The sequence below is a fragment of the Sporosarcina sp. SAFN-015 genome (genome assembly GCF_051966875.1).
In the GTDB taxonomy this organism is placed as follows: Bacteria; Bacillota; Bacilli; order Bacillales_A; family Planococcaceae; genus Sporosarcina.
The window spans coordinates 1-57,671 of the sequence record NZ_JBQCKP010000012.1; the positions used below are offsets into that span (position 1 = coordinate 1).

The 57,671-nt window shown below is 42.9% G+C and carries 58 protein-coding genes and 2 riboswitches; of the genes, 39 read left to right on the forward strand and 19 right to left on the reverse strand.

The window, feature by feature from the left end; genetic code table 11:
* Nucleotides 1-480 (reverse strand): hypothetical protein (locus ACTHPA_RS16895; RefSeq protein ID WP_440502030.1); only part of this gene is annotated, 480 nt, incomplete at its 3' end.
* Here ACTHPA_RS16895 and ACTHPA_RS16900 point away from each other — a divergent pair.
* Together ACTHPA_RS16900 and ACTHPA_RS16905 are read left to right on the forward strand one after the other, a co-directional pair.
* The gene (locus tag ACTHPA_RS16900) at nucleotides 410-1,267 is read left to right on the forward strand and encodes a DMT family transporter (RefSeq protein ID WP_440502022.1); all 858 of its coding nucleotides are present in this window, start codon (nucleotides 410-412) and stop codon (nucleotides 1,265-1,267) included. The two genes, ACTHPA_RS16895 and ACTHPA_RS16900, sit on opposite strands and share 71 nt — an antisense overlap.
* A gap of 176 nt (nucleotides 1,268-1,443) precedes the next feature.
* Nucleotides 1,444-1,917, forward strand: coding sequence for a DinB family protein (locus ACTHPA_RS16905; RefSeq protein ID WP_440501905.1), 474 nt, complete (start codon nucleotides 1,444-1,446; stop codon nucleotides 1,915-1,917).
* Nucleotides 1,918-1,974: 57 nt separating this feature from the next.
* On the opposite strand, the gene ACTHPA_RS16910 is transcribed toward ACTHPA_RS16905, so the two are convergent.
* A complete protein-coding gene (locus ACTHPA_RS16910; RefSeq protein WP_440502024.1) occupies nucleotides 1,975-2,601 on the reverse strand; it encodes an HAD family hydrolase in 627 nt (208 codons plus the stop codon).
* A gap of 138 nt (nucleotides 2,602-2,739) precedes the next feature.
* On the opposite strand from ACTHPA_RS16910, the gene ACTHPA_RS16915 reads away from it, so the two are divergent.
* From ACTHPA_RS16915 to ACTHPA_RS16925, 3 genes are all read left to right on the forward strand, one after another.
* On the forward strand, nucleotides 2,740-3,402 hold the full coding sequence (locus ACTHPA_RS16915; protein WP_440501907.1) for a ribonuclease H family protein: 663 nt from the start codon (nucleotides 2,740-2,742) through the stop codon (nucleotides 3,400-3,402).
* A 294-nt stretch (nucleotides 3,403-3,696) separates the two neighbouring features.
* Nucleotides 3,697-4,752 (forward strand): LLM class flavin-dependent oxidoreductase, encoded by a 1,056-nt coding sequence (locus tag ACTHPA_RS16920; protein ID WP_440501909.1) that lies wholly within the window; start codon nucleotides 3,697-3,699, stop codon nucleotides 4,750-4,752.
* A 31-nt stretch (nucleotides 4,753-4,783) separates the two neighbouring features.
* Nucleotides 4,784-5,629, forward strand: a complete 846-nt coding sequence (locus tag ACTHPA_RS16925; RefSeq protein WP_440501911.1) for an MBL fold metallo-hydrolase — start codon at nucleotides 4,784-4,786, stop codon at nucleotides 5,627-5,629.
* A 3-nt stretch (nucleotides 5,630-5,632) separates the two neighbouring features.
* On the opposite strand, the gene ACTHPA_RS16930 is transcribed toward ACTHPA_RS16925, so the two are convergent.
* A complete protein-coding gene (locus ACTHPA_RS16930) occupies nucleotides 5,633-5,968 on the reverse strand; it encodes a DUF3889 domain-containing protein (RefSeq protein WP_440501912.1) in 336 nt (111 codons plus the stop codon).
* A 133-nt stretch (nucleotides 5,969-6,101) separates the two neighbouring features.
* Here ACTHPA_RS16930 and ACTHPA_RS16935 point away from each other — a divergent pair, with 133 nt between their 5' ends.
* The 19 genes from ACTHPA_RS16935 (at nucleotide 6,102) to ACTHPA_RS17025 (ending at nucleotide 23,307) form a co-directional block, all read left to right on the forward strand.
* The gene (locus ACTHPA_RS16935) at nucleotides 6,102-6,668 is read left to right on the forward strand and encodes an ATP-binding protein (protein ID WP_440501914.1); all 567 of its coding nucleotides are present in this window, start codon (nucleotides 6,102-6,104) and stop codon (nucleotides 6,666-6,668) included.
* A gap of 72 nt (nucleotides 6,669-6,740) precedes the next feature.
* Entirely contained in the window at nucleotides 6,741-7,670 is a 930-nt protein-coding gene (locus ACTHPA_RS16940) for a polysaccharide deacetylase family protein (RefSeq protein WP_440501916.1), read from the forward strand.
* Between the two features lie 99 nt (nucleotides 7,671-7,769).
* Entirely contained in the window at nucleotides 7,770-8,261 is a 492-nt protein-coding gene (locus ACTHPA_RS16945; protein ID WP_440501918.1) for a hypothetical protein, read from the forward strand.
* 181 nt (nucleotides 8,262-8,442) lie between these two features.
* Nucleotides 8,443-9,441, forward strand: coding sequence for a YecA family protein (locus ACTHPA_RS16950; protein WP_440501919.1), 999 nt, complete (start codon nucleotides 8,443-8,445; stop codon nucleotides 9,439-9,441).
* Nucleotides 9,442-9,566: 125 nt separating this feature from the next.
* A complete protein-coding gene (locus ACTHPA_RS16955) occupies nucleotides 9,567-10,049 on the forward strand; it encodes an NUDIX hydrolase (RefSeq protein ID WP_440501921.1) in 483 nt (160 codons plus the stop codon).
* Nucleotides 10,050-10,150: 101 nt separating this feature from the next.
* Nucleotides 10,151-10,257: riboswitch (TPP riboswitch) on the forward strand.
* Between the two features lie 78 nt (nucleotides 10,258-10,335).
* Entirely contained in the window at nucleotides 10,336-10,917 is a 582-nt protein-coding gene (locus ACTHPA_RS16960; RefSeq protein WP_440501923.1) for a YkoF family thiamine/hydroxymethylpyrimidine-binding protein, read from the forward strand.
* Between the two features lies 1 nt (nucleotide 10,918).
* Nucleotides 10,919-11,500 carry an ECF transporter S component gene (locus ACTHPA_RS16965; protein ID WP_440501925.1) on the forward strand — a complete coding sequence of 194 codons (582 nt, stop codon included), beginning with the start codon at nucleotides 10,919-10,921 and terminating at the stop codon, nucleotides 11,498-11,500.
* Nucleotides 11,493-12,860: an ABC transporter ATP-binding protein gene (locus tag ACTHPA_RS16970; RefSeq protein WP_440501927.1), complete on the forward strand. Its 1,368-nt coding sequence runs from the start codon at nucleotides 11,493-11,495 to the stop codon at nucleotides 12,858-12,860. The genes ACTHPA_RS16965 and ACTHPA_RS16970 overlap by 8 nt, the downstream gene beginning before the upstream one ends.
* A complete protein-coding gene (locus ACTHPA_RS16975) occupies nucleotides 12,841-13,596 on the forward strand; it encodes an energy-coupling factor transporter transmembrane component T family protein (protein ID WP_440501929.1) in 756 nt (251 codons plus the stop codon). The genes ACTHPA_RS16970 and ACTHPA_RS16975 overlap by 20 nt, the downstream gene beginning before the upstream one ends.
* 108 nt (nucleotides 13,597-13,704) lie before the next feature.
* A complete protein-coding gene (locus ACTHPA_RS16980; RefSeq protein ID WP_440501930.1) occupies nucleotides 13,705-14,778 on the forward strand; it encodes a metallophosphoesterase in 1,074 nt (357 codons plus the stop codon).
* A gap of 126 nt (nucleotides 14,779-14,904) precedes the next feature.
* Nucleotides 14,905-15,510: a VanZ family protein gene (locus tag ACTHPA_RS16985; RefSeq protein ID WP_440501932.1), complete on the forward strand. Its 606-nt coding sequence runs from the start codon at nucleotides 14,905-14,907 to the stop codon at nucleotides 15,508-15,510.
* A gap of 208 nt (nucleotides 15,511-15,718) precedes the next feature.
* Nucleotides 15,719-16,798 carry a ribosome small subunit-dependent GTPase A gene (gene rsgA, locus ACTHPA_RS16990; RefSeq protein ID WP_440502026.1) on the forward strand — a complete coding sequence of 360 codons (1,080 nt, stop codon included), beginning with the start codon at nucleotides 15,719-15,721 and terminating at the stop codon, nucleotides 16,796-16,798.
* A 153-nt stretch (nucleotides 16,799-16,951) separates the two neighbouring features.
* Nucleotides 16,952-17,950 (forward strand): dipeptidase, encoded by a 999-nt coding sequence (locus ACTHPA_RS16995; protein WP_440501934.1) that lies wholly within the window; start codon nucleotides 16,952-16,954, stop codon nucleotides 17,948-17,950.
* Nucleotides 17,951-17,967: 17 nt separating this feature from the next.
* Nucleotides 17,968-19,194, forward strand: a complete 1,227-nt coding sequence (locus ACTHPA_RS17000) for a DUF819 family protein (protein ID WP_440501936.1) — start codon at nucleotides 17,968-17,970, stop codon at nucleotides 19,192-19,194.
* A gap of 79 nt (nucleotides 19,195-19,273) precedes the next feature.
* The gene (locus ACTHPA_RS17005; protein WP_440501938.1) at nucleotides 19,274-19,810 is read left to right on the forward strand and encodes a helix-turn-helix domain-containing protein; all 537 of its coding nucleotides are present in this window, start codon (nucleotides 19,274-19,276) and stop codon (nucleotides 19,808-19,810) included.
* Nucleotides 19,811-19,946: 136 nt separating this feature from the next.
* Entirely contained in the window at nucleotides 19,947-20,846 is a 900-nt protein-coding gene (locus tag ACTHPA_RS17010) for an ABC transporter ATP-binding protein (protein ID WP_440501939.1), read from the forward strand.
* Entirely contained in the window at nucleotides 20,847-21,584 is a 738-nt protein-coding gene (locus ACTHPA_RS17015) for an ABC transporter permease (RefSeq protein ID WP_440501941.1), read from the forward strand.
* A gap of 2 nt (nucleotides 21,585-21,586) precedes the next feature.
* Nucleotides 21,587-22,708: a sensor histidine kinase gene (locus ACTHPA_RS17020; RefSeq protein ID WP_440501943.1), complete on the forward strand. Its 1,122-nt coding sequence runs from the start codon at nucleotides 21,587-21,589 to the stop codon at nucleotides 22,706-22,708.
* On the forward strand, nucleotides 22,705-23,307 hold the full coding sequence (locus tag ACTHPA_RS17025; RefSeq protein ID WP_440501945.1) for a response regulator: 603 nt from the start codon (nucleotides 22,705-22,707) through the stop codon (nucleotides 23,305-23,307). Before ACTHPA_RS17020 ends, ACTHPA_RS17025 begins: the two co-directional genes overlap by 4 nt.
* A gap of 62 nt (nucleotides 23,308-23,369) precedes the next feature.
* Here the strand turns inward: ACTHPA_RS17025 and ACTHPA_RS17030 are convergent, their stop codons facing one another.
* Together ACTHPA_RS17030 and ACTHPA_RS17035 are read right to left on the reverse strand one after the other, a co-directional pair.
* A complete protein-coding gene (locus ACTHPA_RS17030) occupies nucleotides 23,370-27,848 on the reverse strand; it encodes a S8 family serine peptidase (protein ID WP_440501947.1) in 4,479 nt (1,492 codons plus the stop codon).
* A 520-nt stretch (nucleotides 27,849-28,368) separates the two neighbouring features.
* A complete protein-coding gene (locus tag ACTHPA_RS17035; protein ID WP_440501948.1) occupies nucleotides 28,369-28,572 on the reverse strand; it encodes a hypothetical protein in 204 nt (67 codons plus the stop codon).
* 418 nt (nucleotides 28,573-28,990) lie between these two features.
* Between ACTHPA_RS17035 and ACTHPA_RS17040 the strand changes: the two genes are divergently transcribed.
* Together ACTHPA_RS17040 and ACTHPA_RS17045 are read left to right on the forward strand one after the other, a co-directional pair.
* Nucleotides 28,991-29,785: a 3D domain-containing protein gene (locus ACTHPA_RS17040; RefSeq protein WP_440502027.1), complete on the forward strand. Its 795-nt coding sequence runs from the start codon at nucleotides 28,991-28,993 to the stop codon at nucleotides 29,783-29,785.
* Nucleotides 29,786-29,893: 108 nt separating this feature from the next.
* A complete protein-coding gene (locus tag ACTHPA_RS17045; protein WP_440502029.1) occupies nucleotides 29,894-30,739 on the forward strand; it encodes an STAS domain-containing protein in 846 nt (281 codons plus the stop codon).
* Nucleotides 30,740-30,793: 54 nt separating this feature from the next.
* On the opposite strand, the gene ACTHPA_RS17050 is transcribed toward ACTHPA_RS17045, so the two are convergent.
* The 3 genes from ACTHPA_RS17050 to ACTHPA_RS17060 all read right to left on the reverse strand — a co-directional run bounded on the left by ACTHPA_RS17050 (nucleotide 30,794) and on the right by ACTHPA_RS17060 (nucleotide 34,090).
* On the reverse strand, nucleotides 30,794-31,537 hold the full coding sequence (locus ACTHPA_RS17050) for an arylamine N-acetyltransferase family protein (RefSeq protein WP_440501949.1): 744 nt from the start codon (nucleotides 31,535-31,537) through the stop codon (nucleotides 30,794-30,796).
* A 122-nt stretch (nucleotides 31,538-31,659) separates the two neighbouring features.
* The gene (locus tag ACTHPA_RS17055; RefSeq protein ID WP_440501951.1) at nucleotides 31,660-32,904 is read right to left on the reverse strand and encodes an amidohydrolase family protein; all 1,245 of its coding nucleotides are present in this window, start codon (nucleotides 32,902-32,904) and stop codon (nucleotides 31,660-31,662) included.
* 16 nt (nucleotides 32,905-32,920) lie between these two features.
* Entirely contained in the window at nucleotides 32,921-34,090 is a 1,170-nt protein-coding gene (locus ACTHPA_RS17060) for a hypothetical protein (protein ID WP_440501952.1), read from the reverse strand.
* Nucleotides 34,091-34,511: 421 nt separating this feature from the next.
* Here ACTHPA_RS17060 and ACTHPA_RS17065 point away from each other — a divergent pair, with 421 nt between their 5' ends.
* The 6 genes from ACTHPA_RS17065 to ACTHPA_RS17090 all read left to right on the forward strand — a co-directional run bounded on the left by ACTHPA_RS17065 (nucleotide 34,512) and on the right by ACTHPA_RS17090 (nucleotide 40,499).
* Complete coding sequence (locus ACTHPA_RS17065; RefSeq protein ID WP_440501954.1) at nucleotides 34,512-35,345, forward strand: glycerophosphodiester phosphodiesterase; 834 nt, start codon at nucleotides 34,512-34,514, stop codon at nucleotides 35,343-35,345.
* Nucleotides 35,346-35,546: 201 nt separating this feature from the next.
* The gene (locus ACTHPA_RS17070) at nucleotides 35,547-36,242 is read left to right on the forward strand and encodes an RluA family pseudouridine synthase (protein WP_440501956.1); all 696 of its coding nucleotides are present in this window, start codon (nucleotides 35,547-35,549) and stop codon (nucleotides 36,240-36,242) included.
* An 87-nt stretch (nucleotides 36,243-36,329) separates the two neighbouring features.
* The gene (locus tag ACTHPA_RS17075; protein ID WP_440501958.1) at nucleotides 36,330-37,547 is read left to right on the forward strand and encodes a carboxylate--amine ligase; all 1,218 of its coding nucleotides are present in this window, start codon (nucleotides 36,330-36,332) and stop codon (nucleotides 37,545-37,547) included.
* A gap of 112 nt (nucleotides 37,548-37,659) precedes the next feature.
* Entirely contained in the window at nucleotides 37,660-37,812 is a 153-nt protein-coding gene (locus ACTHPA_RS17080; protein ID WP_440501960.1) for a Fur-regulated basic protein FbpA, read from the forward strand.
* Nucleotides 37,813-37,831: 19 nt separating this feature from the next.
* Nucleotides 37,832-39,280, forward strand: coding sequence for an amidase family protein (locus tag ACTHPA_RS17085; RefSeq protein ID WP_440501962.1), 1,449 nt, complete (start codon nucleotides 37,832-37,834; stop codon nucleotides 39,278-39,280).
* Nucleotides 39,281-39,344: 64 nt separating this feature from the next.
* Nucleotides 39,345-40,499 carry a DEAD/DEAH box helicase gene (locus ACTHPA_RS17090; protein ID WP_440501963.1) on the forward strand — a complete coding sequence of 385 codons (1,155 nt, stop codon included), beginning with the start codon at nucleotides 39,345-39,347 and terminating at the stop codon, nucleotides 40,497-40,499.
* 201 nt (nucleotides 40,500-40,700) lie between these two features.
* Here the strand turns inward: ACTHPA_RS17090 and map are convergent, their stop codons facing one another.
* Nucleotides 40,701-41,447, reverse strand: a complete 747-nt coding sequence (gene map, locus ACTHPA_RS17095) for a type I methionyl aminopeptidase (RefSeq protein ID WP_440501965.1) — start codon at nucleotides 41,445-41,447, stop codon at nucleotides 40,701-40,703.
* 80 nt (nucleotides 41,448-41,527) lie between these two features.
* Entirely contained in the window at nucleotides 41,528-41,869 is a 342-nt protein-coding gene (locus ACTHPA_RS17100; RefSeq protein ID WP_440501967.1) for a DUF4870 domain-containing protein, read from the reverse strand.
* Nucleotides 41,870-41,961: 92 nt separating this feature from the next.
* Nucleotides 41,962-42,064, forward strand: a riboswitch (TPP riboswitch).
* A 186-nt stretch (nucleotides 42,065-42,250) separates the two neighbouring features.
* On the opposite strand from ACTHPA_RS17100, the gene thiT reads away from it, so the two are divergent.
* A complete protein-coding gene (gene thiT, locus ACTHPA_RS17105) occupies nucleotides 42,251-42,808 on the forward strand; it encodes an energy-coupled thiamine transporter ThiT (protein ID WP_440501969.1) in 558 nt (185 codons plus the stop codon).
* Between the two features lie 43 nt (nucleotides 42,809-42,851).
* Here thiT and ACTHPA_RS17110 read toward each other — a convergent pair whose 3' ends face one another.
* On the reverse strand, nucleotides 42,852-43,583 hold the full coding sequence (locus ACTHPA_RS17110) for a tryptophan-rich sensory protein (RefSeq protein ID WP_440501971.1): 732 nt from the start codon (nucleotides 43,581-43,583) through the stop codon (nucleotides 42,852-42,854).
* Nucleotides 43,584-43,744: 161 nt separating this feature from the next.
* Here ACTHPA_RS17110 and ACTHPA_RS17115 point away from each other — a divergent pair, with 161 nt between their 5' ends.
* On the forward strand, nucleotides 43,745-45,550 hold the full coding sequence (locus ACTHPA_RS17115) for a M3 family oligoendopeptidase (protein ID WP_440501973.1): 1,806 nt from the start codon (nucleotides 43,745-43,747) through the stop codon (nucleotides 45,548-45,550).
* Between the two features lie 7 nt (nucleotides 45,551-45,557).
* Nucleotides 45,558-46,103: a GNAT family N-acetyltransferase gene (locus ACTHPA_RS17120; protein ID WP_440501975.1), complete on the forward strand. Its 546-nt coding sequence runs from the start codon at nucleotides 45,558-45,560 to the stop codon at nucleotides 46,101-46,103.
* Between the two features lie 226 nt (nucleotides 46,104-46,329).
* Here the strand turns inward: ACTHPA_RS17120 and ACTHPA_RS17125 are convergent, their stop codons facing one another.
* The 3 genes from ACTHPA_RS17125 to ACTHPA_RS17135 form a co-directional block, all read right to left on the reverse strand.
* A complete protein-coding gene (locus tag ACTHPA_RS17125; protein ID WP_440501977.1) occupies nucleotides 46,330-46,905 on the reverse strand; it encodes a beta-class carbonic anhydrase in 576 nt (191 codons plus the stop codon).
* Between the two features lie 140 nt (nucleotides 46,906-47,045).
* Nucleotides 47,046-47,183: a hypothetical protein gene (locus ACTHPA_RS17130; RefSeq protein WP_440501979.1), complete on the reverse strand. Its 138-nt coding sequence runs from the start codon at nucleotides 47,181-47,183 to the stop codon at nucleotides 47,046-47,048.
* Between the two features lie 106 nt (nucleotides 47,184-47,289).
* Nucleotides 47,290-48,522, reverse strand: coding sequence for an aminopeptidase (locus ACTHPA_RS17135; RefSeq protein WP_440501980.1), 1,233 nt, complete (start codon nucleotides 48,520-48,522; stop codon nucleotides 47,290-47,292).
* 269 nt (nucleotides 48,523-48,791) lie between these two features.
* Here ACTHPA_RS17135 and motA point away from each other — a divergent pair, with 269 nt between their 5' ends.
* A complete protein-coding gene (gene motA, locus ACTHPA_RS17140; protein ID WP_440501982.1) occupies nucleotides 48,792-49,607 on the forward strand; it encodes a flagellar motor stator protein MotA in 816 nt (271 codons plus the stop codon).
* Nucleotides 49,591-50,352, forward strand: a complete 762-nt coding sequence (motB, locus tag ACTHPA_RS17145) for a flagellar motor protein MotB (RefSeq protein WP_440501983.1) — start codon at nucleotides 49,591-49,593, stop codon at nucleotides 50,350-50,352. The genes motA and motB overlap by 17 nt, the downstream gene beginning before the upstream one ends.
* Before the next feature lie 64 nt (nucleotides 50,353-50,416).
* Here the strand turns inward: motB and ACTHPA_RS17150 are convergent, their stop codons facing one another.
* Together ACTHPA_RS17150 and ACTHPA_RS17155 are read right to left on the reverse strand one after the other, a co-directional pair.
* On the reverse strand, nucleotides 50,417-50,638 hold the full coding sequence (locus ACTHPA_RS17150) for a DUF1128 domain-containing protein (RefSeq protein ID WP_429919549.1): 222 nt from the start codon (nucleotides 50,636-50,638) through the stop codon (nucleotides 50,417-50,419).
* A 41-nt stretch (nucleotides 50,639-50,679) separates the two neighbouring features.
* Complete coding sequence (locus ACTHPA_RS17155; protein WP_440501985.1) at nucleotides 50,680-52,068, reverse strand: alanine/glycine:cation symporter family protein; 1,389 nt, start codon at nucleotides 52,066-52,068, stop codon at nucleotides 50,680-50,682.
* A 256-nt stretch (nucleotides 52,069-52,324) separates the two neighbouring features.
* Between ACTHPA_RS17155 and ACTHPA_RS17160 the strand changes: the two genes are divergently transcribed.
* The gene (locus ACTHPA_RS17160; protein ID WP_440501987.1) at nucleotides 52,325-52,702 is read left to right on the forward strand and encodes a YtxH domain-containing protein; all 378 of its coding nucleotides are present in this window, start codon (nucleotides 52,325-52,327) and stop codon (nucleotides 52,700-52,702) included.
* A 23-nt stretch (nucleotides 52,703-52,725) separates the two neighbouring features.
* Nucleotides 52,726-53,712 (forward strand): YihY/virulence factor BrkB family protein, encoded by a 987-nt coding sequence (locus tag ACTHPA_RS17165; protein WP_440501989.1) that lies wholly within the window; start codon nucleotides 52,726-52,728, stop codon nucleotides 53,710-53,712.
* 92 nt (nucleotides 53,713-53,804) lie between these two features.
* Here ACTHPA_RS17165 and ACTHPA_RS17170 read toward each other — a convergent pair whose 3' ends face one another.
* The 3 genes from ACTHPA_RS17170 to ACTHPA_RS17180 all read right to left on the reverse strand — a co-directional run bounded on the left by ACTHPA_RS17170 (nucleotide 53,805) and on the right by ACTHPA_RS17180 (nucleotide 57,621).
* Nucleotides 53,805-55,709, reverse strand: coding sequence for a heavy metal translocating P-type ATPase (locus tag ACTHPA_RS17170; RefSeq protein ID WP_440501990.1), 1,905 nt, complete (start codon nucleotides 55,707-55,709; stop codon nucleotides 53,805-53,807).
* 179 nt (nucleotides 55,710-55,888) lie between these two features.
* The gene (locus tag ACTHPA_RS17175) at nucleotides 55,889-57,424 is read right to left on the reverse strand and encodes a fumarate hydratase (RefSeq protein ID WP_440501992.1); all 1,536 of its coding nucleotides are present in this window, start codon (nucleotides 57,422-57,424) and stop codon (nucleotides 55,889-55,891) included.
* Between the two features lie 20 nt (nucleotides 57,425-57,444).
* Nucleotides 57,445-57,621, reverse strand: a complete 177-nt coding sequence (locus ACTHPA_RS17180; RefSeq protein WP_440501993.1) for an SE1561 family protein — start codon at nucleotides 57,619-57,621, stop codon at nucleotides 57,445-57,447.
* Nucleotides 57,622-57,671: the final 50 nt, after the last annotated feature.

Consider the following 57,671-nt stretch of genomic DNA (forward strand, 5'->3'; position numbering starts at 1 on the left):
TTTGAATTTATTTACAGCAAGTCGACTGGTAAAAAATGAAAGTAATAACTTTTTACGGTATCCGTGCAACGCTAATGGGCAGTGTCTGTGTAAGAAACATTTATGACAATTCAATAATCCGCATAAAAAAAGTAAGAAAACCTTTTGATTATTGAATCGAATCGTTTTCTTATTTTTTTTATTCAATTGTAGTGCATAGTCAAAATAGATTGCTGCATATGCACTTGAAATAGATCTGAAGTAAAGGGAGTATAAAATCCACTTTGAAAGACAAATTAAAGAGTGGGTTGATTTATAGATTTCTTGAGAAGAGGTAAAGTCGATGACTAAAAAGAGTGCTAAAGAAGTCAGAATGGGGATAGGCTTAGGGGCGACTTCCGCTATTGCATGGGGTGTCGATACAGTAATCATTGGCATAATTATAGCGAGCACGCCATTTAAAGAAGCTATAACTCTTGCTCCAATTATAGCAGCATTCATGCATGACTTTTTCTCCTCGATTTGGATTTCGTTATTTATGATAATTAAGGGTGAATTTATAAATGTCTTAAAGGTTTTTCCAACGAAGAGCGGCGCTATTTTAGCTTTAGGCGCACTGTCGGGAGGACCTCTAGCGATGAGTTTTTACTTTCTTGGGATTCAAAATGCCGGGGTGACATACGCGGCAAGTATTGCGTCTATATTTCCTGGCATAGGGGCCGTGCTCGCATATTTCTTTTTGAAAGAAAAAATGAACAAAAAGACTTGGTCGGGCGTAGTGTTGAGTATTATCGGGGTGATTGTACTGGCATATGTACCGACAAGGTTTGATGCTGAAAGCAATTTCTTCATAGGGATTTTGTTCTCTTTAGGTGCCGCCATCTTTTGGGGCCTTGAAGGTGTCATTGGTGCATGGGGAATGAGAGGCAAAGAGGTCATCCCTCTATACGCAATTAATATTAGACAAATTACTTCAGCTCTCAGTTATGGAATTATACTCGTCCCGTTGCTGCATGGCTATCCTTTAGTATTTGAGGCGGCGACGTCCAGCGTTGTATGGGTCATCGTTATCGCAGGTCTATTAGGAACTGCTAATTATTCTTTATATTATTCGGCGATCGACAAAATCGGAGCTGCAAGGGGACAATCATTAAACAATACGTATGTATTTTGGGCAATCGCAACTGAAATCGTGTTTATCGGTACCCCGGTTAATTTACAATTTATCGTAGGAGCTATCATCGTAATTTTAGGATCCATTCTCGTATCAGGCAGCGTCAAAAGGTAAAGGCATAGGCATTGACTCCATGCCTTTTTTGGTGCCTGTGCTTGGAACTATTAATTGGTTCTATAGGGAAAATCCTATTTGCACGTATAGTCTGGATAGTTTGCGGCTCGTGGACCGGTTTTGCTATCATTACAGTTGTATAGGCACTAATAATAATTCCTAGAGGTGAATCAATTATGTACCGTAAAGTTGAGGATTTCATAGAAGAATGGGTGAATGCATCTGAAGGAACTGCCAATGTGATTAAAGCAATTACAGATGAGAAGCTCAATCAATCCATCGAAGCAGGTCATAGCACGCTTGGCTGGTTAGCATGGCATTTAGTAGGAGCTGCAGGTGCATTTGGCCACTTTGCAGGATTTAACGTACAAGGACCTGGTCCGAATGATCCGCAGCCAACTAGCGCAAAAGAAATTTCTGATGCGTATGAGGCAATTGCAAAAGCTATTAAGGAACAAGCAATGAAGCTTTCCGACGAAGATTTGCTTGGTGATGTAACGAGTTTTACAGGGCAAACACAACGTGGAAAGCTATTGCGTGGATTGATTGATCACCAAACGCACCATCGAGGTCAAATGACGGTTCTTCTACGTCAAGCAGGCTTGTCGGTGCCACCAGTTATGGGGCCGACAAAGGAAATGAGCATGTAAGAAACAATCGAAACCGATTCTCTATAAATTATAGTGAATCGGTTTTTATAGTAACTGTCATCTTGACAATACGGTCTTCAATTCAAGCAATTCATTAATGACAACATCAGCATGAACAAGTTCATCGACTTGGGCAAAATCAAAATTACAGCCAATTGCTAGGAAACCATTGTCTTTCGCAGCGTTTATATCGGATAGCCGATCGCCTACAACCACGCCTTTTTGGATGTTATAATTCTCTTTTATTGTTTTGACTAAATCACTCTTATTTAACGAGTCGATTTGTTGGATACTAAACGTCTCAGTAACCCAGTGATCTAAATGATAGTAGTCAACAATTGCTTGTAAGTATGCTGTTAACCCATTGCTCGCTATGTAAATCGAATAATCATTCGAAGTAAGATACTCGAAAGTTTCTTTTACATTTGGATATAATGCTCCTTTTCCCAATTTGATGTTTTCAATCAATCTCTCCAAAAAGTAGGCGTCTGTTTGTTCTCTCACTTCCATAGAATGCTCTGGCAATAATGTCTCCCATACTTTTGGCAAAGGTGCCCCCATAATTTCACGGTATGCTGCAATAGGTGTTTCGCCAGTCCAGTACTTCATTGAGCGCAATTTTTCAAAAGCATCGTCAAGAGCAAGCTCTAAAATGTTATCCGTCTGAAATAACGTTCCGTCCATATCAAAAATTATTGATTCCACATTGTTCTACCCTTTCATACCATCATTAACATTCATTATACAGTCAAGTTAGGCGTGAGAGGATGAGTAAGGGGAAATAGATGAATACTAAGCGTGCATAACATTGGAGGGGTAACGATGATCGTCACAATTGAATGGACGTACAGAACACCGAAAGGATTAGAAACCGTCTTTCGTTCCGAGGAAATGAATGCGGCAGATGCTGTCCTCGTTGCGGATGATTTGGATAGGACCGGACGTGCGAAAAACGTGAAGTTCCTTGATAGATTCGACAGCTATTGGACCATTAAGGAAATGAAGGGCTACTTGAAAGGGATTGAAACAGAACCGCATAATATAACCGTTTATTTTGATGGGGGATTCGATTTGGCGACAAAGGCGGCAGGTTTTGGCTGTGTCATTTATTATGATCAGAATGGAAAGTCATATCGCCTAAGAAGAAACGCATCAGTGGAAGAACTCATCTCAAATAATGAAGCTGAATATGCTGCTCTTTATTTTAGCTTGCAAGAATTGGAGCTATTGAATGTCCACGATTTATCAGTCCGTTTTGTTGGGGATTCGCGTGTTGTCATTAATCATCTGAGTGAGGAATGGCCGGTTATTGAAGAGAGTTTGTTCAGTTGGGCGGATCGAATCGAAGCGAAAATGAAACAGCTTGGAATTCGTCCTGAATATGAGCTGGTGTCGCGAAAAGCGAATGCCGAAGCGGATCGGCTTGCTGGCCAGGCATTGAATGGCGTTGAAATTACAGCGACGATTGAAAAAGTACCGGAATAAAAAAAGTCCCCGATAGGGAACGAAGGCTTTTCACATTCATCTATGCCCAATGATCAATTACATTTTTTGCAATCTTTGCATTTAGAATTATCAGCACCACATTTTTTACATTTCGCCACTTCATCACTCCTTTGTAAGCATATAATCAAATTTATTCTATTTCATTTGAAGTTATGCATTGAAATCACTTGCATCAGTAAATAAAGAGCTGGATTCTTCTTAACAGCCGTAACATCATAGTTAGTATACAATGGATTCGAAGCAATTGAGATTGTTCAAATGGGAGGAAATACAATGGAGATTGGTTTAACAACTTTCGTGGAAACGACGCCCGATGTGGAAACTGGTCAAGTCGTCAGCCATGCACAAAGAATAAGAGAAGTCGTAGAAGAAATCGTATTAGCAGATAAAGTCGGGTTGGACGTTTTTGGCGTAGGAGAACACCATCGTAAAGATTATGCGTGTTCATCGCCTACTGTTTTGCTCGCTGCAGCAGCCGCTCGGACAAGCCGAATTAAACTGACGAGCGCAGTTTCCGTTTTATCTTCAGATGATCCGGTGCGCCTTTATCAGCAGTTCGCAACGGTAGATGCCATTTCAAACGGTCGCGCGGAGATTATGGCAGGACGGGGATCATTCATTGAATCATTTCCTTTATTCGGTTACGACTTACAAGACTATAATGAGTTATTCGATGAAAAGCTTGAGCTCTTAATGAAAATTAATGAGTCTGAGAAGGTTACATGGAATGGAAAACACCGACCGTCGATTCCTAATTTAGGTGTTTATCCAAGACCTGAGCAGGATAAATTGCCGATTTGGATTGCAAGTGGCGGTACTCCCCAATCAGCGGTGCGCGCCGGTGTTCTTGGGCTGCCACTCGTTCTTGCGATCATTGGAGGCAGTCCGTTGCAATTTGCACCGATTGTCGACCTATATAAGCGGGCGGCAAAGCAAGCGGGGCATGACGTTTCAAAGCTGAAGATTGCTTCGCATTCCCATGGGTTTGTAGGGGAAACGACTGATGAGGCGAAAGATAAATTCTTTCCGTCAACTGCACAGGCGATGAATGTGTTAGGGAAGGAACGCGGATGGGGACCATATACGCGGGAGACGTTTGAGGCAGCGAGCAGCTTGGAAGGTGCATTGTATGTCGGCGATGCTGAAACAGTTGCGAAAAAGATCATCTTTCTCCGTAAAAACGTCGGAGTTGAACGGTTCATGCTCCACGTACCTGTCGGCTCCATGCCGCATGAAGAAGTTATGAGGGCGATTGAATTATTGGGAACAGAAGTGGCACCACTCGTTAGAGCAGAGATTGATCGATGGGAGAAGGAAACGCAGCAATAAGTGATATATCGAAGTAGTAAGGAGAAGGAAAATGCAAAAGTTAACGAAAGTATCAGAGCGCATCTATTATTTGCCGCCTGTCCAAGAAACGGACCGACCGATATTAGGCGCGGTTGTGGGAGACGAAAAGACGATTCTCATTGATGCGGGAAACTCATCAAACAACGCCAAGTTGTTCCTTCAGCAGCTCAAGGGAATTGGGGTGGAAGCCGATCTTCTCGTCCTTTCCCATTGGCACTGGGACCATGTCTTTGGCATGCGTGACATTTCCGTTCCAAGCATTTCATATATAAAAACATACGAAAAAATAAAGGAAATGCAGTCGTTATCTTGGGAAGACAAAGATTTAGATGAGCGTGTTCGGGCAGGAACGGAAATTCCGTTTTGTGCAGATACGATGAAGAAAGAATTTGGCGATGAGCGGGATATTCAAGTCCAACTTCCTACGATTGTTTTCGAAGATCGAATGAATGTTCATTTAGGTGGAGTGACTTGCGAAATTGAACACGTTGGCGGGGACCACTCAAGCGATTCGTGCGTCATTTACATTCCTGAGGAAAAGGCATTATTCGTAGGAGATTGCCTCTATGCGAACATGTACGCCGAAAAATGGAATTATACCGTTAAAAATACATTGAAGTTAATTGAGCAACTGGAAAAATATGATGCGGATATTTATTTCCTCTCCCATCATCCAGCTCCTTTAACAAAAGAGGCATTCCAATCATTTTTACAACTTTTGAAAAACTGCGCATTGCTTACAAAAAAGCACGCAGGTAATCGAGGCGCAATCCGTCAAGAAATGGTGGAGAATCTGCAACGCGACCTGAACGAAGAAGAATTAGAAACAATCACCTTCTTCGTCAACGGCCACTAATTTTTATTTATTTGTCTCTTTGAAATCAATTTTTTTGAGTTGGCCGGTCTTTGTTATGAAGGTTATGGTGACAAAGACACCAAATTCATGTTGGTCGTCTTTTAGCCATAGCTTGAACTTTTCGATTGTTGTATTGCCTTGAGTTTCGCTCCCAATATGCAAGTAATCAATGACATTTGCATTGGGATATTTTTGCTTCGACTCTTTTACAGCAAGCAACCCCCATTTGGCATATGCAGGGACTTCTACTTCTTGTTGGACTAGAATGATGCCAGGTGCAAATGTCGCGGATGTATTTACCGACATCAAAAAAACAAGTGCTATAAGAAAATACTTCATTTGATTTCAACTCCTTTGCCAGTCTCAGTTGTTATAGGATGAGTCATTTATTCAGTTTCATTCTGAAGATGCAGGAATGAGATAGAGTTTTTAGTAAACTGATTCGTAGATTGTATGAATAGGAGCTGCACTTATGAAAAGGTTAGTCATTATTACAGTCGGCAAGACCCATAGCGGCAAGACCACTTTTGCACGGAATTTAGAGCGAACGCTAGTCAACTCCATTGTGATGGATCAAGATAACCACGGAGCATTCATCAACACATATTACAATAACTTGCAGCCGAAAACAGGGCCGAATACGCTTAAGCACTCCATCTCACAGCTCATTGTTAATTATGCAAAAGAGCATAGTGACTGCCATCTAATTATTTGCAATTCAAATCGAAGTCGCCAAGGCCGAGCATATTTACTAAAGGAATTGTTTCCGGGAAATGAGTTTATCCGTATTCTCGTGCACTTTGATTTGCCGGATCATGTCCTTCATTCACGCGTTACGAACAGTGAACGCGCCACGAATATATTTAGGAGTGCCTCTAATTTTGTGCAAGTGCTTGACCGGCAAAATGCAGATTCACTAAAGGCGGATGTTGTAGATCCTGTAGAAGGTGAAGCGGATCATTTATTTGTAATAAAAGACAGCAGCGAAGTGGACAACGTTATCAATAGAATTGTATTAATAGAGAAAGATTTACACTAGAAGTTGACCCGTATAGTTCTTTAAAGAACGGGAATCTTAAAGCCAATATACTCAATTGGAGGATTGGCGGACATGAAAAATCTAGTGCTTATTGGCACACTTATTCTAGCAATCGAAGGTATTATTATTCCCGCTAATGCTATGGTCATTGATTCCAACAAGAAAAACACAGTACAGAACGAAGCACTTTTTGAGGAAATAAAATCTTACAGTAAGCAGCATGAAATCAAACCAATTGATGCAAAAGTGGACAGGGTGTGGAAGGCGATGCCTGGGTATAATGGATTGCGGGTCGATGTTCAAGCGAGTTATGAAAAAATGAAAACAGCAGGGAAATTTGACGAGACGAAGCTCGTTTACGAAGAAGTGCCACCGTCTGTGCATTTAGACGACTTGGAACCCCAGCCGATCTTTAGAGGGAATCCGGAAAAGCCGATGGTCTCTTTAAATATTAATGTTGCTTGGGGAAATGAATTTATTCCTCCTATCCTTAAAACTCTCAATGATCACCAAGTGAAGGCAACATTTTTCTTCGACGGCAGTTGGACGAAAAAGAATCAGGAACTGGCACAGATGATCTACAATGAAGGTCATGAAATCGGCAACCATGCATACAGTCATCCTGATCTTCAAAAACGCTCCAGAATCGACACGATGGAAGAAATCTCAAAAACGAATACAGTAATCGAGGAAACAATCGGCTTCAAGCCGAAATGGTTCGCCCCGCCAAGCGGAAGCTTCAATCAGCAAACTGTCGACGTCGCGTACGAACTAAATATGAAAACTGTGTTATGGACGGTCGATACAGTTGATTGGAAAAAACCTGCACCATCCGAAATGGTTAGGCGTGTCGTGTCGCAAGTTGAAAACGGCACGATGATCCTCATGCATCCTACCGAGCCAATCGCACTAGGATTGGGAAAAATGATTGCCGATATCAAAGCGAAAGGTTATCAGCTCGGGACGGTCAGTGAATTGATGAGTGAGAAACGGGTTGATTGAATAATCCTATAGAAACGGAAATGTTTACTTTAAGCCATCACTTTGGAATGAACTTGCATACTATGTATCGAACGTTCTAATCATGATGGAGGTATGCAATTGACGAACTTTTTATCATTTACTGGCAGAGTGATGTGGATTGATGACTTCCCAACTGCAACAAACGATCCGCAATTAGGCTGCTATAAGTTATTTTCGCTGTCTGACAGGGACGGTTCGATTGTAAATTTTGTTATTGAACCTGCCACTTATTTTGTAGACTATGTTAAGGTGAAAGTCGGAGATATTGTGACGGGGTTTTATGATGCAGATGCGCCGGTGCCATTAATTTACCCTCCTCAATATCGGGCAGCTGTGATGGCAAGGGATCAACCAAATACTTTTGTGACAGTGAGTTTCTTCAACAACCAATTAATAAGCAGCGACGGCAGTTTAAAATTGAATGTATCGAGGCAAACAGAAATTGTACTGGAAAACGGGCAAGACTTTAATGGCAATCCTGCAAACCGCGATCTAATCGTCATCTACAGTACTTCAACAAGAAGCATTCCAGCCCAAACGACACCACATAAAATTATCGTGCTTTGTTAAAGCCACCCATGATGAAAGAGCCAAACGCTAGGCGATTGGTTCTTTTTATTATGTTAAAATTAAGCTCCAACAGCCTAAAGGGTCAATAACTACATCAAAACAAGAAATTGGAACCGTTTCGAAAACGCCATATAAATGGTAAAATAGAAGAGTTGTAAATTTTTTAAGGGAAGTGTTATAAATGATTGGTCGTAATGATCCTTGTCCTTGTGGCAGTGGAAAGAAATATAAAAAATGTTGTCAGTCGAAAGAGACTGTTTCCGTAGAGACAGTTCAAATGGAAGAATTGGAAGGGGTACTGCAAACATTTTATGATGTGTATCCTGAGCGGAAAGATATCCCGGAGTACTTGGAATTAGCGAATGAATGGAAGCGTTCATTAGATACATATTTGCCCGAAGAAGAGATGGTTGAAGCGATTGTGTTGGATGAATTCTTTTTCCATCACCGTCCGGACATTTGGACTGGATACTTGGACAAACAAAAGAAAAAACAGTTGCGTCCTTCCGTATTGCGGGTAATGGACACTTGGCGGCAACCGCAAGCAATTATTGGTGAAGTGATTGATGTTGAAGGAAATTACATTTCAGTGAAATCGATCTTTGCTGACGAAGTCATCAGGTTGCGCCGGGAAAGTGAGAAGCCGGTGCCAGTGGGCGTCCACTTATTCTGCTTCATGTTGCCTGACGGTACAGGAGTGGAAGGACAATATTTGGCCGTGTCGAGCTTAATCTTCTTCCCGACAGATCACGCGGATGTATTCAAAGAATTTACGAAGAAATTTGCGGAAAGTGAGGAACAAGATATCAGCAATTTCTTACAAGAAAATGCGATGGATTTTTGGAAGTTGCTTGGTCAAAACGGATATCAAGGCGGCGAGTTCACGGAGTTCGAAGCCGGCGTATTGCTCGATGCAATGGATTTTCTCGAAAAACATGACCGCATGTCTAGAAAGTTATTGGACGTCGTCGAAGACTTTTTAGTGGAACAACAACCGAATGCTCGTAAGGAAACAGCGATTGCAGCTGGGGCGATCCGATTCGGGCAAGAGAAGTCGTTTTTCGAGCCGCTATCTATGACGTTGAAAGAAATCGCTGAGTGGTTCGATGTTTCCCCTTCTTCCATGAACAAATATTACAAGGAATTGGATGCTTATTATAGCTCCAAAGTTATGAATTAAGAAAAATACGGTCCACCTATTGCCTTCAATAGCAATAGGTGGACTTTTTAGAATCTTTCATTATTACTGGAAGATTGGTAGTATTAAGTGGTGAGATGATTTAGTAGAGCAAAGGGGATGGGAAAATGGCAATGCCAACGCATATTGTCGCTTGCGGTGCGCTCGTCGAAGATGATGGTGGAAATTTACTAATCGTAAAAACGCATCACGGGGGATGGGTATTTCCAGGCGGACAAGTCGAAGTGGGTGAAAACTTAATGGATGGCGTCATTCGGGAAGTGAAAGAGGAGAGTGGCATCGATGTAGAAGTGTCCCACTTGATCGGCGTGTATACGAATTCGGCTATTTATAAATGGTATGACGGAGTGACTGACGTTCCGACGAAAGTGATGTTCGACTTCGCTTGCAAGCCGGTCGGCGGGGAGTTATGCACGTCAGAGGAAACATCCGATTGCAAGTGGGTTCCTAAGGATGAAGTACTGGATTATATTACACAACCGGCGATACGGGCACGCATTGAGGAGTATTTCAAATTTGACGGAAACGTGGAGTACCAAGAATATGTTACACATCCGGAGTTTAAACTGAAATTGAGCAGGAAAGTGTAGCACCGTTGAATGGACAAAAAGTACGAGTTTGCTAGTTTTCATTTACAATAAAAAATTCTTCGTCTATACTGATGGCAACATAACTAATAACTACATACCGTTTTCTGCACTAGGGGTGCCCAATTTTGGCTGAGATGCGAGCAATAGCTCCGATCCCTTATGACCCGATCAGGATAATACCTGCGTGGGGAAGTGTAGTGGCTTTCCGATGGTTTCATATTGGAGAAGTGCTACATCTTCCGGGATGTAGTTTTTTTTATGAAAAATTTTCGGGAGGTCGAAGGAAATGGAATGTGGTTTAAGTCCAATCGTCGGATTTCGTTTTTCGTTATATCCGATGGCAGATGATTTTGTAAGTGTAATTAAAGGAGCACTGGAAAAGACCGACACGTCGAATGTGTGGATGCATACGGATGATGTATCGACCGTCATCCGAGGAAAGCAAGTCCATGTATTTAACGTTGCTAAAGCGATAGCATTGCACGCTGCGAAAACAGGCAAGCATATTGCGTTATCCGGTACTTTTTCGGCGGGATGCCCAGGTGATACTGCTGGCGATGCGTATTTGGACAAGGCCGATGAAGTGGCCAATACGGATGGGACAAAGCAATATGTGTCCTCACAATTTGCGCTGTATCCAATGAATAATCCGGCGTATATGGAAATCATTTATCGCGAAGTGGACAGGGCGAAAGAGCAAGGCGTCTTTAATGAATCGATGCATTATGCGAGCGGCATCCATGGGGATATTCATGATGTATTTGCATTTTACGAAGAGGCTTTCAGCAATGCGCGCTCTGAAGAACATAAGCATCTCGTTATGACCGTCTCGATGAGCATAAATAGTCCGTCGCACGGAGGACTGTAACATGTTGAAATCATGGAAGCTGAAAGAGGTCGTCCTCATGTCTTTGTTTTCGGTCGTGTTCGGGATTATTTATTTGCTGTTTTTGCATGTCGGGAATATTTGGGCGGGGTTCATTGGGCCGATCGCCTATGAATGGATTTTCGGTATTTGGTTCATCGTGTCGATCATTTGTATGTATATTATTCGGAAACCTGGGGCGGCTGTCATTTCGGAAACGATTGCAGCTGCCATCGAGGTACTGTTAGGGAATGCAGTTGGTCCACGATTGATTCTTGCAGGTATCATTCAAGGGCTAGGTGCCGAGGCGGCATTTGCTGCAACGCGCTATCGTCGGTTTGATGTATGGGTCTTAATGTTGGCAGGTGTCGGTGCATCAGTGTTCAGTTTCACATATGGTTATTTCTTAGGTGGATTTACTGTGTTCAGCACAGGCTATGTCCTACTCATGCTTGGCATCCGGATTCTCAGCGGAGCAATGATTGCGGGAATTGGCGGCAAAGCGGTCGTCGACGGATTGCTTGCAACAGGCTCGCTCCGCGGATATGCCATTACACGTGCGAAAAAAGGTGAGGCCCGTGCATGAAGTAATCCAGTTTGATAACGTAAGTTTTCGCTATCCCGATGACGATGATTGGATATTTGAAGATCTATCATTCTCCGTTGGAAGCGGAGAAAAGGTTGTCATTACAGGGCCAAGCGGAAGCGGCAAAACGACGATGCTCTATCTTTGCAACCGGCTGTATCCCGAAAACTGTGATGGAATCGTAAAAGGCACTGTTACGTTATTTGATAAAGAAAGCAAGTCTTATTCTCCTGGTGAAGTGAATCACCGGATTGCGACTGTTTTTCAAGATCCTGATGCACAGTTTTGCATGCTGACTGTCGAAGAAGAGCTTGCGTTCACGCTTGAAAACTTAAAAGTAGATCGCGCAGAGATGGATAGGCGGATACAGGACGTTTTGGAGCTGACAGGATTGACCAATTTCCGTCATTCCGTTATTCAACAGTTATCCGGCGGGGAAAAGCAGCGGATTGCGACGGCATGCGCATTAATTATGGAGCCGGAAATTCTTCTGCTCGATGAACCGATTTCCCATTTGGATCCGTATACCGCAAAACAGTTCATCATTTGGCTTGATGAGCTTCAGCGGAAACGGTCTTTGACGGTGTTGGCGATCGAGCATCGACTTGATTTATGGGGCGATTTTTTCGATCGAGAAATTCAGTTGGAACAAACGGCTAGTGCGATTCCAATGATGAAAAGGGCAAGCAGCAAACAGGAGTCACAAGCATTGAAGGCAAATAGAGTTAGTACTGATTTTTTAAAAGAAGTTTCTTTCACATTAAACAAAGGTGAAGTGACAGTCCTCGCAGGTCCGAATGGAAGTGGAAAATCGACGTTATTGAAAGCATTATGCGGATTGATTCCTGCGAATGGAACTGTGCACCCTTCCCATGTCGGATATGTGCCTCAATCACCGGAATTTTTATTCGTGACGAAAACAGTACGGGAAGAAATCGCTTTCGGAGGAGGTACTACTGCAGATGAATTGCTTGAACGGTTGCAATTGACGAAGGTTGCGGATGCCCATCCGTTTGCTGTGAGTCATGGACAAAAAAGAAGAGTGGCGATTGCCGCTATGCTATGCGATGGCAGAGAAATTATTATGATGGATGAACCGACATCAGGCCAGGATGCCGCTTCCATGGTGGAACTGTTCCGGTTGATCGACGAGCGTGCAAAGGAAGGGACGACCTTTTTGATCGTCACCCATGATATGGAGTTTGCTTTTCATGTGGCGGATTCGATTTTAATAATGAAGGATGGGGCATTGACAGGGAAGTTTAATGCCGATGAAGTATGGCGGGATGTTAAGTTGCTCGCTTCGCATCGTCTGCTTCAGCCGAAAGGGTGGGTCGATCGTGAACTCTGCTTTGCATAATATGAACCCTGCCGCAAAGTTCATCGTCGTTACGATTTGTATGTTGACGATGGCGTTCTTTTTCAATCCGTGGACCCCGCTGTTCATGTGGGTCGGCGTGCTAATCGTCCAGCTGCTGTTCAGCCGAATCGATTGGAAACTGTGGATTCTGTTCATGATTCCGTTCTTTATTATGGCATTCGGTTACTTTTGGACGACGCTCGTGTTTGCCGAAGACAAGTCGGGACCCGTTGTACTATCGATTTGGTCAATTAACATCACGGAAGTCCAGTTAAATCATGCATTGTCTTTAAGTTTTCGTGTGCTCGCATTTTCCGGATTGTCATTGCTATTCGCGTTGACGACAAATCCCGTTTCATTCATTTTAAGCTTAATGCAGCAAATGAAGCTGTCACCGAAAATCGCGTACAGCATATTGGTCGGGTATCAGTTCCTGCCTGTCCTGAAGGATGAATTTGTGCAAATCCAACAAGCTCATCGTCTAAGGGGCGCCATGCAAGAGAAAAATGTGGTTCATCGGCTATTGCATTTGAGGAAAATTCTCCTTCCGATGCTTGCAGGGGCGGTCCGGAAAGCAGAACGGGCGGCATTTGCAATGGAAGCGAGGGGGTTCACGGGAGAAAAAAGGAAAGACTTTTATAAGATTGTTCGTGTCAGCAAGTTGGATGGTTATTTGGTTAGTCTCTTCATGTTACTGCTCGTAGTAAGTTGTACAAGTACTTTGTATATAAAATAATGTGCGAGGGTCCCACTTGGAGTGGGGCCCTTTTGCCGTTCATTTCCATATGGTATAGTTTTTCTTATAGAAATTCTGAAAATCGTTCAGAAAAGGGGAAATCGCATTATGATTGATGTAAGGGAATTGAAGTTGGAAAAAGGGAGAAGAGTCATCATTACATCGGATGTTCATGCAAATCTTTCACTGTTCCAGGAATTGCTTGCGAAAGTAAATTATACGACGGACGATTACTTATTCATTAACGGAGACCTTTGTGAAAAAGGGCAGGACAGCTTGTCGACAGTTGGATTTGCAAGGAAGCTTATCGCTGAATCGGACCGGGTTTTCATTACAAAAGGGAATTGCGATGTCGTCCATGACTACGTATTCAATCACGTCGAAGGCATCAAAAACTATATGCAGCAGCGCAAGAACTCTATTTTGAATGAGATGATGTTTTCTCACGGGAAGACACTTGATGATTTTGAAACGCTTCAGCAACTTGGAGAATTTTATCGAACTCATTTCGGTGAGCTGCTTGACTGGTTGGATGAACTGCCGATTGCTTATGAAACAGACGATTTCATCATCATCCATGCAGGAGTAGAAGACATTCCTGATTGGAAGGAGACGAGCCGTGAATTTGCTCTGTATACGCCAGCATTTTATGAGAAAGAGCATCAGGCGGATAAGCCGGTTATCGTCGGTCATTGGCCAGTCGTTAATTACCGAGCGAATGCAGTTAGCTCGAACTGTCCTCTTATTGATTTAGAGAAAAAGGTAATCGCAATCGATGGCGGCAATCAAATTAAAAAAGACGGTCAGTTAAATGCGCTTATTATTGAAGGAGAAAACATTACTTATACATACGTGGATGGTTTGGAAGAAAAAACAATTACACGAAATCATATTGATGAACTGGGGCGGGTTGGAACGGTCACCTATCCGAACTATGAATTGCGCGTACTTCAAGAAGATGATCATTTTACATTATGCGAAAATGTGAATCTTAGTATTAAGCAGTGGATAAAAAATGAATTTATTCATGAAGGTAATTGCAAAAACGACTTGAGCACGACTTTTTTATCTGTTGAAAAAGGACAAAGCGTTTCCATCGTCGATGATCGCCATGAAGGATATACATTAGTGAAGTCATGCGTTGGCGAAGTTGGGTGGATTCCAAACGATTGCCTAGTATAATACGTATGCTTCGAAGGCTGATGCCTATCGAAGCTTTTTCTTGTGGACAAAGGTCATGATTGGGAACAACTCAAGATTGAAAACGTCAAGCTCTTTAAGAACAATTCGGAGTCAAAAGGAGAAGCTATGTGGTTAATTAGTATGTATGTCATTGAGATGCTAGGATATATGATCGTCGCGTTACCAATTTATGCAATCGTGCGAATGATCATCGTCAAAAGAAGAAAGCGGCCCGTTAACAAATTGCATGAGGTGCTGCTCGCCTTATTCATCCTCTACTTGGTGGGACTAGCCTCCCAGACGATTATTCCGAAGTGGACTATGGGAATTGATGTAAGTACGGGGAAGTTCTTTTTTGATGTTTACATTTTTGATCGTCTATCAAGCGTCAATATGATGCCGTTCCGAACAATCATGAGTTACTTTCAAGCTAATGAATATGTGAGCGGTTGGAGCAGCGTATCGCTTGTGAATCTTCTTGGAAATATGTTCGTTTTTTCCCCGATTGGATTTTTCATTCCTTTGTTGTGGCGAAGGATGGATTCATTTAAAGCAATCTTTTTCATCGGTTTTGGCGTCACTTGCTTCATCGAAGGCACCCAATATTTCATCGGTCGCAGTACGGATATTGATGATATCATCCTGAACACAATCGGCGTATTAATTGGATACTGGGTCTATCTCACTTGGAAAGTCTTAACTAAGCGTGAAAAAATTGTTGACCGCAAATAATCATTTTGTTATGATAAAAACAACTTTCAGAAAGCAGGTGATGTTTTATGGCGAAAATCGATATGGCTATTGCAAAATTGATCGGCACCATAATTTCACCTGCCATGCCTTCGTAATAGGCATGTTTCTTCTGTTATGCGCGTGAAAGCATGGTGTCCGATCCGGAACCATGCTTTTTTATTTGCCCATAATAGGAGGAAGTAATTTGATTAACTTAAACGAATACGGTTGGAATCAATTCCATCAAGAAAATATGTACACGATAGTAGAAGAACTTAAAGCGGATAATTACGTTCCAGGACGTGTCACACTTGAACATAAAAGGATGTACCGTGTCATGACAGCTGAAGGGGAATGGCTGTCCGTATGCTCGGGCGCATTCCAGCATGCAGCCTATGAAAGAAGGGATTACCCTGCTGTCGGCGATTGGGTAGTCGTTGAAAAAATGCCCGGCGAAGAGCGTGGAATTATCCACTCTATCCTTCCAAGGACGTCACTTTTTTCTAGGAAATCGGCGGGGACAACAAATTCCGAGCAAATCATTGCGGTGAATGTCGACATCGTTTTCCTCGTCATGTCCATGAATCATGATTTCAACGCAAGACGATTGGAACGCTATCTTGTTGCGGCCTATGATTCCGGGGCGACGCCTGTCGTTGTCCTAACGAAAATGGATGTTAGCGATGATCCGGATCATTATTTGGAATTGGCGAGAGCAATCGCACTTGGCACAGATGTTTTTCCGGTGAGCAATACGACCGGGGAAGGAATCGAACGGATTACGGATTTATTGAGAAATGGCAAGACGGCGGCGTTGCTCGGTTCTTCCGGCGTCGGGAAATCTTCGCTCGTCAACTCAATTTGCGGCGAAGGGAAGATGGCGGTGCAAGGCATCCGTGAAGATGACGCGAAAGGAAGACATACGACAACCCATCGGGAGCTCATCAAAATTCCGACAGGAGGAGTGCTCATCGATACGCCGGGAATGCGGGAATTTCAGTTGTGGAATGAAAGTGAGAGCCTCGATTCCGGATTCAAAGATATCGAAGAACTAGCAACGGCTTGCAAATTCGGTGATTGCCGACATGAAAGCGAACCGGGATGTGCAATCCAAGACGCGCTCGAAACAGGTGAGCTGGCGAAGGAGCGGTACGGAAATTACGTCAAACTCCAAAAAGAGCTCGCTTTCCTAGACCGGAAAATGGACCGCCAGGCACAAGCCGCTGAACGGGATAAATGGAAGAAGATAACGAAAGGCATGCGAAAGCATCCTTCGAAGAAAAAATAAAAGTCATAGATGCGGAAGCAGGGATAGCGTAATTCCTGCTTTCGCTTTTTTACATTAACTGCCTACAATATTTCGCTTTCCGAAATCACACTCTTGTTTTAATATAGTAAATAAAATATACTATATTAAAAGTCAGTTAAAGGAGGTGTGAGAATGAAAGTATTCGATTTGCATTCGGATCTATTTACCGACATAGCATATCGGCGGAAAATTGGAGAAACGAATGTTTTTGACCGGATCCACTATCCGAGATTAAAAAAAGGCTACATTGATTCCGTCATATGTGTTTTTTGGGTGGAACCGGCATTCCGGAATAATCCTCTGGCAAGGTTTGAGGAACTCTATCGATATGTGATGGAAGACTTGCATGAATCATTGCATGTGAATTTATGTGTATCAACAAAAGACATGGTAGATTCGAACGAAACGAAAAAGATCAATGTTTTCCTTGGGCTAGAAGGAATGACCTTTATGGAGCAATGGGGCAAGGGTGATCTATCCGAGAATATTGAGAGCGCTTTCCCAGAACTGCATGAGAAAGATTTCAGGCATGCGATTTACGCATGGAATGAAACGAATTTCCTCGCTAGCGGTACAGGTTCTTATAATGAAGGAATACATAAAGGGTTAACAATGCATGGAAAGGAAGTCACTCGACTGGCGAATACACAGAATTGGATAGTGGATGCTTCCCATACAGACGATAAAACCTTTTGGGATCTCTACCATGCAAGCGATCAGCCAATCATTGCGTCACACAGCAATGTCCGGGCACTTTGCCCGCAAAATCGGAACCTCACAGATGAACAAATTAAAGCGATTGCAAACAGGGGAGGCATTATCGGACTGAATGCATACTTTGAATTCATCGACGAAAAAAATCCGACTGTCGACCATTTCATAGACCATGCTGTATATATTGCAGAGCTGGTCGGACCGGAATACGTCGCTTTTGGCTTTGATTTTGTAGATTTCTTGGATGCTCATGAAGTAGGGGCGTCATTTGAAGGAACTACAGTCGGGCTTGAAACTGTCGAACAAGTACCAGAGCTTTTAATGAAAATGGAGAAAAGGGGCTTTTCTGCGAAAGAGTTGGCGGGCATCAGTTTTGAAAATGCCTTCAATTTTTTAAGCAGGCAATTAAAGGGATGAAAATGGGGGAATAAAAAATGGAGAAAACACTTATTCAACCAGATGATATGATCACCCTATGGGGGATTATCGTCGTTTGGGCAGCAGTCAGTATCTTTTTAGAACAACGATTTAGTTGGGCAAGTAAAATATCAGGCGCAATCATTGCCCTTGTTGGTGCAATTATTTTATCGAATACGGGTGTCATACCGACAGAATCACCTGTTTATGATGCCGTTTGGGCATTTATTATACCGCTTGCGATTCCATTATTGCTGTTTCACGTGAATTTTAAAAAGATCTGGCAGGAAAGTGGGCGTATGCTCATCATTTTCTTGCTTAGTTCCATCGGGACGGTTGCAGGGACAATCATTAGCTTCTTCTTATTGAAAGATCATATTCCTTATTTAGATAAAATCGGTGCGATGATGAGTGCTTCTTATGTTGGCGGCGGCGTCAACTTTGCGGCAATGGCAGGGAAGTTCGAGACGCCTGGTGAAATGGTCTCTGCAACAATTGTTGCAGATAATTTAATGATGGCAATGTATTTTGTTGTCCTCATGATCATACCTACGTTGGCGTTTTTCCGGAAGCGTTATTCCCATCCACATGTATTGGAAGTTGAAGCAGGGAAAGGAAAAAACGACGGAAAAACACTTGCGGAAAGCTTTTGGGCACGCAAAGATATTTCATTGAAGGATATGGCGTTATCCGTTGGGACAGCCTTCTTCCTCGTAATTGTTGCCTTTAAAATTGCAGCATTCTTAGACGGGATTATTCCTTCTGGTGAAGATGTGTCCTTCTTTATGAATTTATTGAATGGTTTATTCGGGGACAAATATTTAGTGTTAACGACAATAACATTTTTAGCACTTGCTTTGTTTCCTAAATACTTCGAAGGAATCAATGGAAGCCAAGAGATCGGTACATTGCTCATATACTTATTCTTCGTCGTTATTGGGGTACCGGCGTCAATTCCGTTAATCATTCAAAATGCGCCGCTTCTATTAGTCTTCGTTGCTATTATCGTCATCGTCAACATGGTCATTTCCCTCGTTGCAGGGAAGTTGCTGAAATATGACCTTGAAGACATTCTACTTGTGAGCAACGCTAACATTGGCGGACCGACAACGGCGGCGGCAATGGCGATTGCGAAAGGATGGAAAAACTTAATAGGTCCGATTTTAGTCGTCGGCACGATCGGTTACATTATCGGAAACTATATCGGTACGACATTAGGTTTATGGTTTGCAACACTTCTATAAAAGGGAAGCCTGGCACTGTAAGACTGCCAGGCTTTTTATATGGTAAAATGAATAAAAGAAGTTAAATGAGGCGGGTATTATGTTTGATGGTCAAAAAATTAGAAAACTGCGTACGGAACAAAATCTTTCATTGAAGGATCTCTCAGACAAATCAGGTGTCAGTGTAAGTATGATCAGTCAAATTGAACGGCGGAATACGGATCCTACGCTCACGACGCTTTATAAATTGTGTAAAGGACTCGATGTTTCTATTTCGACATTATTAGGCGCGGATGAACAAGCGTTGCAGCTTGTACGGAAAAACGAACGGAAATCAGTCAATTTCCCTAAGTCCAATTCGAAATACGAACTTCTCACTCCGATTAATGAAGGGTCTATAGAAATGATAATGATCCATTTGGAGCCTGGTCAAGAGGATCAGCAGCTTGTCGAGCATTCAGGCGAGGAATGCGGGTATGTCGTGAAAGGGGAAATGACAATTGTACTCGGAGATGAAGAGTATATACTGTACGAAGGCGACAGCATCCGCTTCAAAAGTACAACACCCCATCGTTTTTTCAACCACTCACAAGAAACCGCCATATCCGTATGGGCAATGACTGGAAGGGTGCTTTAATAGCAAAATGCGGGAGGACATCATTGGATGCCTCCCGTTTTTATTTTCATGACAAATGTCATCTCACCATATGACAGAGCATACTGAAAAAAGCTGCGCAAACCTCCTATGATAATTATAAGAGGAGTGTGAGCGCATGGAAACAATTGTTCAGATTAAAAATCTATCAAAGGAATTCAAAGGGAAAAAAGCGGTCGAGAATGTCTCGTTCTCCATTGAACCAGGTGAAGTCGTTGCGATTCTAGGCCCTAATGGGGCTGGAAAGAGTACGTCAATACTTATGATGCTCGGTTTGCTGCATCCGACGTCGGGTACAGTTTCGATTTTCAATAAACAGCCTCAAGATCAAAAAGTTCGTGAACGGATAGGAGTCATGCTCCAGCAAGTAAGCTTGATGGATGCATTAAAGGTGAAAGAGGTTCTCGCATTGTTTAGAAGCTATTATCCAAACCCGTTGTCGATGGAAGAGTTGATCCGATTGACTGGCTTGCAAGATAGTGAATTGAACAAACGGACAGAAAAATTATCAGGCGGGCAAAAGCGTCGCGTGAGCTTCGCACTTGCGATGGCTGGAAACCCCGATCTTGTATTTTTTGATGAACCAACTGTCGGGATGGACAGCACAGCAAGAAGAGAATTTTGGGCAAAAGTCCAGCAGCTTTCCAAAGCGGGGAAAACTGTATTATTTTCCACCCATTACTTGCAGGAGGCAGATGATGTAGCGACGCGCATCCTTTTATTCAATGAAGGTAAATTGATTGCAGACGGTTGTCCGTCAACGATTAAACAAAGTTTGCTGAAAAAGACGGTTTCTTTCAAGATCAAGGGAAATTTCCCGAAAGAGCAATTTCTCTCCATGAATCATATATCGGACGTTTACGAGGAAAAGGGAAGAATCGTCATTCAAACAGAGGACACCGATCATGTCCTATCATCGCTCTTCACTGGAGAATTGGCAGTTTCAGATATTTCCATTGATAAAGGGCGACTGGAAGATGCGTTTGAACAATTGACAGTCGAACAGGGGGTATCGTGAATGAAAATGCTATTAAATGAATGCAAAATAGAAATGATCCGGATTTTCCGCAATCCATATTTCGTCTTCTGGTCCTTGTTCATGCCAATTGTCTTCTATTTCATTTTCACGAAAGTCGTTAACACAGGTATAGATGATCAGGAATTATGGAACAAACATTTCCTTATGTCTATTGCAGTTTTCAGTGTCATGGGGAGCGCCATCATGACACTCGGCATCCGGATGGTGCAGGAAAGGAATGAAGGGTGGACGACGTGGATAAAAGTGACGCCGTTGCCTAGTTCAAGTTATTTCATATCAAAGATGATTGGTCAATCGGCAGTCCATCTTTTTTCGATAATCGTCATTTTCATGGCTGGGATTATCGTGAACGGCGTATCGATGTCCTTCGTGGAATGGTTGTCATGTGCTGCTTGGATATTGATAGCATCGTTCCCGTTTCTAGCGTTGGGCGTGCTTGTCGGTACGATGAAGCGGGTTGATACCGCTTCAGGAGTGAGCAATATTATATATTTAGCTTTGGCGATCACGGGAGGATTATGGATGCCGATGGAAATTTTGCCGAAGACGATTCAGCAAATCGGTTCTTGGCTGCCGGCGTACCATTATGGGAATGGCGCTTGGGGAATTATCCGAGGACATTTTCCGGAATTTATAAGTATTGTAATTTTAGCGTCCTACCTGCTTATATTCATGGTATTATCAATTTATATAAGAAGGAAACAGGAAGCGGTGTGAACGTGAAGAACTTTAGGTTGTTTCCAAAAAGATTTGGCTACATCCCTCATATTTTTTTAGTCTATTTGATACTGCCGCTCTATCAAGTGAACAAAGAAGTAGGAATGAAAGCGGTAATCGGCTATGGCCTATTGCTGCTTTTTTTCATTTCTTACCGGCAATGTTATCAGCCAATTGCACAAAAGAAATTTTACGCTTGGTTGTCAGTTCAAGTAGCGATTACTGTCATCTTCGTCGTCTTATATGATCCTTATAGCATATTTTTAGGGTTTTACACTTCAAACTTCATTGGCTGGATAAATGATAAAAAAAGATTTCGTAATGCCTTGAAAGTTTTTGTTAGTATCATTGGAGTATGTTCCGGATGGATTTGGTTTCAAACTGGGTTTGTAAGTTTTGTCTCCCTTTTGCCATTTTTAGTTGTTATCATTCTATCCCCATATGGTGTTCGGCATATGAATGAACGGATGGAATTGGAGAGCCAATTGAATGAAGCGAATGAACAGATTAAAACGCTCATCAAAAAAGAGGAGAGAGTAAGGATAGCCCGTGACTTGCATGATACATTAGGGCATACGCTGTCGCTTATCACATTGCAAAGTCAAGTCATCCAAAGAGTTGCGAGTGATCCTGAAAAGGTGAAGAAGGAGGCGAAAGAAATCGAGAAAACGTCTCGTTCCGCACTTCAACAAGTACGGGAACTTGTATCCGACATGCGGGTTAGCACAATCGAAGAGGAGCTCGCACATATGGAAAGAATTTTAGCGGCAGGCAATATTGAATTTCAGTGCGATGTTCTGGGGAGAGAAACAACAGAGCTCTCTCCACTCCAGCAAAATATTGCGGGGATGTGCTTGCGTGAAGCTTCGACAAATATCGTGAAGCATAGCAAAGCGACGCAATGCTCGGTAACTGTGCAGCAAGATTCGCATGGGTTTTCAATACGCATACATGATAATGGAACTGGAATAGGAAATCGTCCGTGGGGCAATGGGTTGAAAGGGATGTCCGAACGCCTTTCATTAGTAGAAGGGGAAATGAAAGTGGAGTCTGTAACGGGGACGGTTATAGAATTTTCAATTCCAATAGTTGTGAAGGCAAAGGAAGGGGCGGTTGCCTTATGATCCGAATTGTCATTGCTGAAGACCAGAGGATTTTAAGAGGGGCTTTAGGGACTCTTCTCGATTTTGAGGAAGATATGAAAGTTGTCGGCCAAGCTGAAAATGGGGAGCAGGCATTGCGGCTCGTCCGAGAATTGCGTCCTGACGTTTGTATATTAGATATTGAAATGCCGTTAAAAACCGGTCTCGAAGTTGCTGATGAATTAAGAGAATGCGGCTCTCCATGTAAAGTGATCATATTGACGACGTTTGCGAGGCCAGGCTTTTTCGAGAGGGCGATTAAAGCGAAGGTTCACGGCTATATGTTAAAGGATGGTTCAATCGATGATTTGGCAGCTGCTATTAGAAACGTCATGCAAGGGAAGAGGGAATTTGCAGCTGAACTGATCATGAATTCTTATCATGAGGATAATCCGTTGACGGAGCGGGAGCGGGAAGTGTTGCAGCTGTCGGCAGATGGAATGACGGCTAAAGAAATTGGATCAGCACTTTATTTATCCCCCGGGACAGTCCGCAATTATATGTCTGAAATTCTGCAGAAAGTGGAAGCGAAAAACAAAGTGGAAGCCATATCGATCTGTCGTGATAAAGGATGGATTTGAAAAAATAAAAAACGGGCTGCGGCTTTCATCGAGAATCCGATGATGAGCCACGCCCGTTTTGCTTATTCGGCCTGTTCAGCCATTTCTTCTGCTTCCACGCTTTCTTCAACTGCTCCTTCATCGTTGCCTTCAGTTGGCTCGACTTCATTCGTTTGCCCGATATTGATGAACAGTTTTCCGTCTGCGAGTTTTCTTCTTTCATTTCCAAAATCATCGACGACTTTCACTTCGACGCGTGCCCCGTCAGCAGTTACGCCTAATGGAACAGTCCAGTAGCCAACGTAATGGCCTGGTGATACTTCATGCATCGGCAATTCAGTCGCATTCGTCAAATCATTGCCTCCGACATTCGTAAGCGGCATGTGGATGAAGTATGTCGCAGTTAATCCAGGCTCGCTGTCGAATTCGAATTTGACGGATTTTCCAGTTACTAAATGGACATCTTTCGTCGGCGTCAAATTCGTGATTTCTGGAGCCGTATATTTTGCGGTGATTGAAACGGTTTGTGTCGTTTCGTTACCTGCAGCATCCGTTGCGATAACAGTAATTTCATTTGCACCGTTATCCAAAAGAATCCGCTTCGAGAACGTGCCATCTTGGCCAACAGTCGCTTGTTCACCATTTACAGTTACTGATTTCAAGTAGGCATCCATAACTGTACCTTCAACAGTGACCGTTTCACGATTTGTCGTTTCGCCGTTTTTCGGATTCGTAATTGTCAATTCCGGTTGCATCGTATCCAACGCAACTGTTACTGGCGCTGATGTTCCTGTTACGCGTCCGTCTAATAAAGCGACAGCTGTAAATTCATTTTCACCTTCTGTCAGAACTGTTTGGAAAGAGAATTTCCCGTCAGCACCGATGACAACAGAATCGACTTCTTCGCCGTTATTATGGAGTGCGATTGTCGTTGTTGGTGGTGCTGAACCTTCGATGACGATGTTTTCTTCATTCGTCACAGTGCCTGTTTCAGGAGACGTGATGACCGGCTCGAATACTTCATAGCTTACTCGTGCCCGAATCATATAGTTCCCTTCAGCAGCAGGTGCTGGCGACCAAGATCCGACCAACTGGTAACTTCTTTCCGCATTTGGTCCGTCCTCATCTGTTGCGAGGCCTGGCGCATACGGATTCGCTTCCGTTTGGATATACACCATATAGAAGTCGCCGTTTACAACGATATTGTGCTCCGTCAAATCAACGACTGTCCATTCTCCATTCCGTTTCGCTTGGGCATTGATTGGTCCTGCAATCTTTTGCCCCGGTGCTCCGTCAGCACCTGTAGCATCCCAAACTTCTACTGCAAATGCAGTTCCGCCTGGTACTGGCCATTCAGTGTCCCAGAATCGGAAAACACCTTCAGTGACAATTCCTGTTTCATTGCCTTCCGGTAAGGACATTTTCACGCCCCAACCATTGCCTGCATCGTAGAAAGCACGAGCATTTTCAGCAGTTCCGTCATCATATCCAATTTCACCGCCAGGATATGTGAAGAACGGCTCAAGTGCGAAATCTTGTGAAGGTTGGCCGCCGATATTGATGCTAGCCTCTTGTCCGTGATAACCGCGAGCGACTACTTTCAGCGTATAATTGCCCTCATATGCTGTGATTGCGAAATGGCCAGCTGCATCAGTCAACACAGGGGCGATGTTCGCATCTTCCACTAGAAGCAAAGTTGCGCCTTCAATCGGCTCACCTGTTGATTGGTCTGTTACAGTCCCGCTAATTGTTGCCTGTGGCATTTCCTCCAATGTGAAATTGGCATTTGTCGTTTCATCTGCATTGATTGTCACAGTTTGCGTTTTGGATTGGTATCCGTACGCTTCTGCTTGTGCAGTGAACGTTCCTGCGCCATGAGTCATCGTATATGATCCGTCAGCAGGGTTTGTATAGACGGAGCGATCTGTTTCAAGAATATTCACTTGTGCACCTAATGGAAGTAGGACAGGCGCTGCTTTGCCTTCTTCAACAGGAGGTGCTGGCTCTTCTTTCGGCATGACAGGTCTGATAGTTTTTGGGTCGACAGGTGTTTCAAGTGCGTCTTTTCCTTTTTCAATTAGATCGCCAGGATCTCTGTCTTTCGGTGGTTTTAAAGCTTGAGGAGCTTTGAGCTCAGTTTTTTCCATCAACTTATTTTTTGGTGCAAGAGAGATTGTGCCTGCTTGAGACTCAGTGCTTAAAGCTACGTCATCAATATACCAGCCTTCCCTCACTACGCTTCCATCGGAAAACGCATTGAATCCGATATAAACGCGCTGTCCGCTATATGCAGACAGATCCACTTCAGCGTCGATCCATCCTTGTGAAGCACCTTGAATCATGAGCAATTGCGTCCATTCTTCCATATCAGTGGAGATGAATACATGTCCATAATCCCAAGCTCTTCCGGAACTAGATTGCTCGAAATTATGCCATTGCTTGAATTGTAAATAAGATGCGCCTTCCGGAAGATCAACTGGAGGCATAACAAGAGTCGCATTCATGCTGCTTTCATACATGCCGGCTAAATTCGTTGCATACACATTTTCGCCAGAAGCTGCACTGCCTGGACCGGAAGTCGGTTTGCCCCATTCCCAGCTGTTTTTATTCCCAAATGAAGTCCATCCTACTGGCATTTGTTCAAAATCCTCAAAATAACCTGCAGTGATGCCAGGTTTTACGAGTACTGTGAATTCCTCACTAGATACTTCATTGTTGCCGAAATCGTTAATGACCCATTTATAAGTGAACGCATCACCGGAAATGAGATCTCCGGAAACTGTAACACCGTATTCGCCTGATAGGTAATCTCCCGATTTCCGTTCGGCTTTCAATGACTTCCATTGCCCGTCCGCATTTACATACTGCAACGTCACAGAAGAAACGCTAATATTATCCGTTACATTGATGCGTAAATCTAAATCCATGCCTGCGTACGTTTCATTTGGAGCGGAGTGTTCGAAGGCAGGCGGTTCGCTATCATCGCCTTGCTTCGTAACTTGGCCTTCGAGTTTTCCGAGTCCGCTTGCGATGGAAGAAACCGCTGCGTATGCATCTACAAGTCCATGCCCATACCCATGGTTAGGAGATGTCGGATACGCGCTATCTGTCAAAGGAGTTGCTGTGTTCAATAGAACTTGTTCCATGTCCTCGACAGTTATCGTAGCGTTCACTTGTCGAAGCAAAGCCGCTACGCCAGAAACGGCAGGGCCTGCCATAGATGTTCCATTCCAGCCGCCTTCATAGCGGCTGCCTGGTACAGATGAACGGATATTTACGCCGGGTGCGGAAATATCTGGTTTTATTTGGTCATAAGGTGAAGGTCCGCGAAGTGAAAAGCTTGCCACTTTATCATTGATGTCTGTGGCACCTGTTGCAAAGGATTCTGGATAGTTCGCTGGTGCAGCGACTGATCCAGGTCCGCCTGGGTTTGTAAGAGTCGTGTTGCCTGCAGAGAACTCAGGGAAGATTTCTGCCGCACGCCAGTTTCTAACGACATCACGGTACCATTCGTCAAGCCCTGCTCCTCCGCCCCAAGAATTATTAACGACATCCGGAGCCAAATCCACTCGCGCATTGCCATTTGCGTCTGTTGGAGCAAGAATCCATTGAGCCGCGGCCAATAAATCACGGTCTGTTCCACCATTAGCAGTGAATGCTTTAACAGCAATCCACTTCGCACCAGGTGCAACACCGATCTGGTTATTTCCATTCGGTTCGCTTCCAACCATCGTACCTGTCACGTGCGTTCCATGACCATGATCATCATATGGAGTTGTCCGTCCAGCAGTTGCGTCAAACCAGTTGAAGTCATGATTCACTTCACCTGTGACGGAGTTATACCCGCGATATTTCTCTTTTAATGCTGGGTGATCCCATTGGACGCCCGAATCAATGCTAGCAACGACTGTTCCAGATCCATCGATTCCCATGTCCCAAACTTGAGGTGCATTGACACGTTCAATGTTCCACTCGACATTTGCGAGCTGAGATTTCGGCGCATCTGCGTTCTCGACTACGGTTGTGTTCAATTGACGCGTTTCATTCGGAAGGACCTTTTCGACTTCTGCGAATGTGCCAATCGCTTCCGCTACTTCCTTTGTAGCCGTTACAGCCATGCCGTTAACGATGTAATAGGAAGTGATGTCCTTCGCTTTTCCTGCTTTCACTTGTTGTTCAAGATATTGTTTCACATTTTGCTGTGATTCTAGAGATGTCAATCTAAGCTCGGAGACGACAGCCGATCGAGTCATCATGACCGATTGCTTTCCAGAAAGGTTCGCTTGGCTTGCTTGCTGTTTTGCCGCCGCTGCCACCTGCTCCGTATCTGCTTGTTCTTTGAACTTGATCAAAAAGGTGACCATGCTATCGTCTTTAAAGTTTTCAAGTAATCGCTGGCTGACTTTTTCTTTTGCAATCTCATTCGAATCGCGCAATGAGTGATGCAGTTTCTTGTTTAGTCCCGTGCTTGCAGCCATCGCGGGCGTTATCAATGAAAATACCATCAAGAACGTTGCCGCGATGCTGAATAATCTCATCCGCTGACGTTTCCTCAATTCCATTCCTCCTTTTTGTTTTTGACCGTTCCCCTTATTAAGAGCCAACAAAAAACACCCTTTGCCCCCTTTCTGTTAAACGATAAGGTTCTCAATGGTGTCGGAATCTCCGTATCTGGCTGTCTAGCTAACATTATACATTTATTAAACTATAATTAAATACCAAATCATCTGATTAGTTAATAAATAATAATAAGTAACTAAATTGTCCAACATGAATAGGGAGTTTTATCACAGTTAAATAGTTTTCAATAAATGTCAAGTATTCTTTATAAATGCTTTGAAATAGAGTTTTTAAAGTGTTTTGAAGAAAGTAGGCATCAGAAAGGGGAATAGATGGAATAAGATAAAATAAGGTAGAAGACCTAAATGAGGGTTGAAATCGTATATTACTTATTTATAAAACATTTAATTTTAGGCATAAATTAATATGAAACTAGGGTGCTACAAATAGGGATTATGTTCGTGAAAATTTTCCCAAGTTCAGGAATTAAAAAGAAGCCGGCAATTTTCCGGCTTCTTTCATTTATGACTTCGGATGTTTATGGATTCTTTCCTTTCGTAAATCCTCTTTCATATCATCCAAATTAATCGTATCAACGGTTTGCATATCCTCATGCATGTCAAATAAACTTGTTCGGTCTGATGGAATCCCTTCAGGATGTTCTAAATAACGAAATTGGATCTCTTCCCGTTCGTCATTAGTAGCCTTCCGATTATCCTCTGCCATGGCAGTTGCCTCCTTATAACTGTTTCCTTATAGGATTAGCAAGCTGCATGAATCTATGCGTGCTTCAAATAGCGTTGCAAAAGCAAGCAAGTTCAACGTCTCCGTAAAGGAGCATTCGTCTTTTGTTTATTATCAATTATTTTGCGGACGATCGGATAAACGACCGGAGCCCATTTAATAGCTGTCTTAATAAGTCTTCCTATTTTCATGTCACTCGCCCCTTACTAACCATTTTCTATATTTTGCCCTCTCTACAGAGAATGTAAACCAAAATCTGCTTCTCCTATGACAGTCTCACTATGATACTCAACTTCTTGATTGTCATATTCCGAACTTTTGAAAAAGTATATGTTTGAATTTGAAAGATTTTGGACAGTACTGGGGGAAATTGTTATTGAGAGAGGAGCAATACTACTTGATTAAGATGAAAATGATTGTGCTAACCGCAATCATGACACTCTCATTCAGTGTCGTGACCGAAGCGGCTATATCTAGCGGGACGGAGCATGAAAAGGAGATAGGGCTTCCTTCCGAAGAAATTAGACCGAACCTTAGTGATATTCCGTTTATCGACATTTTGGAAAATACAATATCGTTGTTTTATCCGCCACTGGACTTGTTGAAGGAAGAAACTGTGACCTACAAGGTTGAAGAAGGAGATACGTTGTATCGCATTGCCTTGAATCATGGAATGACTTTGCAAGAATTGAAAAGTTTGAACGACTTGGAAGAGGATCTGATCTACCCGGGTGACGTATTGACGGTTAGTGAAGAAGATGGGGAAAATAATCTCGGAAATGCAGGGACGTTCAAAGTGGCTGCAGTCATATCGGAAAAGGCACCAGAAATTACTACTGAAACAAGTTTGGCACCGAAAGAACCGGCATTCAACGTCTCCGTTTCGAGTCCTCCAGAAAGTACGGGAGCAGAAATGACGGTGACTGCAACAGCTTATACAGCTTATTGTACAGGTTGCTCTGGAACGACAGCGTATGGTATTGATCTCCGTTCCAATCCAAATCAGAAAGTTATTGCAGTGGACCCATCAATAATCCCGCTTGGAACGAAAGTTTGGGTGGAAGGGTATGGGGAAGCAATTGCAGGAGATGTCGGCAGCGCAATAAAAGGACATAAAATTGACGTATTTATCCCTACCTATGAAAGCGCAATGGAGTGGGGCGTTAAAAAGGTGAAACTTAAAATCATAAAATGAATTCATACGTATTGGGGATTTTTCACTATAATTTCCCAATACGTATTTATTTTTTATGTTACAATAAAAAACAACAGGTTGTCGGTGGGAGGGTTAATAGTGAAAACTATGAATTGTGAGCTGTATGAATTCTTATTGGAACAAATAGACGCCATCACAGAGGAATGGCTGTTGGATCGTGAAGATAAGGAAGGTTCGATTTACTCGAAAGATGCCAGTGGCGGTTCGGTTCAAATGTTAAGAGAGCAAAACAGGCTAACAAACTTGACCGTTGCAAGCAGCCTCTTATTAGAAGTAGAGATGTTTGAAGAAAACAAGAAAAATTGGGCGTTAGTTGTCGCTGAGAGTAGGGTGAATAGCCGAACGCCAATCTATGAAGTTTTGGAAGCCCTTAGTAAGGCGCGTCAAGCGTTTTGGAAGTTTGTTGAGAGATTTGTCGAGAAGGAAGGGGAGAGGATTCTCCGTTCAGACATTATGAATTGGGGAATTGCCATCCATAAGGCGTTTGATGAAATGATGGTGGAGTTTTCAAATAGATACGATGAGCTTATGAACAAACGGTTAGTTGCTCAACAGAGCCTTATTGAAGAATTGAATGCACCTATTATTAAACTTGATTCATCAATTGGGATTTTACCGATCATCGGAGATATTGATACGACGCGGGTCCAATCCATTGTGGACTATGTACCGAATCGGTGTGTTGAGATTGACGTGACTCATCTATTCATCGATTTGTCGGGAGTTTCTATGATCGATACGATGGTAGCGAATCATATTTATCAGTTAATGGCGGTGCTCGATCTATTAGGTATTAAGGCGACGATGACAGGAATCCACCCTGTCATCGCTCAAACTTCGGTCCAGTTGGGCTTGGATTTTTCAAAAATCCAAACATATAGTTCATTGCAATTGGCCTTAAAAAAGAATTTCAGAAGTTTGGCCATCAATTAAATCGATAAAAAAAGAGCGATAAAGGGATGAAACCTTTGCCGTTCTTTTTTATTACTATATGTTGATACCGAATAAGTCTGAAAGAATTGCATCTTTTTCATTCTTGGAAAGAGGTGTTGTCTTGGAGGCACCATTTTCCGTAACGGTAAATTCATAGTCCTTTACTGTCATTCTGCCCTCAGCTGTTGCTTTTGTGACAATGTCGACATGCGTGAATGTCGATTCTCGGGAGACTTGATTGAAAACGCAGCCTTCATGGAAGTCAACAAGTTGTTTCATATTTGTAGAAAAGCGATAGAGCGGACGAGAATCGCCATTCCGGTTTCGTATCAGATCAAATAGCCCCTTGCCAACTTGCTCGACCGAGTAAGTTCCACTTACGTCAGTTTGCGGACTGCCGTTCAATGGAATTGGTAAGATTGTCGAGTCTCCAAATCCAACATCGACTAAGTACGGTTCATCCATCTGCACGAGGATGGCGGCATGTGTTTCGGGCTTGGCCCACCGTCCATTTGGACGATATACAGTGGCAGCAATTAGGGAAGCATCGTATCCAAGCTGTTCTAATAACCAATGGAACAGCCCGTTTAATTCATAACAATACCCGCCGCGATTCCGAAGAACGATTTTATCGTAAATCGAATGTAAATTTAAGTAAATCGGAACTCGGCGAATGACGTCGAGGTTTTCAAACGGTATTTTGGTCATATGTAAACGTTGTAGTTCCGACAATTGATGCAAGGAAGGTTTACTGTCGCTTGATGCGTGAAAACGATTGAGGTATTTTTCAATATCCATTCTATCGGCCTCCTAACGAATTAGTTATAGTATAGCATTCATCGTGATGCTCTAATGAAAATACGGCCACTGCAAGACAAATGTCTGTCTTTGCAATGGCCGTTTATTTTAGATACATCATCTTATGCCGTTAAATCTTTCTCCACTTTTCCGCCTTTAATGACGACTTGGATGTTGTCATTGTCTGCAAGAGAATGAATATCTTTTAATGGATCGCATTTTACGATAATAATATCCGCGAGTTTCCCTGTTTCAATCGTTCCGACACGATCCCCCCAGCCTAAACATTCGGCGGCTGTTTTCGTAGATGCGACAATCGCATCCATCGGACTCATTCCGGCATCGGCCATCAACCCTAGTTCACGCAAGTTCGTGCCGTGCTTCATAACACCAGCGTCAGTTCCCATAGCGATTTTTACGCCAGCCTTATACGCTTTTTGGAAACTTTCAATATGGTGTTGAATAACTTCCCTCGACTTCTGAACAGCTGTTTCAGGCATACCTGTTTCTGCGGCTGTTTCTAAAACCGCAACCGGAGCTAGAAGGGTAGGTACGAGGTAGGTTCCGTTTTCGAGCATTAATTCGATAGCTTCATCGTCAATGAAGATGCCATGTTCAATCGAATGGACTCCTGCACGGACGGCGTTTTTAATCCCTTCTGCCCCTTGTGCATGGGCCATGACTTTAACGCCTTTCCGGAAACGTCCTTCCTCGACGATAACCTTCAACTCTTCTAACGAGAATTGTGTGAATTCCGGATGATCAGTTGCGCTCAAGACGCCGCCTGTCGCATGCACTTTAATGACTTCTGCGCCTGCCCGAAGCATTTCACGCGTCTTTTTCCGGACTTCCTCTACGCCATCGCAAAGCCCGTTCGGCATTCCTGGGTACGGAGAAGGCAATAAATCGAGTACATTACCTGAAACTGTGTAACCATCTCCATGTCCACCGGTAATCGTCAATGCATTAATGCTGAGCTGCAAGCGTGGCCCCGGAATAAGTCCTTCTTCAACAGCCTTTTTCACACCTAGATCGGTACCGAGGGCGTCCCTGACCGAAGTGACTCCCGCCTCCAAAGTTGCCTTCAAATATTGTGCAGCTCGGTAATACATGAACGAAAAGGGAGTTGCCAATCGTTCATGGACAGGCGAAAATTCGAACATCATATGGACGTGCGTATCGATGAAGCCGGGAAGGATTGATCCGCCAGCCGCATCTATGACTTGTTCGTCACCAGTTTCTGCATATCGGTCCTCATCACCGACATACTCAATTCGATCTCCGTCAATAACAATAATTTGTCCTTGTTTTGGCGCTTCTCCGTTTCCATCAATAAGTGATCCGTTTCGAATGATTGTTTTAGTCATTGTAAATCCCTCCGAATTATAATGTTTGTACTAAAATGCCAGCGATAACGACAGAAGCCACGGTCACGGTCGTAAACCCACCGATAAGCATTGGAGCTAATAATTCATCGAAGATCGCTTTTTCTTCCTCTTGGTTTCTTGCAATGCTCCGGCTCACTTCCTCGCAAAGTATATAATCTGCAGGAAAACCAAACAAAGCCGTTAATGCGACGGGCATCCCTTTATACGGATGCCATTTCAGCAGCTTGGACATGATGAACCCGCCTAGTGCTATGCCGAAAGTACCAATGACAAGGATAAGGACGACACTTGGTAAATTGTTGAGTACTTGTGTTGGCGTGACGCCAGCCATTGTCCCAATGACGACAAAGATAATGCCGATCATCGTAATCGTAAATGAATTTGCTTTATCTAATGTTTTTGGCTCGAAAACCCCAATCTTCAGACCGATGACGCCAATTGCAAGACACCAAAGCGTATAATGGACCGGTGTTACTGAACCAAGAGCAACCCCAATGGATGCACCGACAAAAACATAGAACAGTTTTAATGTGGTACTGGATTTTAATGGGCTTTGTTTTTTACTTTTTTCCTCTTCCTTCAAAATATCTGTTTCTGACACCATTGGTATGAAAGTTCCGTTATCCATATCTTTCTGTAATTTCACTGCGTATCTTCTCATGAAATTCATCGCAAGCGGCATTCCCATAACACCTTGGAAAGCTACTACCAACGCTGGAATTATGACAAGGCTTGTAAGGCCGAGTTCGGTCAATTTTTCTGATGTGATGATAAGGGCGATGATTCCACCGCTAATCGGACCAACTCCTGCAACGGCAGTCGGGTAATCAAAAATCAAAGGAATGATCGTCAATATGAGTACTCCTGAAACGATGATGCCTCCAAGGGCGATAAGAACTGCTTTGAATTGACTTTTCAATAATGAAAAGGGAATCATTGTCCCCATATGCAAAATTGCCGGGCCAATTAAAATGGCGCCTAACGCGGGAAATTGTGACTTCTCTAAAATGTCCTTCGGGAAGATGCCTGTCCAATTTAGGATAAGGAATCCTACCATCGCTGTTAGAAGCATCGGGATTCTGGCTCTTGAAACGATAGATAGCCATTCGCCCAATGCAATAAGAGCGAAAATTAATGTGGTGGCGATTACAGGATTACTTAACATGATGGCTCCTCCTAGATGCAATTCAATTATTCTTCCGACTAGATAGTGAACTTCTAGTCTTAAGTGATATCCAATATATCAGTCGAAAAATAGTTTGTAAATAGTATTTTGACGATTATTACTATTACTTCAAATTGGAAGCGCATACATTTAATTAGTTGTTGTTTAGTTGTTGTTGCGAAAAAAATGCAATACTTTTAGCTCATTGTGCATATTAAGGTATTCAAGACTATAGATATATGATAATATAATAGAAAGATAATTCGGATATTAACTAAATCCAGCGAGCTGGATTGGGTTTGCCTTCGGCGGATGTCAAGGATTTTTAAGTGAGTTTATAGAGCTAGCTCGATTAAAATCCTGACACAATTACGCCGAGGCGTAATTGGTAGTATCCGATGAGAGAATGCGGGGAATTCTAATGAGAAAACATAGTCTGTTTTGCGTAGCAATCGTCGGTGCATGTCTATTCCTTCTTTTCGGTTTCAATGATCAGACAAAGAGGGTCCATACACCTAATATGATTAGTATCGCACACCGTGGAGCTTCCAGTTTTGCACCTGAAAATACCCGTTCCGCATTCCATAAAGCAGTCGAGCTCCGTGCAGATTTTCTAGAATGTGATGTCCACCTTTCAAAGGATGGCGAACTCGTCATTATGCACGATGCGAAAATCGACCGTACAACTGATGGAAGCGGTTACATTAAAGACTATACTTTGGCGGAGCTGAAAGAGTTGGACGCCGGTGGAAGATTCAGCAAAGAGTTTCAAGGCGAGTCAATCATAACGCTCAACGAATTATTAGAAGAATTCTATGACAAAGCCGGTTTGCTAATTGAACTGAAAAACCCACAAACTTATCCAGGAATTGAAGAAAAGGTTGTGACGCTGCTGAGCGATTATGTCGACAGCAGCTCGATCATCGTCCAATCATTCGATGCAGAGTCCATGAGGAAGATACATACTTTATTGCCCGATATTGAAGTAGCAGTCCTTATAAAACCTTCCGAATCAATACTTACTACAAAGAAGTTAGACGAATTGACATCCTTTGCATCTTATATCAATTTCAATGTGTCCTTCTTAAATAAGAGGATGGTGGATAGTGTCCACGAACGTGGTAGTAAGGTCCTTGTCTGGTCAAAAAAAGATAAACGGTTAGTTTCGAAAGCACAGAAGTTTGGCGTAGACGGTATTATATCAGACTTTTCCAGTTGGCCGACAGATGAGCCAATCTATTTGGTGCAAGAATAAAAGTATGAGCAAAAGCCGGAAAAACTTCGGCTTTTTTATTTTTAGGGAGAATTATCTTCAATAACCAATCATCCACCAATTTTGTCGGATAATCTGGGAGATATATAGTATGATAGACGGAATGGAGGCGAACTGAAATGAAAAATGAACAGTTAAATAGAGAAATTTGTCCATCAATACTATTGAAAGGAACTGTGAAAGTTGATCATACGCATTTTATATGAAGACAATCATTTGCTCGTAGTAGAGAAGCCTGTCAATTTGCCCGTGCAGGCTGATGATAGCGGAGATGAGGATTTATTAACCTTATTGAAAGCAGACTTGAAAAAGCGCCATCAAAAACCGGGGAATGTCTATTTGGGTTTAGTGCATCGGCTGGACCGTCCAGTAGGAGGCGTTCTCGTATTCGCAAAAACATCCAAGGCAGCATCCCGGCTTTCCGACGTGCTGCGAAAAAGGGAAATGGAACGGACATACTTAGCTGTTGTAAGAGGCGGATTGGAAAATAGCGGCCTATTGGAGCATCATCTTTGGAAGGATGCGAAGAATAACAAGGTCCATGCAGTTAAGCCCTCTCACCCAGGAGGGAAGAAGGCGGTCCTTCATTATGAAACAATTGAAAGACAGGACGGTATGAGCTTGCTCGCCATCCGGCTTCATACAGGCAGATCCCATCAGATTCGCGTTCAAATGGCAACGTCTGGCGCTCCACTCTACGGAGATCAAAAGTACGGTCAACATGTGAACCGGCCGGGACAGCAAATTGCGTTATGGGCGCATACGCTATCATTTCCGCATCCGACGACGAAGGAAATCCTCACGTTTGAATCGGCACCGCCAACAGAGCAACCTTGGAATATTTGGAAGTATGTTGACTCTGGAGCTCTGACAATGTGAGTTATTTCGAATAGGCCATACTGCTTGATTGACATAGAAATTCATGAACCCTACACTAAGATAGAGAAAAGCATGTTGGAGGAAACTATGACAAACCATCCGTTTATCCCGATCATTGTAGGGACAGATATTAATGCATACAATATGGCGATTTCATTTCACGAGGCATATGGCATCCATCCGGTCCTAGTCGGGAAAGAGCCTTTATCATTTACGAGCTTAAGTACAATCCCTGGCGCCATCGAGCTGAATCCGAAATTAGGGGAGAAGGAAGAGTTCGTCCGCTTCTTAAAAAAAGTTGCGGATAAGTACAGGTCGAAAGGGAAGAGACTGCTCCTTATCGGGACGAATGACTTGTATGTGCGCCTGATCATCGAATGCCGACAAGCTCTCAAGTCCGATTATGTATTCAACTATATCGATGAAGAGTTGATGAATAATTTACTTGTAAAGAAGAATTTCTACCGGCTTTGCGAAGAGCATGGAATTGATGCGCCTGCAACTTATTTCTATTCATGTGAAACAGACGACCGTTTCGTCGAAGAAGTGATGTTCCCGGTCATCATCAAACCGAGCAACGGTGTGCAATATTACAAGCATCCATTTGAAGGCATGCAAAAAGTGTATAAAGTCAACTCATATGAAGAAATTCAGAAAGTCATTGACACGATTAAGAATAGTGGTTATCGCGACGACTTGATCATCCAAGATTTCATTCCTGGCGATGATACATATATGTGGGATTCCGTCTTCTACGTCAATAGTAAAGGGAATTCCGAGCTGATCACCTTTGGACAAGTTGTATTGCAGGAGCATACTGTTACTGCGATCGGCAATTATACAGCGGTCATTACCCGTTATAATGAAGAAATGATGTTGAAATTGAAAGGGTTTCTAGAAGCGCTCAACTATGTCGGTTATGCAAACTTTGATTTGAAATATGATCATCGCGACAAAAAGTTCAAAGTGTTTGAAGTGAATATCCGACAGGGACGTTCAAGTTATTACATCACGTCATGCGGACATAACCTGGCAAAGAACTTTGTTGATGACCTCATCTACGGTGTTGAAAAACCATTGACATTATTAGATGAAAAATTCCTTTTCACAGTCGTTCCGAAAGCCGTTTTACGGAAGTTTGTCGACAATGCCAAAATCCGAAAAGAGGTCGACCAGCTGTTACGGGCAGGCAAATACGCCAACCCGCTGTTCTACAAAAGAGATAAAAGCTTTAAACGTAAACTTTATCTTTTCATGAGACAAGTCAATTACTACCGCAAATATAAAAATAATAAATGGTCATGATTACTCCCCGAGTGCTTAGCACCTCGGGGATTTTTTGGTTATTTCTTCATGGTTTACAGTTTTCATGGAAGAGGAATAGATGTTAGGCAACTATCTAGGAGGAACAAACACCATGAGAAAGAAAGAAAATCCCGAACTAGAAACCAAAAGGGATAAAATAATCGAAAATCTTGTTAATGATGGCGTCTTTAAAATTAACGGAAAACAATTATATGAACTATCTTTATATGAATTGATGAAACAGTATACAATGAGGATAGAGTGATGACTACGGGGGGATTTGCATGAACAGGAAATTAGATGATTTACAGCATGAATGGTTAGAAGAAGCGACTATTCGGCAAATGCAGGAAAAAATGTCTTCCGGTCAACTCACGGCCGAAGAACTGACCGTCATGTACATGAAGACAATTTCAGAGAAAAATAGGAATATCAATGCAGTCCTCGAACTGAATCCACAAGCTGTCCATATCGCTCGTGCACTTGACGAGGAACGTCATCGTGGAATTGTGCGGTCATTGTTGCATGGCATTCCGGTTCTGTTAAAAGACAATATGGATACGGGAGACGGGATGCATACAAGCTGCGGCTCGATAGCGATGAAAAACCATTATGCTGGGGAAGATGCATTTTTAGTGAAAAAGCTGAGGGAAGCTGGCGCAGTCATTTTAGGCAAGACGAATATGACGGAATGGGCGAATTTCATGTCGGACCGCATGCGGAATGGATGGAGCTCCCGTGGTGGACAAGTGAACAATCCTTATGGGCTTTTTGATGTGGGAGGGTCGAGTTCCGGATCCGCAGCAGCTGTTGCAGCCAATATGTCGGCAGTCTCCATTGGAACTGAAACGAGCGGATCAATCATCAACCCTGCAGTTCAAAACGCTCTTGTAGGCATTAAGCCAACTGTTGGGGCGATCAGCAGAAGCGGCATCATCCCGCTTTCATTCACCCAAGACACACCAGGGCCATTCGCTCGAACTGTAGAAGACGCGGCTATTACATTCGGCTTGATGGTCGGCTACGATGAAACTGATCCAGTCACTAGGAAAGCAGAGCGTTTCAATGGAATAGATTGGCTCTCCATATGTGACGCAACTTCGCTTGCAGGCAAAAGAATTGGCATTGCCAGATCCATTTTTGTAAGGGAGATTTCGACGGAGAGGAAAGAAAAGTTCGAGGAAGCGCTCCAACATTTTGAATCATTAGGTGCAGAAATTATCGACCATATCGATTTAGGGACGATGGAAGACGATTTAGGCTATGACGTCCTCCTGTATGAATTCAAAGCGGCATTGAATGAGTATCTTGGAAAAACGCCAGCGACGAACCCAATCCGTACGTTATCCGATATCATTCAATTCAATAAGGAACATGCAGAAGAAACGCTGGAATTCGGTCAAGTGATGTTGGAAAAAGTAGATCGGACGAGCGGAACGTTGACCGAGCCGGAATATATTGAGGCATTTTTGAGAAACCGCCATCTGGCTGGAGAATTAGCTCTAGATCGGGCTTTTGACGAACATAAGATTGATATGCTTGTGTTCCCGCAGGATCATGGCTGCAGTTTTAGCGCCGCAGCTGGGTACCCGGCCATTACGGTTCCATCATCCTTCACGAAGGAAGGCGAGCCTTTTTGCATTACAATATGCGGCAAAGCGTATTCCGAGCCGGAATTAATCGGCTATGCCTATGCATATGAACAGGCGACAAAAGCAAGAAGAAAGCCTTGAACACTTGAAAGAAATGCAAATCCGGTTCATTATAAGATAAGGAACAGTGAAAGCGGGGATGAGAATGTCCTTCTTGGAAAAAATGGACGATAGTATTAAAAAGAAATGGAAATTTGAAAGAGAAACACCGATTCAATCGCAAATGATACCGGAATTATTAAACGGCCGGGACGTAGTGGCGGAATCACCAACCGGGACAGGGAAGACGCTTGCATATGTTTTGCCGATTCTTCAGCAAGTGGACGGGAAGAAAATGCAGACACAGGCGTTGATTATAGCTCCTTCCCAGGAATTGTCGATGCAAATCGTCAATGTCATCCGTGAATGGGTGGAAGGCACGGATATTACAGTCACCCAGTTGATCGGCGGCGCGAATATGCAGCGGCAAGTTGAACGATTGAAAAAGAAGCCGACGATTGTTGTCGGAACTCCGGGACGCCTCGTGGAACTTGTTAAAGCGAAGCGTTTAAAAATGCATGATATTCGGTATATCATTTTGGACGAAGGTGATCAGTTGTTATCACGGGATTACCGCGTCATTGTGAAAGATTTAATCGAAGCGGCACATCCTGAACGTCAAGTCGCTGTCGTATCAGCAACAATTACGAATGAAATTGAACTTGTCGCTAAGAACCTATTGGATGAGCCTGTCCGGTTGCATGTCTCTGTCGATGATATGCCGTTGTCGGGCAAAGTAGTCCATTCATTCATCAAGACGGATGCACGAGATAAGACAGACCTTCTTCGAGGACTGTCGCATCTGCCAGCCATAAGGGCGCTCGCTTTTATGAATAATGTCGATCAGCTTCGAATGAAGGAAATGAAGTTGCAATATAATGAGGCACCTGTTGCGGTTCTATATTCCTCAATGACAAAGTTCGAAAGGCAGGAGACACTGGAAAGCTTCCGAAAGGGCGATATCCGAATATTGATTGCGACGGATTTGGCTGCAAGAGGACTGGATATACAAGGACTGACCCACGTCATCCATGTCGACGTCCCCCATACGACCGAGCAGTATTTGCATCGCTCCGGTCGGACAGGACGTGCCGGGGAGGATGGCGAAGTGCTTACATTGCTATCGTATCCTGAAGAACGGACGTACAAGAAGCTGACGAAAGGGTTCAAGCCTGTCCAAAAAGTCTGGTATAAAGGAAAGCTGACCGAAGGGAATTCGAAGACAGTAGGCGGTCAGAAAGACGTTAAGAAGAAAAGATAAAAGGAGGCTATCCAGAAAGTCAGTTTTAACGACTTTCTGGATAGCCCTTTTAATTAGTGCAAGTGATCATAAATCGTGGTGAGTGATCATAAATCCTGGCGAGCGCTCATAAATCCCGGTGAGTGATCATAAAACCTCTCCCTACAAAAAGAGACTGTCAGAAAGTCGATTCATCGACTTTCCGGACAGTCTCCTTTGTTCTTATAGCTGTGTAAGTATGATCGGTTCATCTTTTGTGACGATGATTGTATGTTCAATTTGAGCGACGAGGGATTTATCAGGCGTTACGAATGTCCATCCGTCTCCGAGCTCAATAATATGCTCAGCTTTCTCGGAAATGAATGGCTCAACCGCTAAAACCATACCTTCCTGCATCAACGTTTTATCCCAAGCATCATAATAGTTAAGTATATGTTGCGGCTCTTCGTGCAGCGATGTTCCAATCCCGTGCCCGGTCAAGTTCTTTATAACTTTCAGGCCGTTATCCTTAGCTTCCCGCTCGACTGCCTTCCCGATCTGGTTCAACCTTGAGCCTGCTTTCACTTTTGTCATTGCGCGGTCAAAAGCGAGTTTCGCTACGTCGCAAAGCTGTTGCTTCTTCTCATCATTCGTGCCGACGACGAATGAAATGCCTGTATCTGCAAAGTACCCGCCATATGATGCGGAAACATCGATGTTGACGAGATCGCCATCTTGAATGACGCGTGATCCAGGGATGCCGTGGGCTACTTCGTGATTGACACTGATACATGTATACCCAGGGAATTCATATTGGTCAATCGGCGCGGAGACAGCTCCGCGCTCAGCAAGAAGTCGTCCTCCGATTTCATCAATCTCTTTCGTCGTAATGCCTGGCACTGTGGCAGCTTTCATCGCTTCCCGCACTTCTGCGACGATGCGGCCGATTTTTTTCAGTGCCTCGATCTCTTCGTTGTTTTTTACAATCATGATTTACAGGTCCCTTCCTCGAAACGTACTTTTCCAGCTAATTATAACATAATTATTCGATTCTCAAGAAACGTATGCGTTTATTTCAACACTTTTACACCTTGATAAACGTTCCAAATGACGACAATCAAAAATAGCAGACCATAGATGAGCATGAACAGGAAAGGGGCAAGTCCCCAAAAATCAAATTGCCCTGTTAACATTGTATGCATTCTTGATTCATACGAAACCATTGAAAACGTAAAGAGAATAAAGCCAGCTATGAGAAGCACTACGGGTATAAGATGTGATATGAGTGAACGCTTCGCATGTCCCTTCACGTCATGATCGTCCGTGACGAAATAGACAATCGCGGGCAATAATAGCGGTGAAAAAAAGATGCTGAAATAACAGAGAGCCGATAGTAGTTTATTATTGGTCATAGGCTTACCTCCCGCAATTCTAATAAGTAGTTTACAATATCATCTTGCTTATAACTACTGTAACATATACAATGGAGACGACAATTGAATTACACGACCACAAGGGGTGCCTGTATTGGCTGAGATTGGACGTTTTGTCCTGACCCTTCGAACCTGTAAGTTCATGCTTGCGTAGGGATGTGGATGGAAACTGACATATATCGATGTCTCGGTTCTATCCGGGATGTCGTTTTTTGTTGTATAGGAAAAGTGGCTCTATGTTACTATTCGTTACCTTGATTGGCTTTCTGTAAACTAATTTATACTGCCCTCAGGTCGAAGCAGAAAACCGCGTTTTCTTCATTCCGTATCCCTCCGACAAAAAAAGAGGAGGAGTTTCAATTGGATCGTAAAAGACTTCAGTTATTGTTGGAGGTTGCTATTTTAGGAGCTTTATCATTTGTCTTGGATAATTTAACGTTATTCAAAATGCCACAAGGCGGTTCCATTACCTTATCGATGTTGCCGATTATCTTGATGGCATACCGTTGGGGGCTTGCTGGAGGATTGTTGACTGGGTTTATTACAGGTCTTCTTCAAGCGGTAATAGGAGGTTATATCATCCATCCAGTGCAAGGTGCTTTGGACTATTTTTTTGCCTACACACTAGTTGGATTGGCGGCGTCTACACATGGTTGGTTGATTAAAAGTAAATTGGCTGGGCGCAAAGGTTCAATGGCTGCGGCAATTGCTGTGGGGACGGTTCTAGGGGGCCTTTTTAGATTTTTAGCCCACTTCATTGCCGGAATGGTATTTTTCGCTGATGCCGCCGGTGATAAGCCCGCTTGGTTATTTTCTTTAGGATATAATGCAACCTATATGATTCCATCCATCATCTTGTGCGCAATCGTAGCGGTCATTTTATTTACATCCGCACCTAGACTTATTCAAAGGACATAAAAAAGGAGTAGGCGTATGAGAAATTCATGCGCCTACTCTGTTTTTATTGTTCCACACGTCTTCCCGAAAACAGAAAGATACAAGTGATGATGACTGCGGATAAGAAGATAGCTGCTGCGGAGATGAATAGCTCCTCTATCCCGTTTCGGACAGCAATCCCGATAAAGACCCAAACAAAAACGAGATTCATTACATAATCCTTGTAATGGTACATAAAATGTAAAGCGAACGCTGTGGAAATCGTTAAAAAGATGACCGTCCATAACGGATCGCTTAATCCCAATCCTGACCAGCCGTGAATCATAAGAAAATAACTGACATTCTCAATAGTCGTAATGAAAATCCATCCAGTGAGCAAACTGATCGGAGCTCTTCCAGTAAGTAGGTTATCCCGTTTCGGGAAACTTCCGTAAAAAATGAGCAACACAATAAGTAGAGCAATTTTCGCAATTAAAGTGCCAGTAAACAATTCGAAATGCCAAAGGAAAATCCAAGCAATATGAAGAAGGCTACTTAATACGAAAAGGAAAGTGAAGCGGTTTTGATGCGCGGAGCTCATCTCGTGGAAAGTCTTATTGAATTTGAAGATCCAGAAAAAGAGCGCCATATAGATCAACCAACAGACGACAAGTACATAGTCGGCCGGCAAAAAAAGCATCGGCAGCCGATTTGTAATCTCTCCTGTTGTATTTCCATTCAAAGAGAAAAAGCTTGCGATTACATTCAATATTATGACTGTACATAGTGACAGGGTCATCAGAAGTATTTTAGACATAGTACATCCTCCCTCTGAACAGTATACATAGGAATGTGAATTAGTGCGAAGGAAAGTATGAAATTTCCGTCACAAATCTAATATTTCGAATCCCGAAGATTCATGGTATAATAAAAACATGTTTTTATTAAAATTTTCTAAATCATTAGGGGGATCATTCATTGACTACTACAAAAACGTATTCACAAGTATGGGATTTAGATGTATTTTTTAAAGGCGGAAGCGATTCAGAGGAGCTTCGTACGCATTTGGATGCGGTGAAACAACAGATTGGTGAGTTGGAAAGTCTTGCATCCGCTACACAAACACCAACATCCGTCGATGAAGCAGGTAAAATTCTTCACGTAATTGATGAAATCAAAAACACTGCAAAAAATTTAAGAGAAGCTGGCGCTGTTATCGGTTGCTTCCTTGCTGCGAATACGAAAGATAAAAAGGCGCTCATTCTACAAGCAGAAGTAGGTACTTTAGGAGCACGATTCCAGACGGCAGTGCTAAAAATCAAACAAGTCGTTGCAAAGACGGAAGAATCCATTTGGAAAGAATTACTTGCGACTGAACAATTGTCTCAATTCGATTTTATTCTACAAGAATGGCGCGAAGAAGTTCAATTGAAACTATCTGAGGAAGAAGAAAGCCTCATTACGGCATTAAGTGTCGATGGGTACCAAGGTTGGGGACAACTATATGATCAGCTCGTAGGAGACATTACAATAGAAATGACAGTAGATGGGGAAGAAAAGAAGCTTTCCGTAGGACAGGCGAATAACTTAAGTTCCCATGCAGATGTTAGCGTGCGCAAGGAAGCATTTGAAAAACTAGAAGAAGCTTGGGAAACGAAAGAGGATTTCTTCGCGTCCACATTAAACCACTTGGCGGGCTTCCGTTTGGCTGTCTATGAAAAACGTGGATGGGATTCTGTTTTGAAGGAACCCCTTATGAAAAATCGGATGAGCCAAGAAACACTAGATGCAATGTGGGGTGCAATCAGCGCAAATAAAGGACCTTTTGCACAATATTTAAAGCGGAAAGCCGAACTATTAGGAAATGAAAATATGAATTGGTATGATTTAGATGCACCGGTCACGTCATCCACGAAGGAGATGTCTTACCAAGAAGGCGCTGAATTTATTTTGGAGCATTTCGGTAAATTTGGTCCTGAATTGGAGTCGTTTTCAAGGAAAGCATTTGAAGATAGCTGGATTGAAGCGGAAGACCGTGCGAATAAGCGTCCAGGAGGTTTCTGTACGGGAATGCCAGTTTCTGAACAGTCTCGTATTTTCATGACGTATAGCGGCTCTATGTCCAATGTTGCGACGTTGGCACATGAACTCGGCCATGCGTTCCATTCATACGCTTTGCGTCCTGTTCATTACATGAACCGTCAATATGCGATGGGGGTTGCGGAGACAGCTTCCACATTTGCGGAAATGATCGTTGCGGACGCTTCTGTCAAAGCTGCAGAAACGCAAGAGGAAAAACTAGCATTGCTGGAGGATAAAATTCAGCGCAGTGTGGCATTCTTCATGAATATACATGCACGTTTTCTTTTCGAAACGCGTTTCTATGAGGAAAGGAAAAACGGAGTTGTCCCTGCTGCAAGATTGAATGAATTAATGGCAGAGGCGCAAAAAGAGGCATACGCTGGCGCTCTTGATACTGTACATCCGCATTTCTGGGCTTCGAAACTGCATTTCTATATTACGGGAACACCATTTTATAACTTCCCATATACTTTCGGATACTTGTTCTCATTGAGTATTTATGCGAAAGCAATTGCAGAAGGCGAATCATTTGAACAGAAGTATATGGCGCTGTTGCGTGATACAGCTGTCATGTCTGTTGAAGATCTTGCGATGAAGCATCTTGGAGAAGATATTACAAAAGAAGAGTTCTGGGCAAAAGGTGTGGCATTATGTGTGAAAGATGTAGAAGAGTTTTTGAAAATAGCTTCCGAAGAAAGGTGAAGACGCATTGATTCTGCTTGAAGGGCGAACTTGTTATTTACGTATATTGACAGAAGACGATGCAGCAATATTCACCGAGCTGCTCAAAGCGAATCGAGAGTACTGGACTGTTTTTGAGCCTCGTCACGAATCGAGCTATTATACGGTTTCTGTCCAGCGGGATAAGATAAGGGAATCCATTTATCAAATGAGAGATCGGCGCGAATACAATTTTGGGATTTTTGACGCCGAAACAAGCAGGTTAATCGGTCACATCTCATTATACAGCATAAAGCGACTGCCTTTCTCAAGCGGTTTCGTCGGTTATTCTATCGACGAACGGGAAACAGGCAGAGGGCTTGCAACTGAAGCGGTGAAGATTGTTAAGAAGTTTGCATTCGAAACAGTTTCATTGCATCGAGTCGAAGCTTTTGTTTCTCCGCGGAATGCCGGTTCGGTGAAAGTGCTGGAGAATGCAGGCTTTGTCCGAGAAGGATTGCTGAGAAAGTTATTGTACATTAATGGTTTTTGGGAAGATCATTATATGTACGCAAGCTTAGCAGATGATTATTGAAAGGGTAAGGCCGCCTGGCGGAAACTAACAGCTAAAATAAAAAGCCGATTCTTCTAACGAAGAATCGGTTTTTGTCATATTACCCCATCCAGCTTCGGGTGCTAGCTGCTCGGGTCATAAGTCAGCTACGCTGCACGGCAAAGAGCGCCTTTTCGCGCATCTACCTAATGCCTGTCACAGCTTAGCGAGCGCCCTCCGCTTTTGTCATTTCCCGGGAAATCTAATGTCATTTTTCGTCGATTGCTTCATATCCGTCAATAATGACATCCAATAATCCGGTGTCAGGATGTGCGACAAGGCCATGGACAGGAACTTTGCGATCCATAAGTGGGTGATTACGCACTTGGTCCACGCTTCGTTTCACGCTCTCAGTAACATCACTGAATCCGCGCAGCCAATCTTTCATATCGACTCCAGAGTACTTTAACGTTTTAAATAGATTTTTGTCTACGCCGCGTGCGACCATTTTTTCAATCATCTGGTCTGTATCTATGGAGCTCATCCCGCAGTCATGATGGGCGATTATATATACTTCTTCCGCCTTCAATTCATAAAGAGAAATAAGGATGCTTCTCATGACGCTGCCAAATGGATGAGTAACGATCGCTCCAGCGCTTTTAATGATTTTAGCATCGCCATTTCGCAAATTCATAGCTTTCGGCAGAAGCTCTATAAGTCTTGTGTCCATGCAAGTCAAAATTACAATTTTTTTATCAGGGAATTTTGTAGTGGTGTATTCCTCGTATTTCTTTTCGTTGACGAATTCTTTATTGTACGCAATGATTTCAGATAAGACAGTCATATAGCGACCTCCGTTTTCTAATTAAGTTTTCTTTAACTAAAATAGTTCTCTTGATCCGGCATCTTAGGTGTGAATATTGATTCGACTCATAGTAAATAGTACAGAAAAAGAAAAGAGCTGCCAAGTGGCAACCCTTTGTTTTATTTTACTTCCGGTTTTGGATCGATTGTTTCTGCATCGGCGGAATTGAGAGCTTTCCCAAGATAATGCATTGTAAATAATGCTGCTATACCAAGGACGATAGCATATCCAATAACTGTAGTATACATCAAGCCCATGATGAGACCCCTCTCTACAATGAATATTTATTATACATCTCATTATACTATAATCCTGCAATAATTAAAGAGGAGATTGAAATGTTTTAAGTAATTGTGTCTAAAATCAGAATGCCCAGCTTCCATTACGGAATACAGGCTCGACAGTTCCATCCTCCAAAACTCCATCTATATCCATATCTGCAGATCCAATCATGAAGTCGACGTGTGTAATACTTTGATTGAGTCCACGTTTTTCCAATTCATCCGAAGACATCGTTTTACCACCTTCAAGACAGAAGGAGTATGCACTCCCGATTGCTAGGTGATTCGATGCGTTTTCATCGAAAAGTGTGTTGTAGAATAATAATCCTGATTCTGAAATTGGGGAAGCGTGTGGAACGAGAGCGACTTCGCCTAAATGTTTAGCCCCTTCATCCGTATCAACGAGACGTTGCAGGACTTCTTCGCCTTGGCCAGCTTTCATTTCGGTAATTCGGCCATTTGCAAAAGTTATTGTGAAATCATCGATAATATTTCCACCGTAGCTTAAAGGTTTCGTGTTCTTTACGTAACCGTTTACACCATCTTTATGAGGGACTGTGAACACTTCTTCGGTCGGCATATTTGCCATGAACGCGTTGCCGTCAACATTGACACTCCCTCCTCCGCACCAAATATGCCCTTTCGGCAGTTCAATCGTCAAGTCTGTACCAGGTGCTTTGTAATGAAGTTTCGCATACGCCTTTTTATTCAAGTAATCGGCTTTTTCATTCAAATTGCGGTCTAGTTCCTTCCATGCTCCGACAGCATCTTCCTGATCTGCCCGAACCGCCTTAAAAATAGCCTCCCATAGTGCTGGAACTTGTTCGGATTCATCCAACTCAGGGAACATTTTTGCAGCCCAAGCCTTTGAGGGAGCAGCAACGACTGACCAGCTGAAACGATCTGCCATCATCATTTTTCTGTAATTGCTCAACGCTTTTCCGCTAGCCTTTTGTGCATCCGCAATTCGTGAAGGATCGACACCTTTTAGCAAGTCAGGACTTTGTGAAACGATACTTACAAATGCCGCCCCGGCTTCTGCTAATTTTTCACGCTCCATTACTTTCCATTCAGGGAAATCCGAAAAAGATTCGGCTGGCGCTTTTTCATAACGCAATTTTGTCAGTTCATCATCAACCCAATCAACGATGACATGTCTTGCGCCGATAGAATAAGCCTTGGCAGCCACCTTTCTGACAAGCTCCACGGTCTCGATGGAAGCGCTTATGTAGAGCGTTTGGTCCTTTTGAATATTCGATCCAACCTCTACGATTAGACTTGCGTAGTTCTCCAACTTCTGTTCAAATGTCGACAACATAAATACCTCCTTCGTCTGTATGTATTAATAGTACTCTAGAGTCAGAAGACAGGCAAAGGGAAAAAGTGATAATTTATAGAAATAAAAAAGTCTTTACTAAGCTTTTGAATTTACATTGATTACCTGCACAAATGATCAAAGGACAAAATGTGTATGCAAGGTGACATTTCATTGAAGAACTATATTTATTATTCGAGATGACTAAAGAATGTGGGAGATATGTCGAAATAAGAAGAAGTAGACTGTAGGACATGGAGGGTACTCATATGGATTTATCAACCGTTTTTGGACTTATCCTAGGAATCGTTGCGCTTTTTGTCGGAATGATAATGAAAGGCGTAACACCGGATAATCTGTTAAATATAGCCGCTATCCTTATCATTATCGTTGGAACGATGGCAGCGGTTGTCATCGCATTTCCGATGAAGGAAATCAAGCGAGTGCCGAAGCTGTTCGGCATTATCTTCAAAGAACAGCATTTGACTGCTGACTCGGATTTAATCAAAATGTTTTCCGGTTGGGCAGATATTGCAAGACGGGAAGGTTTGTTGTCATTGGAAGCGAAAGCCGATGAAATATCTGATCCATTTTTGAAAAATGGACTTGGCCTTGCTATCGATGGACAAAATGCCGATTATATCCGTGATGTTCTTACCGAAGAAGTAGAGGCAATGGAAGATAGGCATTCTGCTGGTGCACTCATCTTTTCACAAGCTGGTACTTATGCACCGACGCTCGGTGTGTTGGGAGCGGTTGTCGGTTTGATAGCTGCATTGAAAAATATGAATGATATCGATGCGCTTGGACATGCCATATCAGCAGCTTTCATCGCGACATTGTTAGGTATTTTTACAGGGTATGTACTTTGGCATCCGTTTGCAAATAAACTACAACGTAAGTCGAAAGAAGAAGTTCGTCAAAAAATGATGATGATCGAAGGGATTCTTTCCGTCCTCGAGGGTGAGGCCCCAAGAGTCATTGAACAAAAGCTATCTTCATACTTGTCGATGGAAGAACGTCGAAAGCTCGCTGCTAAAAATACGAGCGACAAGGGGGCGGGCCAGGTTGTCGAGGAAACGTAAAAGAAAAAATAGGGAAGAAGGTCATATTAACGAGTCTTGGCTTTTGCCTTACGCGGACCTTCTCACATTGTTATTAGCGATGTTCATCGTCTTATTTGCATCCAGCTCATTGGATGAAGCAAAATTCAGTCAAATATCTTCTGTATTTAACCAAATTTTCGACGGGGGGACAGGAGTGATGGATAACTCCGCTCCTACCCCAGTACCGGTACCGAAAGACAGTGCAGGGGAGAAAAATGAAAACTCTTCTTATTTGGAAGACCAACAATCTCTTGAGGAAATTCAGGATAAGCTCGATGAATATATCGCTGTCCAAGAGCTTGAGAATCAATTCCAGACGAAATTGACAGAAGAGGGGCTGCTAATTACGATTAGAGACAGCATCCTATTCGAGTCGGGCAAAGCGACTATTAAACCGGAATATGAAAAGTTGGCAAAAGATATCGCTAATCTCCTCGTCTTTGAAAAACCACGGCAAATCGTCGTCACTGGACATACAGACAATGTTCCGATTAATAGCGCTGAATTCCCATCCAACTGGGAGCTTAGCATGATGAGGGCAATCAACTTCCTCAAGACAATCGTCAGCAATGATAAAATGGATCCTCAACTGTTCAGCGTAAAGGGATATGGCGAAAATAAACCTGTCGCTTCCAATGATACAGCAGAAGGAAGAAGCAAGAATAGACGGGTTGAAGTTCTTATACAGCCTCTCGTATTGAAAGATGGAACAGCAGTTGAATAAAACACAATAAAAACCCGATGCTTCAGGATTTTCCTGTCGCATCGGGTTTTTAGTCTAACACACTTCATTTGCGTAATGCACCAAGTTCAGCGGCGATGGCTTGCATTTCGTTCGGACTGATTGTATCCCTTTTCATGACCATCTCGTACATGTATACGAGATCCTCATATTGGGATGTGCTGAAATTGTCCGCTTTCATTGCATCAACGTTGACCATTCGTAGCTTCTCTTTAATTTTTTCAATCATATACGTTACGTTTTCAGGTGTTGGTTGAGATAGATCCATAATGTCGTCCGCCCTTCATTAGCTTCGGACTAATCATCACATTAATCGATTGAACTGTCAACCGATGCTGATTTCCCAAGCTTTGCTTCTTCTTTCTCTTCTTCGATTTTCGCTTTGAATCGTTTAGTTTCCATAACGATGATTCCAGACAATCCAAGAAGACCGATCAAGTTTGGAATAGCCATCAATCCGTTTAATACGTCCGCAAGCAACCAAACGATATCAAGAGATACGACAGCTCCTACCATAATGAACAAAACGAAAGCGATACGATACCCTAATACTGCTCCATTTTTAGGGAAGAGGTATTGGAAACATTTTTCTCCATAGTAGCCCCATCCTAAAATTGTAGAAGTTGCGAAGAATACGATACCAATTGCGACGATGATAGGACCTGCGCTTCCTAGGAATTCTCCGAATGCTTGTGCAGTCAATGCGCCGGCGTCAATTGATTTGTCTTTCCATTGACCTGACATGACAATTGTAATACCTGTAATTGAACAGATAATAAGTGTATCAAATAATACTTGAGTCATTGAAATAAGTGCTTGGCGACCAGGCATGTCTGTTTTTGCAGCGGCGGCAGCGATAGGAGCAGAACCAAGACCAGCTTCGTTAGAGAATAGTCCTCGAGCAACACCGAAACGGATAACTGCACCAATTGCACCACCAGCAGCTGCCTGTCCTGTAAATGCGTCACTGAATATTAAACCAAATGCCGCTGGAACAAGATCGAAGTTCATAATTACAACGATTGCACCTGCAATGAAATAGAAGAGTGCCATGATCGGTACGAAGAATGCAGTAACCCGGCCGATCGATTTGATTCCTCCAAGAATTACGAGTCCGGCAAAAACAAAAAGTACAACCCCAGTAATCCAATGCGGAACGTTGAAAGTGTTGTTCATGACGTCTGCGACTGCCTTCGATTGCGTACCGTTTCCGATACCGAAAGCCGCAAGCGCCCCAAAAATAGCGAACAGGACACCGAGCCATTTTTGTTTCAGACCGTGTTCAAGATAGTACATCGGCCCCCCAGCCATTTGCCCTTTTGCATCCTTAACACGATATTTTACTGCAAGAATAGCTTCCCCATATTTTGTAGCCATTCCGAAGAAACCTGCGAGCCACATCCAGAAAATTGCCCCTGGACCGCCCATATAAACTGCAGTTGCGACCCCGACAATGTTACCGACCCCGACAGTTGCAGCCATCGCCGTCATCAAAGCCTGGAATTGCGTAATGTCGCCATCCGCTTTTTTATTATGCTTACGAGAAAATACTTGTTTCAATGAATACGGCAATAACCGCACTTGAATAAATCCGAGCCTTACAGTTAGAAAAATACCTGTTCCCACAAGTAGGACAAGAAGTGGCGGTCCCCAAATAAATCCGCTTGCTTTGTCCAAAAAGCCTGTGATTGCATCCATCAAATTACCCCCTTATTTTGTTTGTTTTTGTAACTAAATTCCCTTCTGTGCCAGATTTTATCCTGGCTAACGACTCCCTCCCGTTGCCACTATCTAATACATTAGACTATTGAGAACATTGGTAGTCTTATCGTTTATATTCCGAAACTTCTTCGAAATAGTCAAGACATTTTTTCAAATTCATGAACATTGTTTGTTTTTTCAATCGAAGGGTATAATGGTGTATGCAGATTAGAATGGAATTGGAGGGTTTTACGTGGGAAACAGCAAATTTGGAAGGTTTATCATGTTGGGGGCAATTTTAGGTGGTGCTATCAGCATGTTCGATAGAAGCACCCGGCAACAAGTGATGAAAAAATCGAACGCAATGATTTCACAGGCCGGCTATTATTCAAAAAATCCGGATGTCCTGAAACATAAGTTACAACAACAGAAAGACAAGTACTTATCGATTTATGAACAATTTTCAGGAGATGCGGCATATATTAAGAATCAAGTTGAAGAATTAAAAACATTAACACCGCAAGTGAAAGAGCTGGTTGTTGATACGAAGGAAGCCTTTGTAGATTCAAAAGAGGAATACAAAGAAATAGTGAAAGAATCGAAAGAGGCTTTGAGCGCAAAAAAGATGTAAGTTACGGAAGGAGTGAGTCAAATGTGAATAACAAAGACCGCATTACTCCGAAAAAAGATAAAACAGTAACCGATGAAGAAAAAAGTGGTTTCATGGCAAATTCACAAGTTATGAAATTCCTGGATGATGTGAAGGACGGGGATTTGGAAAAATTCGATGTTACAACGACAAAAGGATTTTGGAAGGAGCTCCTTGTGCGGATCAAGATGGTGGATATCACTGGCTTAGGTTCTCAATTGGCGTTCTTTTTCCTATTATCTTTATTCCCTCTATTAATCTTCTTAATTACGTTGTTACCTTTCTTAAGCATCGATGAATCTCAAGTGTACCTTTTCATAAGGGATTATGCGCCTGATAGCGTGTATACACTCATCCATGACACCGTTGAAGAAATATTGAAAAACCGTAATGGAGGGCTATTATCAATTGGTGCATTGGCGACGATTTGGTCGGCATCTAAAGGGATGAACGCTCTCACGAAGGCATTAAACCGCTCCTATCATGTCGAGGAATCAAGATCTTTCCTCGTTGCGAGAGGGATGTCAGTCGTATTTACAGTCGCATTAATTGCCGTATTGATCATTGCCCTTCTATTGCCGGTATTCGGCCAACAGATTGGAATGCTAGCATTCTCCTATTTTGGAATGGAGGAAGGATTTCTGAAATTATGGGGAAGCATGCGATGGATTATACCACCAATTTTAATTTTCATCGTATTTACAGCACTTTATTGGGTGGTCCCAAATTTAAAAGTTCGACTAAAAAGTGCAATGCCAGGGGCTTTATTCGCCACAACGGGATGGATCTTGACTTCACTTGCATTCTCGTTTTACGTCGGTAATTTCGCGAACTATTCAAAGACGTACGGAAGCATTGGAGGAATTATCGTCCTTATGATGTGGCTCTACTTTTCAGCGATCATCTTAATGCTTGGCGGTCAATTGAATGCTGTCATGACAGAACGAAAACAAGCAAAATTAGCAAAAGAAAAGAGCAATGCAGTGGGTTGACTGCATTGCTCAGAGTGTAGACAAAGTCGTTTTTGGACTTTGTCTACACTCTTTTTTAAGGCAAGTGGCAATGGGCAGGAATTTTTTATTCTTTATTCTACTTTGCTCAACATCCGTAAACCATTCAATATAACAAGAATTGTACTTCCTTCATGGCCAATGACCCCTAATGGAAGATCGACGATTTGCAAGAAGTTGGAAGTAATTAGAATGGCGATTACTGCGACGGAAAAGAAGATATTTTGTTTCACAATCCGTTGCATTTTCTTTGAAACTTTCACAGCATAAGAAATACGAGTCAAATCATTTTTCATAAGAACGACATCAGCAGTTTCAAGCGCAACGTCGGTGCCTTCGCCCATTGCAATGCCTGAAGTGGCTGTAGCTAATGCAGGGGCATCATTGATGCCGTCACCGACCATGCCAACTTCCTTATATTCTGTAAGTAGTCGTTTCAATTCGTTAACTTTCATCTCTGGCAGACATTCTGCCACATACCGATCCAATCCTGCTTCGTTGGCAATCGTCCTTGCTGTATTTACATTGTCTCCTGTTAACATGATTGACTCAATCCCTAATTGTTTAAGGTCTTTGATTGCTTTGACTGCTTCAGGACGCAATGTATCTTTCAACGCAATGACAGCGAGAATTCCTTCAGAATCTTTCATGGAAACAACTGTTTTTCCTTCATTTGAAAGCTTTTGGACAATACCTTCGTTAAATTCATCAATCAATTCTTTTCCGACAAAATTCGGGTTTCCTACGAGAATTTCACCGGATTTTGTAACTGCCCGAATGCCGTAACCCGGAACGTCCTCAATCGGCGGGCTTTCTTGTTGGACGATTCCTTCCTGTTCAGCATAATTTACGATTGCAACAGCGAGTGGATGATTGGACTGTTTTTCGATGCTTGAGAGCAGGGCAAGAGCCTTTTCGACGTCCGTATTTTCACGGACGATAAAGTCGGTTACGACCGGCTTCCCGGAAGTCAATGTACCAGTCTTGTCAAATGCGATTGCTTTTAATGAACCGAGATGCTCCAAGTGGATGCCGCCTTTAAACAGAATGCCTCTTTTCGCTCCATTCGAAACTGCTGCCAGCGTTGCAGGCATGATCGATGCCACTAGCGCGCAAGGGGAGGCGACAACTAATAAGACAATGGCGCGATAAAATGTCGTCGTCCAATCCCAGTCGAATAGGTAATGCGGTAAAAACATCATGACGAGTACTGTGAAAATGACAATTTTAACGTATGTGCCTTCAAATTTTTCGATGAACTGCTGGGAAGGGGACTTTTCACTTTGCGCATTTTGAACGAGAGTGATTATTTTCTGGAATAATGTCTCCGAGCTCGGCTTCGTCATTTCCATATGAATCGCCCCGCTTATATTGACAGTGCCAGCAAATAACTCATCATCTTGAGTCTTTGAGACAGGTAACGACTCGCCGTTAATGGCAGACATGTCAACGGAGGTTGTGCCTTTGATGACAACTCCATCGACGGGAATCCGTTCGCCTGGCTTTACAAGTATTCGTGCACCTACGGAAAGGGAAGAGGTCGGTATGCTAACTGTTGAGCCGTCTTCCTGAATGAGCCAAGCCTCCTCAGGCTGTAATTCCATTAACGCAGATATCTCTTTATGACTTTTATTTAATGTATACGTTTCGAGTGCGCCGCTGATCGCAAAAATGAAAATGAGGATGGCGCCTTCTGCCCAATAGCCGATGACAGCAGAGCCGATTGCTGCAAATACCATTAACATTTCGACATTCAACTGCTTATCCGCGATCGTTTCCTCGATGCCTTCTTTCGCTTTTGCGAAACCGCCGATCAGGAAGGCGATTATATATAGCGAGATTGATAGCGACGATGATTCATTTTTTCCGGTCAACCAGGCAGCTAAAATTAATATCCCTGCTACAATTGCAGCGATCAGTTCCAAACGTGCTGTCAAATGAGTAGAACTTTGTGGCGTTTCTTTCGTTTGAGTTGTCATTTGACTACCTCCTCTTTGAGAATGAGTATCAAATTCAATTAACAATAATGATTCTGATATGATAATTATTATAAATAACAGTATATCAAACTAAAAGGGAAATGCAACACTCATGACTCAAAATGAAGAATAGTTGACATAAAAAAGCCCCGGCACAATATGTGCCGAGGCGCTTGTAATTAGCTGAAGACCTTTTCTTTGAACTGGGACAATTTTTCAAGCGATGTTTGATCCACATCTGCGTGTAAGCTATTTCCGTGTGAATCCATTGTGACGACAGCGGTAAAGTCCTCTACCCGCAAATGCCACATCGCTTCGGGGATGCCGAATTGGAGAAGATCGACACCTTCAACCGCTTTAATGCAATCTGCATAATATTGGGCTGCTCCGCCGATAGCGTTCAAGTACACTCCGCCATGTTCTTGCAGCGCTGCTAGTGTTTTCGGTCCCATTCCGCCTTTTCCGATCACAGCACGGATGCCGAATTTCTTCATTATATCGCCTTGGTATGGCTCTTCACGAATAGATGTCGTCGGGCCAGCTGCTACGATTTCATATCCACCGTCTTCGTTTTTCAGAACGACCGGACCGCAATGGTAAATGATGTGGCCATCCAAATCGACTGGTGCATCGTTTTCTGAAAGATGCTTATGGATTGCATCGCGACCTGTATACATACGACCGCTAATTTTAACAACGTCCCCAACTTGAAGATCACGGATTTGTTCTTCAGTTATTGGGGCTGTTAGTTCAACAACGCGGGAAGACTGTTTCGTTTCCGTTTGTTCTTCTTGATCAAAAGAAAGCTTTTTACCTTCATTATAGTGCCAGTTTGTCACAGCGCCAGTCGTCGGATCTAAATCTACAGCCATCCGGCGGTAAGCCCAGCAGTTGTAAGCTACAGAAACATAAAAGCTTGCAGGGATACGGTGCATGACACCGATTTTACAACCTAATAAAGTCGCTTCTCCACCGAAGCCCATCGTTCCAATTCCTAGTTTATTGGCTGATTCCAAAATATAAGCTTCCATTTCGGCTAGCTGAGCATTTGGGTTTACATCATCCACTGCGCGGAAAAGTTGATCTTTCGCGAGCTCATAGCCGGACGTGCGGTCTCCGCCGATACCTACTCCGATGAAGCCAGCTGAACAGCCTTGTCCTTGTGCTTGATATACAGAGTGGAGGATACATTTTCGGATTCCGTCAAGATCGCGTCCTGCCCGGCCTAAACCATCCAATTCAGTCGGTAGGCTATATTGAATGTTTTTATTCTCACAGCCGCCGCCTTTTAGGATCAACTTTACTTCAATATGGTCGTTTTCCCACTGTTCGAATTTGATGACTGGTAGGCCTTCGCCGAGATTATCTCCGCTGTTCTCACCAGTAATTGAGTCAACTGCATTCGGTCTTAGCTTGCCATCTTTTGTCGCTTGGATGAGCGCTTTTTTTATAGCCGCCTTAATTTCTAATTGATTGACTCCAATAGGAGTTTTTATTTTGAAGGTTGGTAAACCAGTATCTTGGCAAATAGGTGAAAGCTTGTCGTCTGCCATATTAATATTTTTCGCGATCGTATCAAGGCTCATTGCAGCCCGTGTGCCGGCATCTTCTTTTTCTCTTGCTGCTTTTACGGCACGTCGGACGTCTTTCGGAAGATTTGTAGACGTTTCACAAATTAGATCATACATGCTTTTCTCAAGTTGTTCTATGTACATTCTTATTTCCCCCTGAAGAATCATTGATCTTTTTTTAATCTGTTCATCTGGTTTTCAAGTTCGTCGACTAAGCTGATAAGCTGATCGATATCATTCAAATCGGTCGTTTCCGGCTCAATCGATTCAAGCTTCTCCAAGAATTGATGGAGACGATTTTTCAAGTCGTCGACGTGACTGTTGCTTTGCCCTTTTTCCAAGAACTACACCTCTTTTCATCATTGTAATCGTATACGAACTTCGCGCATTT

Coding starts and splice junctions, on each gene's coding strand:
- ACTHPA_RS17155 (WP_440501985.1), bottom strand. CDS start 52,068: ATGGATGCAATCACAGGCTTTTTGGACAAAGCAAGCGGATTTATTTGG.
- ACTHPA_RS17025 (WP_440501945.1), top strand. CDS start 22,705: ATGATCCGAATTGTCATTGCTGAAGACCAGAGGATTTTAAGAGGGGCT.
- ACTHPA_RS16910 (WP_440502024.1), bottom strand. CDS start 2,601: ATGGACGGAACGTTATTTCAGACGGATAACATTTTAGAGCTTGCTCTT.
- ACTHPA_RS17175 (WP_440501992.1), bottom strand. CDS start 57,424: ATGTACATAGAACAACTTGAGAAAAGCATGTATGATCTAATTTGTGAA.
- ACTHPA_RS17125 (WP_440501977.1), bottom strand. CDS start 46,905: ATGACTGTCTTATCTGAAATCATTGCGTACAATAAAGAATTCGTCAAC.
- ACTHPA_RS17100 (WP_440501967.1), bottom strand. CDS start 41,869: ATGACCAATAATAAACTACTATCGGCTCTCTGTTATTTCAGCATCTTT.
- ACTHPA_RS17000 (WP_440501936.1), top strand. CDS start 17,968: ATGGAGAAAACACTTATTCAACCAGATGATATGATCACCCTATGGGGG.
- ACTHPA_RS17080 (WP_440501960.1), top strand. CDS start 37,660: ATGAGAAAGAAAGAAAATCCCGAACTAGAAACCAAAAGGGATAAAATA.
- ACTHPA_RS16960 (WP_440501923.1), top strand. CDS start 10,336: ATGGAATGTGGTTTAAGTCCAATCGTCGGATTTCGTTTTTCGTTATAT.
- ACTHPA_RS17075 (WP_440501958.1), top strand. CDS start 36,330: ATGACAAACCATCCGTTTATCCCGATCATTGTAGGGACAGATATTAAT.
- ACTHPA_RS17130 (WP_440501979.1), bottom strand. CDS start 47,183: ATGGGCTTGATGTATACTACAGTTATTGGATATGCTATCGTCCTTGGT.
- ACTHPA_RS17055 (WP_440501951.1), bottom strand. CDS start 32,904: ATGACTAAAACAATCATTCGAAACGGATCACTTATTGATGGAAACGGA.
- ACTHPA_RS16915 (WP_440501907.1), top strand. CDS start 2,740: ATGATCGTCACAATTGAATGGACGTACAGAACACCGAAAGGATTAGAA.
- ACTHPA_RS17035 (WP_440501948.1), bottom strand. CDS start 28,572: ATGGCAGAGGATAATCGGAAGGCTACTAATGACGAACGGGAAGAGATC.
- ACTHPA_RS17065 (WP_440501954.1), top strand. CDS start 34,512: ATGAGAAAACATAGTCTGTTTTGCGTAGCAATCGTCGGTGCATGTCTA.
- ACTHPA_RS16985 (WP_440501932.1), top strand. CDS start 14,905: ATGTGGTTAATTAGTATGTATGTCATTGAGATGCTAGGATATATGATC.
- ACTHPA_RS17085 (WP_440501962.1), top strand. CDS start 37,832: ATGAACAGGAAATTAGATGATTTACAGCATGAATGGTTAGAAGAAGCG.
- ACTHPA_RS16920 (WP_440501909.1), top strand. CDS start 3,697: ATGGAGATTGGTTTAACAACTTTCGTGGAAACGACGCCCGATGTGGAA.
- ACTHPA_RS16950 (WP_440501919.1), top strand. CDS start 8,443: ATGATTGGTCGTAATGATCCTTGTCCTTGTGGCAGTGGAAAGAAATAT.
- ACTHPA_RS17090 (WP_440501963.1), top strand. CDS start 39,345: ATGTCCTTCTTGGAAAAAATGGACGATAGTATTAAAAAGAAATGGAAA.
- ACTHPA_RS17005 (WP_440501938.1), top strand. CDS start 19,274: ATGTTTGATGGTCAAAAAATTAGAAAACTGCGTACGGAACAAAATCTT.
- ACTHPA_RS17050 (WP_440501949.1), bottom strand. CDS start 31,537: ATGGATATTGAAAAATACCTCAATCGTTTTCACGCATCAAGCGACAGT.
- ACTHPA_RS16940 (WP_440501916.1), top strand. CDS start 6,741: ATGAAAAATCTAGTGCTTATTGGCACACTTATTCTAGCAATCGAAGGT.
- ACTHPA_RS16965 (WP_440501925.1), top strand. CDS start 10,919: ATGTTGAAATCATGGAAGCTGAAAGAGGTCGTCCTCATGTCTTTGTTT.
- ACTHPA_RS16905 (WP_440501905.1), top strand. CDS start 1,444: ATGTACCGTAAAGTTGAGGATTTCATAGAAGAATGGGTGAATGCATCT.
- ACTHPA_RS17015 (WP_440501941.1), top strand. CDS start 20,847: ATGAAAATGCTATTAAATGAATGCAAAATAGAAATGATCCGGATTTTC.
- ACTHPA_RS17060 (WP_440501952.1), bottom strand. CDS start 34,090: ATGTTAAGTAATCCTGTAATCGCCACCACATTAATTTTCGCTCTTATT.
- ACTHPA_RS17045 (WP_440502029.1), top strand. CDS start 29,894: ATGAATTGTGAGCTGTATGAATTCTTATTGGAACAAATAGACGCCATC.
- ACTHPA_RS17030 (WP_440501947.1), bottom strand. CDS start 27,848: ATGGAATTGAGGAAACGTCAGCGGATGAGATTATTCAGCATCGCGGCA.
- ACTHPA_RS16930 (WP_440501912.1), bottom strand. CDS start 5,968: ATGAAGTATTTTCTTATAGCACTTGTTTTTTTGATGTCGGTAAATACA.
- ACTHPA_RS17010 (WP_440501939.1), top strand. CDS start 19,947: ATGGAAACAATTGTTCAGATTAAAAATCTATCAAAGGAATTCAAAGGG.
- ACTHPA_RS16995 (WP_440501934.1), top strand. CDS start 16,952: ATGAAAGTATTCGATTTGCATTCGGATCTATTTACCGACATAGCATAT.
- ACTHPA_RS17110 (WP_440501971.1), bottom strand. CDS start 43,583: ATGTCTAAAATACTTCTGATGACCCTGTCACTATGTACAGTCATAATA.
- motA (WP_440501982.1), top strand. CDS start 48,792: ATGGATTTATCAACCGTTTTTGGACTTATCCTAGGAATCGTTGCGCTT.
- ACTHPA_RS17150 (WP_429919549.1), bottom strand. CDS start 50,638: ATGGATCTATCTCAACCAACACCTGAAAACGTAACGTATATGATTGAA.
- ACTHPA_RS17170 (WP_440501990.1), bottom strand. CDS start 55,709: ATGACAACTCAAACGAAAGAAACGCCACAAAGTTCTACTCATTTGACA.
- ACTHPA_RS16980 (WP_440501930.1), top strand. CDS start 13,705: ATGATTGATGTAAGGGAATTGAAGTTGGAAAAAGGGAGAAGAGTCATC.
- ACTHPA_RS16955 (WP_440501921.1), top strand. CDS start 9,567: ATGGCAATGCCAACGCATATTGTCGCTTGCGGTGCGCTCGTCGAAGAT.
- map (WP_440501965.1), bottom strand. CDS start 41,447: ATGATTGTAAAAAACAACGAAGAGATCGAGGCACTGAAAAAAATCGGC.
- ACTHPA_RS16935 (WP_440501914.1), top strand. CDS start 6,102: ATGAAAAGGTTAGTCATTATTACAGTCGGCAAGACCCATAGCGGCAAG.
- ACTHPA_RS16925 (WP_440501911.1), top strand. CDS start 4,784: ATGCAAAAGTTAACGAAAGTATCAGAGCGCATCTATTATTTGCCGCCT.